General features: G+C 55.1%; 42 protein-coding genes and 2 pseudogenes (2 of these 44 cut by a window edge). 11 read left to right on the forward strand and 33 right to left on the reverse strand.

Annotated features, from left to right (window positions below; all coding sequences use genetic code 11):
- The 4 genes from AC1AY0_RS01570 to AC1AY0_RS01585 all read left to right on the forward strand — a co-directional run.
- A protein-coding gene (locus tag AC1AY0_RS01570) for an energy-coupling factor transporter ATPase (RefSeq protein ID WP_476523388.1) crosses the window boundary here: on the forward strand, positions 1 to 1,350 show its 3' portion. 1,035 nt of this gene lie to the left of the window's left edge; the window shows 1,350 of its 2,385 coding nt (coding positions 1,036–2,385); its start codon lies off the left edge, out of view; its stop codon occupies positions 1,348 to 1,350.
- A gap of 125 nt (positions 1,351 to 1,475) precedes the next feature.
- The gene (locus AC1AY0_RS01575; protein WP_476523387.1) at positions 1,476 to 1,781 is read left to right on the forward strand and encodes a YhbY family RNA-binding protein; all 306 of its coding nucleotides are present in this window, start codon (positions 1,476 to 1,478) and stop codon (positions 1,779 to 1,781) included.
- A gap of 166 nt (positions 1,782 to 1,947) precedes the next feature.
- Positions 1,948 to 2,634, forward strand: a complete 687-nt coding sequence (locus AC1AY0_RS01580) for a TM2 domain-containing protein (RefSeq protein WP_476523386.1) — start codon at positions 1,948 to 1,950, stop codon at positions 2,632 to 2,634.
- Between the two features lie 351 nt (positions 2,635 to 2,985).
- Entirely contained in the window at positions 2,986 to 3,405 is a 420-nt protein-coding gene (locus tag AC1AY0_RS01585) for a glycerophosphodiester phosphodiesterase (RefSeq protein WP_476523385.1), read from the forward strand.
- A 109-nt stretch (positions 3,406 to 3,514) separates the two neighbouring features.
- On the opposite strand, the pseudogene AC1AY0_RS01590 reads toward AC1AY0_RS01585, so the two are convergent.
- From AC1AY0_RS01590 to fruE, 8 genes and pseudogenes are all read right to left on the reverse strand, one after another.
- Positions 3,515 to 4,501: pseudogene (locus tag AC1AY0_RS01590) on the reverse strand (D-2-hydroxyacid dehydrogenase).
- A gap of 32 nt (positions 4,502 to 4,533) precedes the next feature.
- Complete coding sequence (locus tag AC1AY0_RS01595; RefSeq protein ID WP_476523381.1) at positions 4,534 to 5,994, reverse strand: MFS transporter; 1,461 nt, start codon at positions 5,992 to 5,994, stop codon at positions 4,534 to 4,536.
- Between the two features lie 219 nt (positions 5,995 to 6,213).
- Positions 6,214 to 7,278, reverse strand: a complete 1,065-nt coding sequence (locus AC1AY0_RS01600; RefSeq protein WP_476525606.1) for a LacI family DNA-binding transcriptional regulator — start codon at positions 7,276 to 7,278, stop codon at positions 6,214 to 6,216.
- 113 nt (positions 7,279 to 7,391) lie between these two features.
- Positions 7,392 to 7,691 carry an MFS transporter gene (locus tag AC1AY0_RS01605; protein WP_476525607.1) on the reverse strand — a complete coding sequence of 100 codons (300 nt, stop codon included), beginning with the start codon at positions 7,689 to 7,691 and terminating at the stop codon, positions 7,392 to 7,394.
- A 1,048-nt stretch (positions 7,692 to 8,739) separates the two neighbouring features.
- On the reverse strand, positions 8,740 to 9,759 hold the full coding sequence (gene fruG / locus AC1AY0_RS01610; protein WP_476523378.1) for a fructose ABC transporter permease FruG: 1,020 nt from the start codon (positions 9,757 to 9,759) through the stop codon (positions 8,740 to 8,742).
- Positions 9,756 to 10,826: a fructose ABC transporter permease FruF gene (fruF, locus tag AC1AY0_RS01615; protein WP_476523376.1), complete on the reverse strand. Its 1,071-nt coding sequence runs from the start codon at positions 10,824 to 10,826 to the stop codon at positions 9,756 to 9,758. Before fruF ends, fruG begins: the two co-directional genes overlap by 4 nt.
- A gap of 1 nt (position 10,827) precedes the next feature.
- Complete coding sequence (gene fruK / locus AC1AY0_RS01620; RefSeq protein ID WP_476523375.1) at positions 10,828 to 12,369, reverse strand: fructose ABC transporter ATP-binding protein FruK; 1,542 nt, start codon at positions 12,367 to 12,369, stop codon at positions 10,828 to 10,830.
- Positions 12,370 to 12,517: 148 nt separating this feature from the next.
- Positions 12,518 to 13,501, reverse strand: a complete 984-nt coding sequence (gene fruE, locus AC1AY0_RS01625) for a fructose ABC transporter ATP-binding protein FruE (protein WP_476523373.1) — start codon at positions 13,499 to 13,501, stop codon at positions 12,518 to 12,520.
- Positions 13,502 to 13,786: 285 nt separating this feature from the next.
- Here fruE and AC1AY0_RS01630 point away from each other — a divergent pair, with 285 nt between their 5' ends.
- Positions 13,787 to 14,056, forward strand: a complete 270-nt coding sequence (locus tag AC1AY0_RS01630) for a hypothetical protein (protein WP_476523371.1) — start codon at positions 13,787 to 13,789, stop codon at positions 14,054 to 14,056.
- A gap of 237 nt (positions 14,057 to 14,293) precedes the next feature.
- Here AC1AY0_RS01630 and AC1AY0_RS01635 read toward each other — a convergent pair whose 3' ends face one another.
- From AC1AY0_RS01635 to AC1AY0_RS01695, 13 genes are all read right to left on the reverse strand, one after another.
- The gene (locus AC1AY0_RS01635) at positions 14,294 to 16,021 is read right to left on the reverse strand and encodes an LpqB family beta-propeller domain-containing protein (protein ID WP_476525609.1); all 1,728 of its coding nucleotides are present in this window, start codon (positions 16,019 to 16,021) and stop codon (positions 14,294 to 14,296) included.
- Complete coding sequence (gene mtrB / locus AC1AY0_RS01640; RefSeq protein ID WP_476525933.1) at positions 16,018 to 17,742, reverse strand: MtrAB system histidine kinase MtrB; 1,725 nt, start codon at positions 17,740 to 17,742, stop codon at positions 16,018 to 16,020. Before mtrB ends, AC1AY0_RS01635 begins: the two co-directional genes overlap by 4 nt.
- Before the next feature lie 80 nt (positions 17,743 to 17,822).
- On the reverse strand, positions 17,823 to 18,539 hold the full coding sequence (gene mtrA, locus AC1AY0_RS01645) for an MtrAB system response regulator MtrA (protein WP_476525610.1): 717 nt from the start codon (positions 18,537 to 18,539) through the stop codon (positions 17,823 to 17,825).
- Between the two features lie 72 nt (positions 18,540 to 18,611).
- Entirely contained in the window at positions 18,612 to 19,991 is a 1,380-nt protein-coding gene (locus AC1AY0_RS01650) for a replication-associated recombination protein A (RefSeq protein ID WP_476523369.1), read from the reverse strand.
- A 273-nt stretch (positions 19,992 to 20,264) separates the two neighbouring features.
- The gene (locus AC1AY0_RS01655; protein ID WP_476525612.1) at positions 20,265 to 22,838 is read right to left on the reverse strand and encodes a DEAD/DEAH box helicase; all 2,574 of its coding nucleotides are present in this window, start codon (positions 22,836 to 22,838) and stop codon (positions 20,265 to 20,267) included.
- 6 nt (positions 22,839 to 22,844) lie between these two features.
- Positions 22,845 to 23,828: a PPK2 family polyphosphate kinase gene (locus AC1AY0_RS01660; protein ID WP_476523365.1), complete on the reverse strand. Its 984-nt coding sequence runs from the start codon at positions 23,826 to 23,828 to the stop codon at positions 22,845 to 22,847.
- Between the two features lie 122 nt (positions 23,829 to 23,950).
- Positions 23,951 to 27,790 (reverse strand): 5'-nucleotidase C-terminal domain-containing protein, encoded by a 3,840-nt coding sequence (locus AC1AY0_RS01665; protein WP_476523364.1) that lies wholly within the window; start codon positions 27,788 to 27,790, stop codon positions 23,951 to 23,953.
- A 175-nt stretch (positions 27,791 to 27,965) separates the two neighbouring features.
- Positions 27,966 to 29,471 (reverse strand): acid phosphatase, encoded by a 1,506-nt coding sequence (locus AC1AY0_RS01670; RefSeq protein WP_476523363.1) that lies wholly within the window; start codon positions 29,469 to 29,471, stop codon positions 27,966 to 27,968.
- 124 nt (positions 29,472 to 29,595) lie between these two features.
- Positions 29,596 to 30,795, reverse strand: a complete 1,200-nt coding sequence (locus AC1AY0_RS01675) for an amino acid ABC transporter permease (protein ID WP_476525614.1) — start codon at positions 30,793 to 30,795, stop codon at positions 29,596 to 29,598.
- Between the two features lie 3 nt (positions 30,796 to 30,798).
- A complete protein-coding gene (locus AC1AY0_RS01680; RefSeq protein ID WP_214376180.1) occupies positions 30,799 to 31,476 on the reverse strand; it encodes an amino acid ABC transporter permease in 678 nt (225 codons plus the stop codon).
- Complete coding sequence (locus AC1AY0_RS01685; protein ID WP_476523359.1) at positions 31,476 to 32,315, reverse strand: glutamate ABC transporter substrate-binding protein; 840 nt, start codon at positions 32,313 to 32,315, stop codon at positions 31,476 to 31,478. The genes AC1AY0_RS01680 and AC1AY0_RS01685 overlap by 1 nt, the downstream gene beginning before the upstream one ends.
- 14 nt (positions 32,316 to 32,329) lie before the next feature.
- On the reverse strand, positions 32,330 to 33,130 hold the full coding sequence (locus AC1AY0_RS01690) for an amino acid ABC transporter ATP-binding protein (RefSeq protein ID WP_476523358.1): 801 nt from the start codon (positions 33,128 to 33,130) through the stop codon (positions 32,330 to 32,332).
- Positions 33,131 to 33,325: 195 nt separating this feature from the next.
- Positions 33,326 to 33,877 carry a YbaK/EbsC family protein gene (locus AC1AY0_RS01695; protein ID WP_476523357.1) on the reverse strand — a complete coding sequence of 184 codons (552 nt, stop codon included), beginning with the start codon at positions 33,875 to 33,877 and terminating at the stop codon, positions 33,326 to 33,328.
- A 261-nt stretch (positions 33,878 to 34,138) separates the two neighbouring features.
- Between AC1AY0_RS01695 and AC1AY0_RS01700 the strand changes: the two genes are divergently transcribed.
- On the forward strand, positions 34,139 to 35,203 hold the full coding sequence (locus tag AC1AY0_RS01700; RefSeq protein WP_476525616.1) for a sensor histidine kinase: 1,065 nt from the start codon (positions 34,139 to 34,141) through the stop codon (positions 35,201 to 35,203).
- On the opposite strand, the gene AC1AY0_RS01705 is transcribed toward AC1AY0_RS01700, so the two are convergent.
- On the reverse strand, positions 35,157 to 35,795 hold the full coding sequence (locus AC1AY0_RS01705) for a response regulator transcription factor (RefSeq protein WP_476523354.1): 639 nt from the start codon (positions 35,793 to 35,795) through the stop codon (positions 35,157 to 35,159). The genes AC1AY0_RS01700 and AC1AY0_RS01705 overlap by 47 nt on opposite strands.
- 127 nt (positions 35,796 to 35,922) lie before the next feature.
- On the opposite strand from AC1AY0_RS01705, the gene AC1AY0_RS01710 reads away from it, so the two are divergent.
- The gene (locus AC1AY0_RS01710; RefSeq protein WP_476525618.1) at positions 35,923 to 36,795 is read left to right on the forward strand and encodes a hypothetical protein; all 873 of its coding nucleotides are present in this window, start codon (positions 35,923 to 35,925) and stop codon (positions 36,793 to 36,795) included.
- A gap of 194 nt (positions 36,796 to 36,989) precedes the next feature.
- Here AC1AY0_RS01710 and aspS read toward each other — a convergent pair whose 3' ends face one another.
- Together aspS and hisS are read right to left on the reverse strand one after the other, a co-directional pair.
- The gene (gene aspS, locus AC1AY0_RS01715) at positions 36,990 to 38,789 is read right to left on the reverse strand and encodes an aspartate--tRNA ligase (protein ID WP_476525620.1); all 1,800 of its coding nucleotides are present in this window, start codon (positions 38,787 to 38,789) and stop codon (positions 36,990 to 36,992) included.
- A gap of 35 nt (positions 38,790 to 38,824) precedes the next feature.
- Positions 38,825 to 40,222, reverse strand: coding sequence for a histidine--tRNA ligase (gene hisS, locus AC1AY0_RS01720; RefSeq protein WP_476525935.1), 1,398 nt, complete (start codon positions 40,220 to 40,222; stop codon positions 38,825 to 38,827).
- A 98-nt stretch (positions 40,223 to 40,320) separates the two neighbouring features.
- On the opposite strand from hisS, the gene AC1AY0_RS01725 reads away from it, so the two are divergent.
- Positions 40,321 to 41,763, forward strand: a complete 1,443-nt coding sequence (locus tag AC1AY0_RS01725; RefSeq protein ID WP_476525622.1) for a DUF349 domain-containing protein — start codon at positions 40,321 to 40,323, stop codon at positions 41,761 to 41,763.
- Positions 41,764 to 41,859: 96 nt separating this feature from the next.
- Here AC1AY0_RS01725 and AC1AY0_RS01730 read toward each other — a convergent pair whose 3' ends face one another.
- Positions 41,860 to 43,647 (reverse strand): bifunctional metallophosphatase/5'-nucleotidase, encoded by a 1,788-nt coding sequence (locus AC1AY0_RS01730; RefSeq protein ID WP_476525937.1) that lies wholly within the window; start codon positions 43,645 to 43,647, stop codon positions 41,860 to 41,862.
- A 293-nt stretch (positions 43,648 to 43,940) separates the two neighbouring features.
- Between AC1AY0_RS01730 and AC1AY0_RS01735 the strand changes: the two genes are divergently transcribed.
- Positions 43,941 to 45,647, forward strand: coding sequence for an acetolactate synthase large subunit (locus tag AC1AY0_RS01735; RefSeq protein WP_476525624.1), 1,707 nt, complete (start codon positions 43,941 to 43,943; stop codon positions 45,645 to 45,647).
- 83 nt (positions 45,648 to 45,730) lie between these two features.
- On the opposite strand, the gene AC1AY0_RS01740 is transcribed toward AC1AY0_RS01735, so the two are convergent.
- Both AC1AY0_RS01740 and AC1AY0_RS01745 read right to left on the reverse strand, forming a co-directional pair.
- Positions 45,731 to 46,822, reverse strand: a complete 1,092-nt coding sequence (locus AC1AY0_RS01740; protein ID WP_476525626.1) for a hypothetical protein — start codon at positions 46,820 to 46,822, stop codon at positions 45,731 to 45,733.
- 195 nt (positions 46,823 to 47,017) lie between these two features.
- A complete protein-coding gene (locus tag AC1AY0_RS01745; RefSeq protein WP_476525628.1) occupies positions 47,018 to 49,627 on the reverse strand; it encodes an ATP-dependent Clp protease ATP-binding subunit in 2,610 nt (869 codons plus the stop codon).
- Between the two features lie 150 nt (positions 49,628 to 49,777).
- On the opposite strand from AC1AY0_RS01745, the gene AC1AY0_RS01750 reads away from it, so the two are divergent.
- Positions 49,778 to 50,743, forward strand: a complete 966-nt coding sequence (locus AC1AY0_RS01750; RefSeq protein WP_476525630.1) for a universal stress protein — start codon at positions 49,778 to 49,780, stop codon at positions 50,741 to 50,743.
- A 1,198-nt stretch (positions 50,744 to 51,941) separates the two neighbouring features.
- Here the strand turns inward: AC1AY0_RS01750 and AC1AY0_RS01755 are convergent.
- From AC1AY0_RS01755 to AC1AY0_RS01775, 5 genes and pseudogenes are all read right to left on the reverse strand, one after another.
- Positions 51,942 to 52,695: pseudogene (locus tag AC1AY0_RS01755) on the reverse strand (DUF3027 domain-containing protein); the annotation flags it as partial.
- A gap of 17 nt (positions 52,696 to 52,712) precedes the next feature.
- A complete protein-coding gene (locus tag AC1AY0_RS01760) occupies positions 52,713 to 53,102 on the reverse strand; it encodes a cold shock domain-containing protein (RefSeq protein WP_033890237.1) in 390 nt (129 codons plus the stop codon).
- Positions 53,103 to 53,192: 90 nt separating this feature from the next.
- Positions 53,193 to 55,271, reverse strand: coding sequence for a HAMP domain-containing sensor histidine kinase (locus AC1AY0_RS01765; RefSeq protein WP_476525632.1), 2,079 nt, complete (start codon positions 55,269 to 55,271; stop codon positions 53,193 to 53,195).
- Positions 55,272 to 55,293: 22 nt separating this feature from the next.
- A complete protein-coding gene (locus AC1AY0_RS01770) occupies positions 55,294 to 56,025 on the reverse strand; it encodes a response regulator transcription factor (protein WP_033890236.1) in 732 nt (243 codons plus the stop codon).
- 52 nt (positions 56,026 to 56,077) lie between these two features.
- Positions 56,078 to 56,833: a TPM domain-containing protein gene (locus tag AC1AY0_RS01775; RefSeq protein WP_476523574.1), complete on the reverse strand. Its 756-nt coding sequence runs from the start codon at positions 56,831 to 56,833 to the stop codon at positions 56,078 to 56,080.
- Between the two features lie 215 nt (positions 56,834 to 57,048).
- Between AC1AY0_RS01775 and AC1AY0_RS01780 the strand changes: the two genes are divergently transcribed.
- Complete coding sequence (locus AC1AY0_RS01780) at positions 57,049 to 57,339, forward strand: WXG100 family type VII secretion target (RefSeq protein WP_476523337.1); 291 nt, start codon at positions 57,049 to 57,051, stop codon at positions 57,337 to 57,339.
- Positions 57,340 to 57,478: 139 nt separating this feature from the next.
- On the opposite strand, the gene groL is transcribed toward AC1AY0_RS01780, so the two are convergent.
- Positions 57,479 to 57,671, reverse strand: the final stretch of a protein-coding gene (groL, locus tag AC1AY0_RS01785) for a chaperonin GroEL (protein WP_476523336.1). It continues 1,433 nt past the right edge of the window; 193 of the gene's 1,626 nt are visible here — the last part of the coding sequence; its start codon lies off the right edge, out of view; the stop codon is at positions 57,479 to 57,481.

A 57,671-nucleotide genomic window follows, 5' to 3' on the forward strand; every position in this document is an offset into this window, starting at 1 on the left:
GAGGTTCCGGTTGCCAGCACCAGAACGCGTACCGGCAAGGCGGGCAAGCCGGGGAAGCCGCAGTTCGCCAACCGCAAGCAACTGACCCAATTGCGCAGCCGCGTGGGATACGTCATGCAGCATCCTGAACATCAGCTGTTTGCAGATACCGTTGCCGAAGATGTGGCATATGGCCCCCGCAATCAAGGATTATCGGAAGACGCTGTGCAAGCTCGCGTCACCAACGCGCTGGATGCCTTGCATATTGCACATCTCGCCAACCGTTCGCCTTTTGATCTGTCCGGAGGTCAACAGCGCCTGGTTGCCATCGCCGGTGTAATCGCCTGCAATCCGCAGGTTTTGATTATGGATGAGCCTACAGCCAGTTTGGATAGCCATGCTAAAGCCCGCATTCACGAACTGATTCGCACGCTGCATGCCCAAGGTGTGACCATACTAATGATCACGCATGATCGAGCTGAAGCGTTCGCGCTTGCCGATCGTGTGGCGCTTATGCCGGATGAGCATTCGGCGTTGCAGGAGGCTAGCGAATCTTCTGCAACGCCTGCTGAACAGGAATCTCAGGCATCCCAGGCAATACCAACCTCACCCCGCAACCAGTCGGCAATCCATCGACTAGACCCACGCGCCAAAATGGTGGGCTTTTTAGCGGCAATGTTCACCATGTTCGCCGTGAACACTCCGATGCAGCTCGCACTTGGAGTGGTATTCACATTCGGCATTATCGCGGCGGCACGTATTAATCCATTGCGATTGTTCGCCGTTATTCACCCAATCCTGGCTCTGCTGGTGCTGATGAGTCTTGCCAATATTGTTGTGGTACGCACTGGCAGCACGCTGGCTCAGCTCGGCCCGCTGTCCATCACCTCAGATGGTGTGATGATTGCTGTACTGTATGCCTGCCGATTTGCATTGGTTATTATTTTGGGCGCAGTATTCCTGCAAACCACTACGCCTACCGCCATGACTGATGCGTTTGAATCATTACTGCATCCACTTTCGCATGTTGGTTTGCACACGCAAGAGATCGCGCTTGTGATGAGCTTGGCACTGCGCTTTATTCCAACGCTGACCGGTGAAACCAAGTCGATTATTGATGCGCAGGCAGCCCGCGGCGGCTCGGTGGAAACTGGTTCGCTAAGACAACGAATCAAGGCAATGAGTGCGATTATTGTGCCGGTATTCGCTGGAACGTTGCGCCATGCCGACAATCTGAGTCTGGCATTGGATGCTCGTTGCTATGAAGAAGGCATTCACCGCACACATTGGAGGGTCTTCTCCCCCGGCTGGCGCGATGCAGTATTTATAGCAGTGATTATTGCCTATATTGCAACGATTATTGTGCTGTAAATCATCACTGCCACCGCTGCAATCGATGGTATAGAAGACGTTTCACAATAAGTTCCACACTGCGATGATCACATGACCGGTCTGACCGCTATGCTGTTGTGGTTACTCGAATGTAAGGAATTCTCATGGCATTGACCAAAAAGCAAATCAAGCAGCTGCGCGCGATGGCCAACTCGTTGAAGCCCCTGTTCTATGTCGGCAAGAACGATTTGACCGAAGCAGCTATTAAGCAGGCTGATGAAACCATCGAAAAGCACGAGCTCATCAAATGCGCCGTTCAGGATGGTTCCGGCTTGACCGCCAAGGAAGCTGCCGCTGAACTGGCCGAGCAGCTTGACGCCGAAGTGGTGCAGTCCATCGGCAATCGTTTCGTGATCTATCGCGCTTCTCATCGCGACGATGTGGAGCACATTAAGCTCGTGCGCGAATAATTGTTCACTATCGCAGCGATTACGCGGCTGACACACGCCTCCTCAATAGGGAGTGCAAGTGCCAGCCGCTTTCTTTTTTCCGGGTCGTTGTTTCAGTTTTAGGCAAAACGTGAGAAGATGTATGTCAATGACGTGATACACGCCATCCAACATGAGAAGGGATTCAATGATGAGCGACACTCAGCAGCCTTATACTCCGATCAATCCTGAGCCTTCCACTCCAGCGGCTCCAACCTATTCCGCAACGCCCGACACCCCTGTGGTACCACCGGCCCCAGCTGCCCCTACTGAGCCTGCCGCTGCTGCAACGCCGAGCGAGCCAGCAGCACCTGCTGCCAACCCGTATGAGCAGAACACCAACCCGTACGCGCAGCCGAATGCGTATGCTCAGCCGCAGCAACAGTACACGCAGCCGCAATATGCTCAACCGCAGTATGCACAGCCACAGCCCGCTGCCGGACAGCCCAACGCATATGGCCAGCAGCCATACACCGGTCAGCAAACCTACGGTCAACAGCCTTACGGCCAGCAGCAGTACGCTCAACCCGGCAACCCGTACACGCAACCTCAGTATGGTGCACCGCAGTATGGTGCCGGCTACTCCAATAAGTCCAAGATGGCTGCCGGCTTGCTCGGCATTTTCTTGGGTGCTTTTGGTGTACACAACTTCTACCTGGGCAATACGGGCAAGGCCGTAGCACAGCTGCTGCTCACCTTGGTCGGTTGGATTCTCCTCGGCTTGGGCCCGCTGGCAGCAGCCATCTGGGGCCTGGTGGAAGGCATCCTCATTCTGACCAGCCGTTACGGCTCCCCGTGGCACAAGGACGCTGACGGTCTGGAACTCACTGATTGATGAACTGACCGCCGCTTTTCGCGACACGCCGGCCATGCATTCGATACCGAGTGCATGGCCGTTTTTGTTGTGCACTTTCCTCATAAATCTAACATTAGAAATGTTCGCTTTTGCATAAAGTAAACACGGAATTGCACAGAGGTACATTACCTACCAAAACAGTTACCAGCACGTGAATTACTTATTAAACGGCTCAATTACGCCATTTTTGATGCTAGGCTAAGGAAGCAGCACAAACCAATGTGCACTTCCTTTCTCACAAGAGCAAGGATAATTGATGTGCGTTTTACTACGTAATCAAACATTATGCGCTACCTTGTAACAGCAGCGTCATCAAGCGAAAGGACCATCATGGCAGAGGAAAAAGTCATTGTTGTAGACCCAGATATGTTCGGCAAGGATGCTGCCTCCAAGACGGCTAAGGCCAACGAAGTGGCCAAAAGCTTCGGCATTAGCGATCAGGCGCTCAGCGAAGTCGAGTACTTCAAGCAGCAGCTGACCAATCACAATGCCTGGGATCTGCCATTCATGGGTTACGTGAATGAAGATGGCTACGGCTACGCCTACGTTCCTGATGCCGCTATCACCATGAACCCCTACTGGGATGCACACAAGGCTTTCCTCGCACTGCCCGAAGATGTGCAGATTGCATTCGCGATTCGTATGCTGTTCACCCACCGCCCTGTGGATCGCTATGGTGCTGCCATGTTCCTGCACTACCAGCATGGATTCAAGGTTGATTTTGAAGGCACCGGTGCCAACAAGTACTGACCGTCAGCTGACAGTCAGCTGATTCCTTCTCCGTTCAAGGAGAAAAATGCGATGAGGGCGTGGACAACGAAGTCCACGCCCTCATCGCATTATCGCCATTCAGAAGCATCTATCTCCGCACCAGATTAATCAGCTCTTGCTGGCGTGCGTATCGCGACACATTGGTTTGCGCGATACGGATAATCTAATCACCGGTTTTCTCCAGGTGAATACCGCCCGCAACATGTGGAGTAATCAAGCAGCGCGGCTCATTCCATAGCGAGCTTGACTCTGGCAATGGTTCCGGCTCGGTAACATCCAATCCCGCACCATGGATTCGGCCTTCATGCAAGGCTTCAGCCAGCGCCTGCGAATCGATAGCATCGCCTCGACCGGCATTGATGACGATGGCGGTTTCCTTGAGTCGGGCCAGTCGATTGGCGTCGAGCAGATGATGTGTTTGCGGTGAGCGCGGCACAGCAAGCGCCACCACATCCGCCAGTGGCAGCAATGCGTCCAGACGCTCGAATCCGTACATTTTCTCGATGCCTTCAGCCGGCACTTCAGCATGCCTACGCACGCCAAACGTGCGCATACCTACACTGTGTGCCAATCGCGCGAAGTGCGAGCCAATATCCCCAGCGCCAATGACCAGTGCAATACCGCCTTCTGGGCTCAATACCGGGCCACGATCCTGCCAACGATGCTCGGTTTGACTGACCGCGTACTGGTTGATGTTCTTCATCAGCGCCCACATCATGGCGAACATATGCTCGGAGACGCTCTGTCCGTAAGCACCGCTGGCGTTGGTAATCATCGTGCCACGCGGCAATACACCTTCACGCAGGTACGAATCAACACCGGCACTGAAGGTTTGCAACCATTCGAGTTTGGGGAATCGCGCGGATTCACTCGGAAGGAAGTTGCCGATGACTGCTGTGGCTTGAGCGGCAAGTTCATCAGGAATGGATACCGGCCACACCATATCCGTTCGGTGTGCATAATCGCCTACAAACTCCTGCGGTACGCCTCGCGCGGCTTTGATGAAACCTTGACGCTCTGATTCGGTGAGCGGCAGGCAGTTGACAATCAGCTTATGCGTATTCTCGATTCCCATGGCTCACCAACCTAGGCCGCGGTGCGGATAATTTAACGCTTACTGCGAATGCGGAATGCGGTGGCCAGGCAGCACCATCCGAAGATGCAAATCACTGTCATCGTGGCGAATGTCCAGGCGCCGCCGACAGCCGTGGCGTGAGCAAATTCAGGAGTGCCTTCCTGGCCAGAGCCAGCCTGGGCTACGGCAAGAATCGTGGAGAACAACGCCGTACCAGCGGCACCACCGAACTGGAGGCAGGTGTTGAAAATGGCATTACCATCCGGGCGGAACTCATGCGGCACACCAGACAAACCGCTGGTCATAATGTTTGCGGCACCCACGGCGTAGAAGAAGCCGAAGATGAAGTAGAAGCCGCACAGGAGACCTGCAGTCAAATGCATCGAGAAAATCAGCATCAGCACTGGGCCAAGAATCGCAATGCCAATCGGAATCAGAATCGGCTTGACTGCACCGAAGCGGTCGTACAGCCAACCGCCAATCGGAGCACACACCGCACCAATCAACGCACCCGGCAGCACCAGCGAACCAGCCACGAACGCGCTCACGCCAAGGGAAAGCTGGGAAACGTTCGTAATCACATAGCCATAGCCAATAGCCACCAGCGGCAGTACCAAGTAGGCAATCACATGCAGCAGCACTACGGGGTCACGCAGAATACCCAGACGCAGCAGCGGTGAGAATGCTTTCTTGGAGCTCATCGCAAACAGCAGCAGGGAAGCCAAGCCAACAATCAGACTGATTACGGCAATCACACCGGACTTGGTAGCCGGCTGGCCGGAAACCGCAGCACTGATAGCCACGCCGCCCTGGTTCAAAGCGAGTACCAGACCGACCAACGCAAGAATGATGGATCCGAGCTGAATCGGGTCGAGGAATGCAGCCTCAGTGGGGCTTTTCTGCTCAATGCACTTGCATCCGATGAACGCGGAAATCAGCACGAGCGGAACCACGATAACGAAAATCGCACGCCACGGCAGCACTGTGGTCACTGCACCGCCAACGGTCGGGCCAATGGCCGGTGCCACGGTAATAACCAACGAGCCGACGCCCATCAGACGGCCGATTTTCGAACGAGGAGATTGTTCAAGAATGATGTTGATCATCAACGGTGTGGCAACGCCCGAGCCAATGCCCTGAATAATACGAGCCACAATCAGCAGCGGGAAGGCAGTGGCGAAAATCATAATGAGTGAACCCACGATGGCCAATACCACAGCCGCAAGGAAAATGGCCTTGAGCGGGAATCGACGCTTCAGGAAGGAACTGATTGGCATGGTTGCCGCCACGGAGAGCAGATAGATTGTGGTAATCCACTGCACGGTAGCGGTATCCACGTGGAATTCACGCATCAGCGAGGGGAATAGCACAGTCATCACGGTTTCCGTTAGGATTCCGATGAATGCCAATGAGCCCACGGCAACAATTGCGCCAATGAGTTTCAGCGGAATCTTTTCCGCATCAGCTGCATGCTGCTGCTCAATTTCGGGCATAGGAAAACTCCTCTACGTCTTCGGTTGCACAAAAATGGAAGTCAGGTTTACCAACCGGCGTATGTGTCTCTGCGCGTCATCTGATAGGACCGAGAACAGGTTCCGATGGGCGCGCCCCGTTTATAGCCATTTTGCATTGTAAAGCCGCAGGCGGACTCACACTGTAGTCGGCGTGGTCTGGCTATACAGTGCGAGTATAGGGTCTACGGAACAGTCTGATTATTGGAGAGCCGTGGATTCGCGCGTGATCAAATCGCCTTCAAACCGTTGATATGCCTGCCACGCGGCACTGTGTTCACGGCCCAACGACACGTCTTCCAGCATGGGAGCAAGCATGGCGAAAGCTGCAGCACCCACTCCTTGGAAATCCTGGTGAAGGGTGGTAATTGAAGGATTCCAAATACGAGCCACTGGGTGATCATCGAATCCTGCAACAATCACATCATCCGGCACACGCAATCCTTCATCGCCAAGACCACGAATCACTCCCATTGCCGTTTCATCATTGCCGGCAAAAATAGCCTTGACTTCACCATGGTTGCGCCCGAGCATGCGGCCAGTTTCGCGAGCGGAATCCACATCCCACCCGGCTTCCACCGCTGGAGGAATCGGTACACCCGCCTCCTGGCAGGCTTGCAGCCATCCCTCATAGCGTCCTTCGGCACCGCCGCCACCCGGAATGCCGACATAATGTACCGGGCACGAAGTCAATCCCCGCTCGGCGAGACGTTGCAATAGATGCTGCGTGACACGGTAACCGCCTTCGCGCTCCCCCATGGATATTTGCGCGACTTCAGTATTGCGATCTCCGGCCACACTCACCACTGGCAGGGTGTGCGGAATCATTGATAACGCTTGGGTAGCTGCCTCATCGAAATTCAGTAGCACTACACCGGCAGGATTATGGTCAAGCGCTGACTGCACACTGTCGCGGATTTGCGCGCTCGTACTTCCCGGTTCGGCAATAAGAGCAATGGATAGTGCAAATCCTGCTGCGCGGGCTGCGGTTTCCACGCCTTGGATAACTTGCGTCTGGCCGTATCGCGTGGTGTTCGAGGAGAGTACGAGACATTGACTGGATTGTTCGCGTACCAGTGCGCGCGCAATCGCGTTGGGGCGATATCCGAGTTTGCTGATTGCCTGTGCGATGGACTGCCGCTTCGCTTCGCTCACGCGTTCCGGCATGTTGAGATAGCGGGAAACGGTAGGCACGGAAACACCTGCAAGCGCAGCCACGTCTTTGATGGATGGCGCTTTTGGCTTACCGCTTGGTGTTTTTGCCATTATTCCTCTTCCCTACTGCGATAACGTTTTCTGTAAACAGTGGTGCCATTGTACGGCATGGAGTGCTGCCTCATATTGCGCGCGTTGGGAAAAGGAAAGTTGCCGAAAAACGACTATGGCACTGCCATCCACAGGAACCATGGACGGGACTGGCCCCAACGTGTATGCGTATGGTCGATAATCACACCCCACACTGGAGCGTCGAATGCGTCGAAGAATCGTGCGACCAGCAGAATCGTACCGGCCACGGCCATGGAGAGACCGTACACTTCGGTGAAGTAATACAGTGCGTAGGTGCTGATGATGCAGTACAGCAGGTTGCTGGAAAGATCGGTGAACGAGTAAGTTACTTTGCGATGTAATGGCATCTGATGTGGGTTGCGCGGGTCGGCTGCGAGCGATGATTGGCTCATGATTATTCCTTGATGATGTGGTGATGATGTTGAAGGCGGTTTCCTCAGCAGTCATGCCGGACTGCGGATATGCCCAGCTGGCAGCCTGTTCAGGCAGCATCAGCATAGGAGCTGCAGCGGCAATAGCCGGATACAGTTTCCAATCCTGCTGATCGGAGGTGGACTGCACTTGGAAGCGACTGAGCAAAGATTTAAATCGTTTTCATAATGGCAGATATGCAATCAAATGCATTGCAAGCATTCGCATTCCGTTCTTAGACCTTCATGACGGCTCAGTGCAGTCGCATTATCAATAAATGGCCGACTGACTTCGCTGAAGACCTTAGACGAAGTCAGGCTGCCACTTCATGTTCCAATGGCATCACTGCGCAACAATCAGCGAAGGCTTAATGCTATCTGCTGGCCTTCTGGCTTCACTGGGCGTTCCAAGCGAAGCCAGAAGGCCAGCAGATAGCACTGCGACCACTCGCATCGGTCGTTAGCGAAGGCATACACACATCAACTGGGATTCCGCCATCACCAGTATCCGGAAAATATGCCTCGCTGCCCCACCGACGGCCAATCCACGCTTCACTACCCGCCGATGAATCATCTCAGTGAAGGCATCATGCCAGCCCATACCTCGGAGACTTCTCCACAGTGAAGCGACCAGGCCACTCCATGGCGGCAAACCACTGCGCTGCGGTCAGACACTGTTTTTACCGCAGTCGCACGGCCACGACATGGTGTCCGCGGATGTGTGGCTGCGGTGATTCCACGCGTCAGTTCATCGGTGGCCGATATCTGTGGCGGACCGTGGCAAGGCCACAAAAAACGTGTGGGGCGTGGTCCGGAAAGTATCCGAGCCACGCCCCACACGTCGATGAAAGGAAGAAAGGAAAAGAAGAAAGAGATTTAGTCAGCTTTGCTGCTAGCTCGTCCAGCAACTAAAGACGGACTCCGTCCGCTGTCTGCTGGCCTGACTCTCGTCAGGCACCTCGCCTACGGACAGCCCACAGGGCTGTCCGTTTCACGGCTCGGCCTCAACGATGAGAGCTAGCAGACAGAACTATTTTTTATCCCCGACTGCCATCACGGCGCGCTGTAGCACCACGAAGACGAGGATCATGAGGCCGATCACGATGGTGGTCCATTCGGCCGGCACGCCAAGATCGGTGGTGAGCGGGTCGAGGATGGAGCGAACCAGTGCGCCGAGCACGGAGCCGAGCACGTAGCCGAAGCCACCGGTGATGATCGTACCGCCGATAACCACGGAGGCCACAGCGTCGAGCTCCCAGCCCACACCAACGGTGTTCTTTGCGGAACCGATGTTGGCGGTGTAGACAATGGAGGCCAGAGCAGCCAGAGTAGCGGAGGTCAGGTAGATGATGTACTGAGTGCGCTTGACCGGCAGACCCATGAGCTCAGCGGAGGAGCGGGAGCCACCGATGGCGTAGATGGTACGACCAGTGCGGGTGTGGTGCAGCAGGATGTAGCCGAACACCACTACCAGCAGAGCGATGATCACACCAACATTGATGGTCAAATCGTGGGAGATCTTCGGCTGGTCGATGATCTTGATCTCGTTGGAGATGACATTGAAGTTGTTGCCATCAGGGAAGGTCAGCGAATCGGTGGAGATGATGGAAGCCAGACCACGGGCCAGGAACATCGTAGACAGGGTTGCGATGAACGGCTGCATGTTGAATTCCTCAATCAGCGTGCCGGCGAGGAGGCCGAACACTGCACCGATGAGCAGCATGATGATCATGACCAGGATGGAGGGGACTCCGGCGTTGGCGAGCTTCAGACCAATCACAGCGGTGATGGCCACGATAGCGCCGACGGACAGATCGATACCACCGGTCAAGATCGGCAGTGTCATGGCCACTGCCAGGATGATCAGGTAGGCGTGATCGATGAACAGGGAGGAGACGAAGCCGAGTCGGATGTACGTGCCGAACATCGCCTGTCCCAGGATGATCATGAGGATGAAGATCACCACGGCCGCGAGGGTCGGAATCATCTGGCGATCGATCTTGAAGCCCTTCTTAGGAGCCTTCACCTTGTTTGCCGTAGCTGTTGTCATGCTGCCACCGCCTTAGCTTGAGCCTTGAGCGCACGCTTACGCTTCATTTCAGCGCCCAAGTTATGAATCTTCGGAGCCTGCATCACGCAGATCACGATCACCACGATGGCGAAGAAGGCCGGGGTTGCTTCGGCGTTGATGCCCAAGGTGATGATGGTCTTGCGGATCATGGCGATAATCACAGCGCCGACAGCGGAGCCGGCGAGAGAGAACTTGCCGCCGAGCAGCGAAGTTCCACCGATAACGACTGCCAGGATGGCGTACATTTCAAGATCCTGACCGGTCTTGACCACGTCGACACGCATCACGGATGCGGTGGCGAACAGACCAGCGATAGCCGCGAGGAAACCGGAGATGGCGTACACGAGGAAGAGGATCTTCTTCGGCTTGATACCGGTCATGCGGGAGGCTTCCTGGTTGATACCAACAGCCTCAATCATCATGCCCATGGCGGTCTTGCGGCAGAGCAAGCCGACGAGAATCACGATGACCAGAGCGATGACGAAGTTGGCTGGGATGCCCAGAATGAAGCCGTTGGCGAGCCACTTAAGCGGTTCGTTGCCAGCCACTGCGGAGGCGTCCGTGTTCTGACCGGAGGTGATCACCTTAGCCATACCACGGCCGGCGAGCATCATGATCAGGGTGGTGATGAACGGCTGGAGGCCGAGCAGGGAGACCAAAGCACCGTTGATGCAGCCGATAGCGAGGCCGACTGCCAGAGCGATGAGGATGGAAACCCACACGTTGGTGCCGTTGGACAGGGTCTGCATGGCGGCTGCGCCAGCCACTGCCATCACGGAACCGACCGAAAGGTCGATGCCTGCGGTGGAGATGACCAAGGTCATACCGGTGGCGATCATCAGGTAGCGGGCGGATTCCTGCAGCATGGTGATCAGCGGGCCGGCCAGACCGCCGGTGTTGTCGTTCCAGCTCAAAGCGAGGAAGTCATGCTGGAAGATGGTGCAGACGATGACCAGGAGGATGAATGCAAGAACCGACCAGGTCAGGTTGTTGCTCAGGAGCTTCTTAACGAGAGCATTGCCCTCTTCTTTTGCCTTTTCAGCCATCTCATGCCTCCTTTCCGGTGTTCACGTTGGTGTTAGCGATGGTTTCGACGATGGTCGCCTGGGAGACGGTGTCGTCGTTTTCGATTTCTGCGATCTTATGGCGATCCTTGAGGACCTCGATGTCGTCGGACAGGCGGACCACCTCTTCCAGCTCGGAGGAGATGAAGACCACGCCCATGCCCTTGGCTGCCAGGTCGAGCACGACCTGCTGGATTTCAGCCTTAGCGCCGATATCGATGCCTCGGGTCGGTTCGTCGAGGATCAGGAGCTCCGGGTGCGTTGCCAGCCAGCGGCCGATCAGCACCTTCTGCTGGTTACCACCGGAGAGGTTCTTGATTGGACGGTCCGGATCGTTCGGACGAACGTTGAGTTCCTTCATGTACTTCTCAACGATGGCGTCCGCTTCCTTCTTCGGAATCGGCTTGAACATGCCTCGAGTTGCCTGCAGGGCGATGAGGATGTTCTGGCGAACGGTCAGGTCACCGATGATGCCTTCATCACGACGGTTTTCAGTGGAGTAGGCGATCTTGTTCTTCAGAGCGGTGTACGGGTCGGAGATGTTGACCTGCTTGCCGTTGAGTTCGTAGGTACCCGAATCCGGCTTGTCAGCACCGTAGAGCAGTCGACCGAGTTCGGTACGACCGGAGCCCAGCAGGCCTGCGAAGCCAACGACTTCGCCAGCGTAGATGTCGAGATCAACCGGGTTGATGGTACCCTTCTTGCCCAGGCCCTTGACGTCCACGATCGGCTTTTCACCGGACTTGATTTCACGGCGAGCCTTCTTGGCACCGATCTGGGAAAGTTCGGCGGCGGACTTACCAATCATCATGCCGATGAGCTCGTCACGCGGGGTGTCCTTGGTCATGACCTCCTTGATGAACTTACCGTTGCGCAGAATGGTCAGACGGTCAGTGATCTCGTAGATCTGATCAAGGAAGTGGGAGACGAAGAGGATGGCCACACCGGAGTCACGAACCTTGCGCATGATCTTGAACAGATCCTGCACCTCGTTGGCATCCAGGGAGGAGGTAGGCTCATCGAGGATGAGCACCTTGGCGTTGATCACCATGGCGCGGGCAATAGCCACAAGCTGCTGCATGGCGATGGAGATGGAGCTCAGCGGGGTGTGCGGGTCGATGGCTTCCAGGCCCATCTGAGCCAGGTAAGTCTTGGCGGCCTCATGGGTCTTCTTCCAGTCGATGCCGAACGGGCCGCGCTTTTCGTGACCCAGCATCACGTTCTCACCAACGGAGAGGTTGGTGCACAGGTTCACTTCCTGGTACACGGTGGCAATGCCTGCGTTCTGTGCATCCAGAGTGCCATTGAACTGCTGCGGCTTGCCATCCACCAGAATGGTGCCGGCGTTAATCTTGTACACACCGGTCAGAGCCTTAATCATGGTGGACTTACCAGCGCCGTTCTCACCCATGAGGGCGTGGACTTCGCCCGGGTAGAGAGTCAGATCGACACCGTCCAAAGCCTTGACGCCCGGGAATTCAATCGTGATGCCCTTCATCACGACGATAGGGGTTTTATCTGTCATGTCTTTGCCTTATCGAGAAGGGGATTGTTATCGTTTTGTGATATTTGAGCCAAACATGAGTGATGGTGTGGAGGAACGATTCCTCTCACACCATCACTGCTTGTTTGTTCAGTTATCAGTTGTGCTGTTGATTGCCTTCAGTGGCGAATCAGTAAGCGCGGGTGTTGTTGTCCAGAGCTTCCTTGGCGCTGGCGGCATCGAAGGTCTTGGACTCGATCTGGATGTCCTTCTCAACGGTCTTGCCGTCCAGGTAATCCTTGACAGCCTGAGCGGTTTCCTTACCGAAGATCGGGTTGTACTCGATCACAAAGGAGAGGTCGCCGTCAACCAGAGCCTGCAGAGCGTTCTTCGTACCATCGATGGTGATGATCTTAACCTTGCCCTTGAGGCCGGCAGCATCCACAGCCTGAGCGGCACCGAGGCCCATCTCATCGTTCTGAGCGAAGATGAACTGCGGGTTCTCGGACTTGTACTTGTCCAGCAGGCCTGCGGTCACGGTCTTGGCCTCATCAGTGGACCAGTTAGCGGACTGGGACTCGAGAACCTTGATGTTGGAAGCAACCTTGTCGGACCAGCCAGTACCACGATCCTTCACCACGGACAGGCCTGCAGGGCCTTCCAGGATGAAGCCGTTAGCGCCATCCGGGAAGCTCTTGTTCACGAACTCAGCAGCCTGCTGGCCAGCCCATTCGTTGGACGGTCCGATGTGGGAAACGATAGCCTTCTTGGCCTCAGCATCCTTGACCTCAACGTTACGATCCACGGTGAAGACCGGAATCTCAGCCTCAGCAGCCTTCTTCAGGGAGTCATCCCAACCGGAATCCTCAGTGGAAGACAGGATGATGGCGTCAACTTCATCGTTCACGAACTTGTTGAAAGCCTGAATCTGCTTCTGCTGATCGTTGTTCTGGGTCGGAGAGTACTGCAGTTCGAAACCAGCATCCTTGAAGGCGGCCTTGATGTCATCCTCGTTAGCAGTACGGAAGCCACCCTCAGGGCCGACGGCCACGAAGCCAACAACCTTCTTGCCGGAATCGCTGCTACCACCAGCATTGCTAGAACCGCAAGCTGCAACGCTTACCAGAGCGGCGGCGGAAGCAACCAGTGCAATAGCCTTCTTCCAATTCTTCATGAAAAACTCCTCCTCGAGCAGTATCTCTGGATGTTCATTCATCCACATTGATGACTTCATGTCATCGACAGTCTTAAGTATGGAACGAACAGTGCTGATGTTCAATCGTGAGCGGTAACAGTTTGATAACAGGTCTATAACGTTTTGATAACAGTGGATCAGAAATGGCGAAACATGGCGGAATCCCGCCTGTTATAGACCATAATGGTATTGGTTGCACAGCGGCAATGTCGCTTTCAACCAAGCGACAGAGCTGCCGCCACAAAGTACATAGAAAGGTGAACTATGGATACCGTTTTCCTTATCATCAAGCAGGTTGAGGGTGTGAAGCACCTCGCTGGCGTGGCCGCCAATATCGGCGAAGCCGCCAAGCTCTTGGCTAAGTGGGAGCCGGAATGCCCGGATAACTTCAACTTCCTGGGCACCAAGGAAGAGTATGGCGTCACCCGCCATCTGTTCAACATTCCGTTCAACATGGAATACCTCATTTATGAGGTGCCGATGAACTCCGAAGTTCCAGCCGATCTGTTCAAGAAGGAATACGGCGGCATCTGATCTTCGAGTGTTTTATCACCGTAGGTGATAAAACACTACCCCTCAGTCGGCTCACGCCGACAGCTCAGCAGCAATTAAGGACAGACTACGTCTGCCTCTTATCGGCTCCTGTTTGTCGCCTTCGCCTACAAACAGCACACCGTGCTGTTTGCTATACGGCTCAGCCTGACAAGGGGAGCCAAGAGGAACGTAATGCTCCTGCGCGTAATGTGCAGGAGCATTGTCATATTGTTGCGATCATTGCGAGCCGAGAGCCGTGACCTGGCTGTCTGCAATGGACCAAGAGCCATCGAGAGAGCCGGAAACCGAGCGCACTGCACCGGTATCATCCAATACGGCCAGACGCCGATACAAACTGATCTGCCCAGATGCCATGGAAACAATCGTGCCTTCCGGCAGTCGCTGTACAGTATCCGGCCCAGGCACTATCTGTCGATAGGCACTCTGCTGAGTGCCATCTGATGAAGCAGCAGTGGCATATACCAGATTGAGATCGTTATAGAACGTCAGCATGGCTACGTTCTGCACCACACTCACCTGAGTGCAGCTTTTGCCTAACGCTGTCACCTCGTTATTCTCATCTCGGGCAATACCAGTAAGTACCACACCGCTTGCGGCACCACCATGAATAGCCAAGGCCAGTCGCGCCCCTTCCGGCGAAACATTCACGGAAGTCACTTGCCCCGCTTCATCCAGCCAAGGCACGGTGAGTTTTACGGTTTTCCCACCACGGAGCACATATAAGGTCTTGCCATCTTGGGCAACGCCCCAGACTTCTCCGTTCAAGCCTGCTGTCAGCGACCGCATTCTCTTGCCTTCAAACAGCACGCCGCAGGAACCGCCGCTGGCATCCAAGCATTCCGCCACGCCATCCGCGCGCAGTATCGCTCCCCCATTTGAGGAGAAAGCCAGACCTTGCGCGCCGTCATAGCCTTCCACCTCGCCCACGCGCAACGGGCTGGAGCTGGACAGCGACACAATATGCCCACCAGTCAAGGTATATACGCCTACTGCCGGCTGATCGGCGCTGAGCTTCAGCATGGAGTCGGCATCTGAATAGTCCACGCCATCGCCGGTAACTTTCAACGTATATCCGGTATTGCCATCTCCAAGCGTCAATCGGATGCGATGCACCAATATGCCGCGGTCCTCATCGCTTAATGCATTAATGCCATTGGTCAGGTCAACCTCAATGGTGTTGTCTTTTACCGGCACAGTATCCACTGCCAAAGCAACAGATTCCAAATTCTGGCTGTATACCGCTCCTACCAACCAATCAGGAACCGAGGAAAGCACCTCGCGCACAGCTTGAGTTCGCCAATTTCGCCAGCTCAACCATCGCACGTCAGGAACCAGCTGTTTGCCTGAAGAAGATACTTGATACACGGATACTTGGCGGAATACCTGATCAAAATCAGCAGTGGAGATTACTACACCATCGTTCAATGTGGAAATACGCCACTGCCCTTTTTGCTTCACCACGGTGTAGGCGATTTTGGTCGATTGCGTTTCCTGCGCCGGCGTATAAATACCGTGAGCATCCAAAGTACCTACTACCTGCAGCACCACTTCCACGATTAGCGAGCTTTCCACACCCTGCGGCGCAGTCATGGTATTGGCTCGGCGGCGGAATTCCGGCGTACCACTGTAAATCACCGCTGCGTTATCGCCATTCCATGTTGCCGCTGCCGTAGAAGTCAAGAATTCGCGGGCAACTCGGTAGCCATCAGATTGCACGCCGGCTGGCATGGCGTCGTAGAAGCCTTTGACTATGCTTTCCGGCTGCGCATCATCGCTCGGCCCTTGAGGATTGGTGTATGCGCGGCTGGTTTGTTGTTCAACAGGGTCCAGTACCTGAACGTTTCCGCGGGTAGGCAACGCCAGCGGGCTCGAGCATGCCGCTAATGCCACGGAGCAGAACAATGCCACCAACGCGGAGGCTAATGAGGCGTGTCTTCTGATCATTGCTCACCGCCCGTCGTCTCATGACTCTCATGGTGTTGCGTCATATCTTCCGCAATCGCCATCATGCCTTGTGCTTTGCCGCGCTCGGCCACCGGGCTGGACGCCACACCGAAACCTCCTGCAATAGAGAAATCATCCGGTGCCGCACCAGCAAAATCAAGCGGCAAATCGGCATCGGCAATCTCACCCTGGGCGGGATCTCGAGGCAATACCACCAAGAACCACGTGCCCTCCCCCAGCGCCGAACGTACACGAATAGTTCCATGGTGCAGCAGCGCATCGGTCATTGCGATAGACAAGCCTAATCCGGTACCTCCCGTGATGCGCGAACGGGATGGATCGCCTCTCCAGAATCGGTCAAAGATATGGGAGACGGTTTTCGCATCCATGCCCACACCATAATCACGCACGCTCACCACGAGCGCTTTGCGATTGGCGGCAATGCGCACCTCAATTGGCTTGTCTTCGGCAAAGTCCACTGCATTGGCGAGCAGATTCCTGATGATGCGCGTCACTCGCCGGGTATCAACCTTGGCCAACACCTGCACGTTCGGCAGATCTGCATGAATCGCCACCTGTTTGGCGGAGGCGATGCCTTCGACCTGTTCCACCGCATCCATCACTGGATCGCGCACGTCAGCATCCACAACATCCAAAGCTGCATAACCTGCGTCATATCGGGAGATTTCCAACAAATCAGCAAGCATGTCTTGGAATCGATTAATCTGCCCGGATAGCAATTCCACCGTGCGTTTGGTAGCCGGATCGAAATCGTCCTTTTTCATCTCCAGCAAATCCGAAGCCATGCGCATGGTGGTTACCGGAGTGCGCAATTCATGGCTCACATCAGAAACGAATCGTTTCTGCGATACGCTGGCTTCCTCCAACTCGTCGATTTTCTGATTCAATGAATCAGCCATCGCATTGAACGAACGCTGCAGCACACCAAGTTCATCTTTGCGGTTGACTTCCACGCGTGCGTTCAGGTTGCCGGAAGCCAATGTTTCAGCAGCATACGCCACATGCTCCACAGGTCGCACAATGCCACGAATCAGCAGCCACATCACCACGCCTACGGTGACGCTGAGCAATGCGCAAATAATCAATAGGCTGAGCTGAATCTGCGTCAACGATTGCTGCTGCAACGTGTAGGAATAAATGGCGAAGAATTCCAAATTGCCGGCCACACCGTAATCCAAAACCGTACCTAGCACTGCTCCAGGCGTGCTGGAAAACATTGGATTCGAGGAAATATTGAGTTCAACCGGCTGGTAGAACACGTTGCCCTCCACGTCGGATGCCACAGCGGAATGCATGTCTTCGCTAATAACGTCCTCATACGTGGGTTCTGTGGACACCGGAATGATCGAACGCGCGGTGGATTCGCGGCTCCATAAATAGACGCCTACCAGATTGGATGCGCCATCGGACTGCAGGTTCGAGGCCAGATCATTGACCAACTGCTGTATTTGCACGGTGGTGGTGGCATCGGAAGCGTCAAGACCGGTTTGAGCCTGTTCCACCATATTGGAAAAGTCAGCTTGGGCTTGGGATGTGGTTTGCGATAGCAGCGAAGAGCGAACGGAGCTCATCGAAACCATGGAGAATACAACCGCCACGAACAGCGTCAGCAGCACAGTCAGTGCCACGGTTCGAGCCTGCAGAGACCTGCGAACCTCAGAACGCCCGTGCCGCAATAACCATTTAAAACTAAATCGCAGACTGTGCCGAGGAGCCAGAATCGTGGCATGCTCAGAAGGCGTGGAATCTGAAGAATGTGATGATGCTGAGTCAGCCACGATTAGTTCTCAGGAGTCACGAATTTGTATCCAATACCACGCACGGTTTGGATAATCTGCGGATTTTCAGGATCATCCTCCACTTTGGCGCGCAAACGTTGCACGTGTACGTTAACCAAGCGGGTGTCCCCAGAATTCTCATACCCCCACACATCGTGCAGCAACGTAGAGCGGCTGATCGCCTCCCCTGCGGCTTTGGCGAGCACAAATAGCAACTCGAATTCCATAGGAGTAAGGCTTAAATCCTTGCCATCCTTGGTGGCGGTGTGCTCCAAGCGGTCGATAACAATGCCGCCGCGTTCAATATGATTCGTGTTCGCGGCTTCCGCCGAGGAACCGGAATCTCCAGCCGCTACAGGGCGGGCGATGCGGAATCGGGCACGGATGCGAGCCAATAATTCGGCCACTTTGAACGGCTTGGGCACGTAATCATCGGCTCCGGCTTCGAGGCCTGCCACGACATCGGTGGTGTCTGACTTTGCGGTAAGCATGATGATGGGCACATTGGAAGTCTGACGAATACGACGAGCCACTTCAGTGCCGTCCAAACCGGGAAGCATCACATCCAGCAGAATCAAATCAGGCTTGACTGTAGGGAACATTTCCACGGCGCGCAGACCATCCATGCAGGTGACGGTCTGGAATCCTTCGTTCTCCAACACAAGGCTGAGCATTTCTCCGATGGCCTGATCGTCGTCCACAATGAAAATGACTGCCATACTGTGTTCACACTCCTTACCTTGTGCCGCCGGCTTCGTCGAAGGCGTATACCATTCCGTTATACTCTACTCCTACTCTTTGGCTCCATCGCCACCATGCAGAATAGGGCGTATTTTAGCCAGACGCTGACTTACTTCATGCTCATAGCCGCGATCGTTGGGATGATAGTATTCAGTGCCTCGCAAAATCTCCGGCATATATTCCTGAGGCGCAACAGCACCTGGCCAATCATGAGCATATTTATATCCTTCATGATTGCCCCATTCTTTCATCAACTTGGTGGGAGCATTCCTGAGATACAGCGGTACAGCGCCGATTTTGCCCGCGTCCACATCGGCGAGCGCCTGATTGATGGCATTGTAGCTGGCGTTTGATTTGGGCGCTGTGGCTACTGCGATGGTGGCTTCAGCCAGAATGATGCGCGCTTCCGGCATGCCTACCAACGCTACGGCTTGCGCCGCCGCCACGGTGACTTGCAGAATCTGCGGGGCTGCCATGCCGACTTCCTCACTGGCAGCAATCATGATGCGGCGCGCGATGAAGCGGGGATCCTCGCCTGCCCTGAGCATACGAGCCAGGTAGTGGATGGCAGCGTCCGGGTCACTGCCGCGCATGGATTTGATGAATGCGGAAATCACATCGTAATGGTCATCGCCATCTTTGTCGTAGCGCACGGTGGCGGCATCCATTACGGTAGCTACGATTTCAGGAGTGATGATTGGCCGGCGAGCGCCTTTTTTGCGGGCTTCGTCTCCGGTGACCGCTCCTGCAGCTGCTTCCAGAATGGTCAAGGATTTGCGGGCGTCTCCCCCGGCCATGCGCACAATATCCGCAATGGCTTCGTCCGTGGCCTTGACTTCTCCTTTGAGTCCACGGTCGCTGGTTAAAGCGCGATGGACCAGTTCGGTGAGCTGTTCAGGTTCCAAGGATTCCAGTTTGACCACCACCGAACGGGAAAGCAGTGGTTTGATGACCGAGAAGCTCGGATTTTCGGTGGTGGCACCGATAAAGGTCACGTCGCGGTTTTCGACGGCTGGCAGCAGTGCGTCCTGCTGGGACTTGGAGAATCGATGTACCTCGTCGATAAACAGTACGGTTTCCTGACCGCGTGAGACTAGACGTTCGTGGGCGCGATTGAGCACGTCGCGCACGTCTTTGACTCCGGACGTCACGGCGGACAGTTCCTCGAATACTCGACCGGATTGGCCGGCCACGATGGTGGCGAGCGTGGTTTTGCCCACCCCGGGAGGGCCGAAGAGGATTACTGAGCTTGGAGCAGTGAGGCTGCCACGGCTGGCTGGATTGGCGAGGCGGCGCAATGGGGAGCCCTCCCCCAGCACATGCGTCTGCCCGATTACCTCGTCCAATGTGCGAGGACGCATACGCACGGCAAGCGGCCGGGTCATGGTTTCCGGCGCATCCGTTGCCCCAAACAAATCGTTCTCAGTCATACTTGTACTGTATCGCATCGCTCGAACATGCGTTCGATATCAGGAATCGGCGTTGCCGATGCTGTGCTATCTGCAGCCTACGGCCGCTTTCTTCTCTCCCTCAGTCAGCTACGCTGACAGCTCCCTCATCAGAGGGAGCCATAGGAAGGTGGCCACCCCTCGGCAATATTCACGAAAGCTCCCTCGTCAGAGAGAGCCGGATTAGCCTCCCTCTGACGAGGGAGGTGGCATCAGCGAAGCTGATGACGGAGGGAGAGAAGCCACAAATCAAGGTCAGTTACCAACCTTGTAGTCGTAGAAGACTACTTCGCCGGTGTCTTGGGTGGCGTCGAGGTCCACGATGCCTTCGATGGCCCAATCGTGGTCGCCATCGGAGTCATCGATAATCTGGCGCACTTTCCACGTGTGCTCATCCTGCTCGTGGCTGTCATCCAGCATGAACAGCTTAGGCGAACGGGCTTCGGCGTTAATGCCCACGTACTCGTGTTCATCGTAGTAATCGTCGAGCACGTTCTCCCATTCATGCACGCCATAGCCCCAGTCCTTGTCGAGCGCGCCGAGCTTGTCCGGATCGTCCAAATCCATAAGCTGTACGCGGCGGAACAAAGCATTCCTGACCAGCACAATAAGGCCACGGCGGTCTTCCACCACTTGATTCTTCTTACCCGGCGCTGCCAGTGAAGCCGCAGCTTCGGACTGGTCGGAGGAATCGCCCGCGTTCTCCCATTCGTCCACCAACGAGGAGTCGATGGAGCGCACGAGCACACGCAACCAGGAGATAATATCCTCCAACTGTTCGTCGCGCTTTTCCGGCGGAACCGTACGCGCCAATGTGCGGTACGCGTCAGAAAGGTAACGCAGCAGTGTGCCCTCAGATCGGGCAATGTTGTAGCGGGCGATATACCCGGTGAAGTCGGATGCGGTTTCCACCATGTCGCGCACCACGGATTTCGGGCTCAGATAGTAATCATTCGCCCATGGCACATCGTGACGATACTGGTCGAATGCCGCTTCGAGCATATCTTCCAGAGGCTTCGGATACGTGATGTCCTGCAGCTTATCCATACGCTCGTCATAGTCCAAACCATCCGCCTTCATATCGGCGAGCGCCTTGTCCCTGGCCTGACGTTCCTGAGCCCTGAGCACCTGCTTGGGGTCTTCCAGCGTGGCTTCAGCCATGGAAATCACATCCAAAGCATAGGTTTCCGATTCAGGATCCAGCAGTTCGAGCGCGGCCAAAAGGAATGGCGAAAGCGGCTGGTCAAGCGCGAAGTCATCCGGCATATCCAAGGTCATGTAATAGTCCTTGCCACCATCCGGACGATTTTCGGTTTCAATCACCTCGGTATCGAACAACGTCTGGAAAATCTCATCGGCACGCTGATGCAAATGTTCCTTCTGCTCCGGAGTCTGCGCACTGTCATCAATCAAATCTTCCACACGAGCGCGCGCATCGCCGCCTTGTGCCACTTCATTCAGCACCATTGAATGCGTAATCTTCAGATGCGGCACCAAAGTTTCCGGCTCAGCGTCAATGAGCTTATTGAACGTGTTCTCATTCCACGTCACGAAGCCTTCCGGAGCTTTCTTGCGCTTCACCTTCTTCAGCTTCTTCGGGTCTCCCCCGGCTTTGGCAATCGCCTTCTGATTCTCGATTTCATATTCGGGAGCCTCGGCAATCACCAAGCCTTCAGTATCGAAGCCCATACGGCCGGCACGTCCGGCAATCTGATGGAATTCACGAGCCCTGAGCCTGCGCATCTTGGAACCATCGAACTTGGTGAGCGCGGTCAATACCACTGAGTGAATCGGCACATTAATGCCCACGCCTAGCGTATCGGTACCGCAAATCACTGGCAGCAGACTCTGTTGGGCAAGCTGTTCCACAAGTCTGCGGTAGCGCGGCAGCATGCCGGCGTGGTGAATGCCCACGCCTGTGCGCAGCAGGCGTTGCAGAATCTTGCCGAATGCTGTGGTGAATTTCACGCCTTTGATGGCTTCAGCAATGGCTTGGCGCTGTTCCTTGCTGGAAACACCGGTGGAAGCGAGCGCTTGCGCGGTTTCCAGGGCGGCATCTTGGGAGAAATGCACCACATAAATCGGGGTTTCACCGTTGCGGAAGGCCAGCTCCACGGTTTTCTCCAGTGGATCAAGCGTGTACTCGTAGCTCAGCGGCACCGGGCGCGGCGCATCAGCGATAACATCCACATCCGGAGTGTCGTTCAGATCGGAAAGCTTATCCGCCACGGCATCAACGTTGCCGAGCGTGGCGCTCATCAGCAGGAATTGGGTCTGCGGCAGTGTGAGCAGCGGCACCTGCCATGCCCAGCCGCGTTCCGGGTCACCGTAGTAGTGGAATTCATCCATGGCCACAAGCCCCACATCGGCATGGGTACCTTCGCGCAATGCCTGATTGGCGAGGATTTCTGCCGTGCAGCAGATGATTGGTGCATCAGCGTTGATATGACTATCTCCGGTGATCATGCCGACATTGTCGCGACCGAATACTTCCACCAGGTCGAAGAACTTCTCGGATACCAGAGCCTTAATGGGGGCCGTGTAATACGAGCGGCGGCCAGTGCAGAGCGCCGCGAAATGCATGCCGAGTGCCACCAATGATTTGCCGGAGCCGGTGGGCGTATTCAAAATCACATGGTCGCCGGCGAGGATATCCATAATGGCCTCTTCCTGGTGAGGCCATGGTTCAACGCCTTTAACGTCGGTTACCCAGCCGAAGAATCGTTCGTAGATATCATCGGCAGTGAGGTTACGTTCACGTTCATTGCCATCCCATTCGGGCGCCAATCGCCCCAGAGAACCGTATGCTTGTTCCTTCTCGTCAGTCATAATCCTCTAGTCTAGCTGCCTGCGTACTTCCTCTGGGTTCACTCCGGGCTCAAGTGGAGGCCATGTCATATTCATATTTTTGAGCGTGGTGCGCAGCAGCTCGGATACCACGGCTCGTGAATACCATCGATTATCGGCCGGCACCAAATACCAAGGTGCCGCTGCAGTGCTTGTTTTCTCGAATACTTCTTGCCATGCTGCCATGTAATCATCCCAGCGTTCGCGCGCGTCAAGATCGGAAATATCGAATTTCCAGTATTTCGTCGGGTCATCCAAACGCCCCAAGAAATGCTGTTTCTGTTCTTCTCGGCTCACTACCAAGAATATTTTGATGATGGCACAGCCGGAAACAGCCAAGTCACGCTCGAATTCGTTGATCACGTCATAGCGACCACGCCACACATCTTCAGGATACGTACCGTAGATGTGCGGCATCACGATGTCTTCATAATGGGAGCGATCGAATACGCCTATCCAACCGGGGTCCGGCAGCTCGCGTTCCACTCGCCATAGGAATCCATGTTGCAGCTCCTCATCAGTGGGTTTGCCGAAACCGTGATAGTGAATACCCATCGGGTCGCCTTGACGGAATACATGGCGCACAATGCCGCCTTTGCCGGAGGCATCCATACCCTGCAAGATAATCAGCAACCGGCGCGGCGAACCCTTAACACCATTGGCATACATCAACCGCTGGTAGCGTGCGATCTCCGAGGAGCTTAAATCGATGAATCGCTCGCCATCGTATTTGTCACCGTCGAATCCCGGAGTGGAATCGCCGTCCACATCGGTCACGTTCACCCCGTGGTGGAACATCAATCGTTGCGCGGGCGGCAGAGACCACACCGCGCTTAATAAGTCACTGGCCTTGGCGGCATTCGCAAGCCGCTCCGCCACAGTGGGGCTCTCCTCAATCATGCCGATGCGCTCTTCCACTAGCTTCAGCGCCTTGTCAATCCTTTTGCCGGACTTCTTGTCTTCCTTGACCATGCCCTTGATTGTACGTCCGACTCACCATGAAGCGTCGCACCACATAAACAAAAATCCGGGCATTCATGAGATAGTCACTATCCCACAAATGCCCGGATTGATTATTGCGCTTCGGCCGTCAACTACTTGCGGATGGTGCTACGGCGCTTGATAATCAGCACCGTACCGCCTGCAGCAAGCATCAAAGCCAGAGCAGCAATCGGAGCGATTGCCGCACCGGTATCCGCTGTGCGCTTGGCTTGGTTAGCCTTCTGGTTGGTCTTGTTGGCATTGTCAGCCTTGTTGCCAGAGCCGGCTGCAACAGTCAGCGGCACTGTCACCGTGGTCTTGTCGGTGGTACCAACCACGGTCAGCGTGACGCTACCAGCGGCCGTATCAGCAGGAACTGTCACCTTGAGCGCAGCAGTATCGCCATTCTCAACCGCAGCCTCACCCACAGTCTTGCCATTAATGGTGGCCGTGAGCTTAGTTTCGGCAGGCACACCCAGCGAAGTAAGTGTGAGCTTCGAGAAGTTCAGAGTGAACGACTCCCCTGCCTTCACGCTGCCAGTCGGAAGACCGGTAACGGCCACCGCACGGCGATCATAGCGAGGTGCAACCGGATTGTTCTTGCCGAGGTATTCAATCCATGCGTCACGGTCGACCAGACCGGAGTCACGGGTATCAGCTCCTTGAGCGAAGACGCGGAAGTTATCGCCGCCCTCCAGCAGGAAGCTGAAGGAACCGATGCGGTACTTGGCGTTCAGATCCAGCGGCTTGCCGTTCACGGTCACCGAAGTGATGTGATGGCCCTGAGCTGCGTTCGGATCATAGGTGTAGGACACATTGTGCGAAAGGCCCAGCTGCAGGTACGGGCGAGATGGCGTAGTGCCATCCGTAGTGGTCTGCCACTGCTGTTCCAGAGCTTCCTTGAACTGTGCGCCGGTAAGCGTGGTGGTCCACAGGTTGTTCAGGAATGGCAGTACGGCGTTTGCCTGCGCGTAGGTGATGGAGCCATCGGCTGCGAGCGGGCAGGAAGTATTGCTGCCGGTCTTGCACAGCTCGGCACGCAAACCGCCTGGGTTCACCACACCGATTTCAGCACCGCCGCGATCCGCACTGGAGAGCGAGGAGAGCAGCGAGTCAGCCACGAGATTGCCGAGCGTGGATTCGGAACCACGATCATCGCGCTTGCCATCCTTGAATGCAGTGGTGATGTCCGCGGATACGGAGCCGACAACCTTATTGCCTTCTTCAGTACCCTTGGCCACAGCAGCATCCACGATGGACTTGACCTGCTTGACCACCTCATCGCCATTGGCGGCGAGCTCGTCATCAGACTTGCTGGTATCAACCGCCACGTTGCCGGACTTCTCATACGTCACGGCTCCAGTGGCCTTATCGTAATCAAGCACCACCTGGCCAACGTTGGCGGCATAGCTGCCGGTTTGAATAATCGGACGATTATTCTTTGCCGGATCAGTGTACGAATACTTCATGTGCGTATGGCCGGTGAAGATTGCATTGACCGCAGGATCAGTATCGTCCACAATGTGCTTGAACACTGGGCTTGCGGCCTTCTGCTCGTCCAATGTCGGCTTGCCGGTCGTGTCATCCTCATTGCTCGGGGCACCTTCATGGTATTCAGCCACGATCACATCGGCCTCACCGTTGGATTCATCACCATCGGTCAGCTGCTTGGCTACACGGTTCACGGCTTCCACCGGATCGCCAAAGTCAAGGTCCTTGACGCCATTAGGAGAAACCAGAGTCGGGGTTTCCTGCGTGACGGCACCAATAATGCCAACCTTCACACCGTTCACTTCCTGGATGCTGTACTCCTGAAGTGCTGGAGTCTTGGTGCCCTTCTTGTACACGTTGGCACCTAAGTAATCCCACTTGGCATTGCGGTTGTTCTCCGAGCCAATCACACGGTTGACCAGATCGTCATACCCCTGATCGAACTCATGGTTGCCTACGGAGGATGCCTTCAAGCCCAATGCATTCATCACATCGATGGTTGGCTGATCCTTTTGCACCGAGGAGTTGAACAGCGATGCGCCGATCAGATCTCCAGCGCCGAGCAGCAGCGAGGAATTCTGATACTTGCCGCTCCTGAGCTGTTCCACGGTTGCAGCGAACGGTACCGTGAGGTTCTTGTCGATGCGGCCATGGAAATCGTTGACGTTCAACAGGTTAATGGTGGTCGTAGTGGATGCCGGCACGGCGGTTTCGATCCAGCCTTGACGCAGCGAGTGGCCGTTGGTTACACCATCATCGGCCCAGAAGACTGGCTTATACGTCTTGCCTTCAGCGCCGCCTTCCACGGTTTGCGCGTCAGAGTCAGGCGTAATGGCGAAACCTTCCGAGTTCTGTTCGGCGATTTCTGCCGGAGTGGCAGTCAGCTTGGTCAGTTCCAGTGAGCCGTTGACGAACTCGTACGTGCCGATTTTCGCACCGGTTCCGTTGTCGTTGTCGCTTTCGGCAAGAAGTTGGTTGTGCTCGGCATCCCAAGTCAAATCACGCGGACCGTCAAATCCGGCGTTAGATGCAGCATCTGGAAGATCGATCTTGGCAACCGGGTATGCGGTGTCCTCTCCACCTACTGTGGCGAGTGCGAACGCGTAGATGGCGTTGGTCTTCTCCAAGGCGGCGAAGAACAGGCCGCCGAAATCGTTGGCAGTGCCATTCGGGTCGTATGCGTGCACATTGTTCGGGTCAAGATTGGACTGGAAGTTATTGGCAAGCAATGCAGCATCAGGAATGAATGCCACACCTTCAACGCCCAAGTTGGCATCATCTTTGCCGAGCTGAACACCGAATTGCGAAAGCGGAGCAACCAGGTTCCACTCATGGGTTGCCGTCAGATCCTGCGCACCATCCCCATTGGTATCCGTAGCCTTGGCGGTCACGTCATATTGCAGGATGGATGGGCGTGGAGCATTCTTGTTCTCGTTGTCGCGTTCGGCACCGATGAACACGCCCTTCGAGGAATCAAGCTTGCCGTCTGCACCAGGAATCAGCGTTATTGCTTCAGCATCAACGCCACCAGTACCGTCCTTGAAGTGCAGTTGCTTGCCGCCCTTGGTCTGCCCATTCTTGGTGAAGGTCCAACCATCTTGAGGATCCTGCTGCCAAGTGCCGTTCACTTTAACGAACTTGTTGATGGAGCCAGGACCTTTATCAGTGGTGTTGCCAAGCGTTGGGTTGAGATCATTGTCCGCGGCCCACAGCACGTCGGATGCGCTGGTGCTGCCGCTCTCGTAGACGAGGCCAGAAAGATTGCCGTCCGTATGATCGCCGGACTGCCCTTTAGCACCGAATTCGCCGGAAGCATCAATCGGCGTCACGTTTGGCAGACCTGGCCATGCGCCCACGGTCAGGCTCTCTCCAGGATCCGGAGTGGGCGTAGTGCTCGGGAATTCATTGGCGGCACCAGGCGTAGGCTTATCGCTTACCTTAAAAGTGCCATCATCTGCACGAGACCAGGATTGCGCACTGGTCATCTTGGTGGAAAGCTTCCAAGTGGTGGCATCTACTTGGGCGGAAGCATCATACGTATTGCCGACCTTTGAAGTCAGGTATACGGAGTCGGCGTCAGAGCCAAGCCCAGGGTCTCCGTTGTAATCGATGTAGGCAACAAGATAGCCGTTCGGCTGAATCAAGGTATCAGTGACGACTTCCTTGTCAGTGCCGATGGTGTAATGCTTATTCTGTTTCTCGTCGTAGATGCCCCACCCCTTGACATCCACAGGCGCAGAACCAGTGTTCTTCAGCTCAACCCAATCGTCTCGCTGCGCTTCAGGATCGCCAAGTTCCTTGGTATTGCCGGCAAATACTTCATTGATGATTACGGATGGCTTGGCAGGCTCTTCAGCGATTGCCGCAGGCGCTACGCCGGCGATTCCTGCCAAAGTGGCGATAGAAGCAGCAAGCGCAATAATGCGCTTCGCCCCTCGCCTTAATTCGACATGTTGATTCACTGCTCTTCCCCTTCCTCAATATCCATGTGCAATAAGCCACCGTGGCTTTTCGCTGAGCAGTCATGGACTTACAACCGAGCGTAAGGAGGGAAGATGAACCGGCTGCCCTGTCTGGAAGAATACAGGGAGTCGGCAAGTTGAACTCTGGCCGAATTTCTTCAGCTGATGTACAGGTTTATCGAGGATTACGCCGACGCAGCAGCACGCCAATAAGCAATGCTGCTACTGTGCCCACCAGTACGGCAGTCAGAGCCGGCTGCTGGGCGGCATGCAATATGGCAAGATCAGGGCCTGCCGGAGCAGCGCTGTTCTCCCCCGCCGCCGCATCCGAGGCTGGATGATTGCCTTTATCCGCATATTGCGCGTTTACCACAGTCGGCCCGTTCAGCGTCACCTGGTCTGCCGTTTCCACTTTGGTTACATCACCATTGGAATTGAGCGTCACTCGAGCGCACAGTGCTTTGGCCCAGTCGATGCGCTGCCAACCGTCAGAGGATTCCCACAACGGGTATCCGGAGTCCAATGCCGTAGCTTTCAAAATCGCGTTTCGTTGATCCGCATGAAGCTGTGGGTATGCCAGACGCAGCACATCGGCCGCCCCTCGCGGAGCTACAAATTCAGCGCCGGCTTGAGACTTGTCCTGAGGGAATGTGTACGTCATGCGAGCCGTGTAGACGCGTACGGCTGAGGCTTGATCTTTCACTGGCTCAGTGGCCACCGGGTCAAGGAAATCATTCGTGTAGCCGCCCGTGGAATTCGCTTTGAGATTGGCGATGCATTCGGCCAATGTGTCTCCATGACGATCGGCTTTGCATCGTTCGGTCAGATAATCACGAAGTTGCCTTGCCGCGGGAACAATCGACGAAGCGAATTCGTTATGCCAATACTGGCCGTTTTGTGCAGAAGCACCAATGCGACCGCCCATAATATCGAGCGGATAATGCACACCCAGCACAATACGGTTATTGCCAGCCTCTGATGTGCGAGCCATGATCTGCGGCGCAAGCTCAGGCAAAATGCCAGCGAGCGCAATACCCCAGGAATATGCGCCGGTTGTATGACCGGATGGATAGGAACTGTTCTTCTGCAGTGTGGAATATCCAGGAATATGGTCCAACCAGGAGGGTGACTGCTCAATATCAAGCGTGGCTGGCAAACCGGCCAAATCATTTGTGCCGCCCAGTGTGCTTTGCGAACGATCCAGATATGGCCTCGGGTGCATTGCCGCACGCTTGGATTGGAAGGTGGACGCCACATTGAATTTGAACAAATCAGAGATCTTGTTCAGCTTGCCGTCTTTGAATCCTTCACTCATGTATTTGCCGAGTACTGGCCCTAGCGCATCCGGAAGGGTTTCTTCGCCGTACAGATCGGAATCGATCAGCGCACGTTTGCGCTGCGCAGTCAGACCGTTCTTGTCTGCGTTTTCGGCACCGAGGTGATTGATGGCTACGGTCAAATCCTCATCCAGTTTCATGGTCTTCGCGTCGAGCACTTTGCCGCCATGCGTGGCATCCACGGGCGCCTGCCAATAGTTCTTCTCATAATCGGAAAGCAAGGCCACCCAGTCAGGGTTGGGAAGCTGGTCAGCTTGCGCAGTTGTTGGTATGGCTGCGCTTAACGCCAACGGTAGGCATAGTGCAATAGCAAAAACGGAGGATAGGTTCCGGAACGTCTTCATACGTTCCAACCTATCCTCCGTTTGGCTACGTAGCCTTGAACTCGATAGAACACTTGGTGAACTCTTCGTACCGCCTTAGCCACAACTTAGATGGTGTGAAGAGTCGCGCTACAACCACAGTGCATCAGATCTTCGGCTTGCCTCCGAACTTGGTATGACTCGTATTGATGTCATTGCCATGCTTGAACACGGTACCGTGATCGGAATGCTCGTGTTCTGAGGAGGAAAGCTTCGGATTCTTGGCCTTGGGGCTATCCGGCTTACCGGTGTCGCGCTCGTGCTTGGCTTCCGATTCCGGCTGAGTGACGTCATAGCCCTGCTCGTACTTGGTTCTACGCCAGTTACGAATGGAAGCGTTCGTACCACGATGGTGGACATGGTACTTACGCGGCGTACCGCCAAGCGGCAGTTCTTCGACTTCCTTGGCCACGGCGATCTGGTTCACGTTGGAAGCGTCGCCGGCTGCAATCGGAGCGACTGGCTCCGGTTCGGCCGGCGCGGCGGTACGCTGCTGCATACGCTCAGGCAGCCATTCAGCGAGTCTGGAGAGCAGCCAGCATGCGATGAAGTAAATAACCGCAGCCATAACCAATGTTTGCAGAATGTTGAAGTACATCGAACCCAGTCGGCGGGATTCCTGCAGCAAATCGGTGTACATGATGATGGAACCGAGAGCGGTATCCTTCAGCACCACGACCAGCTGGGTGACTGCTGCCGGCAGCATGGCGTATACAGCCTGCGGCACTTCGATTTCCATCAGCGACTGGGTTTCGGTCAAGCCCAGCGCCAAGGAAGCTTCACGCTGACCGCCAGGCAGGTTGCCGACGCCAGAGCGCACCAGCTCGGCTACCACGGAACCGTTGTACAGCACCAGAGCCAAGACCACTGCCCAGTAGGAGGGGCTGGGAAGGCCAGCAAAAGCGAACCAGCGCCAGAAGAAAATCATGAGCAGCAGCACCGGAACAGCGCGGCAGAACTCAACGATAACGGCAGAGACCGTGCGGATCAGCGGGTTCGGCAGCAGTCGGCCAACGCCGAATACCAAGCCGAATACCACAGCGCCAACCACAGCAAGCACAGTGGCCTTAATGGTCATCCATAGACCTGGCAGGTAGAAGTCAGTCCAAGCTTCACGCTCGACGACCGGCTTCCATAGCTCCCAGCTCAGCTGGTTTTCACCATCCGGCGGGTTATGCAGGCGCATGAGGATCAGTACCACAATGATGGCGAAGATAATGCCCGCCACCCAATTGAGGATACGAATGGTCCGGCGTCCCTTGGGGCCGGGCGCGTCGAACAGTACGGAATTTGCAGTATCAGCCATTGGTCACCTCCTCACGGCGAGCTTGTTGGACAGGTACGTGGTGAGCATGCCGATAGGAATGATGAGAATCACGTATCCGAATGCGAAGATCAGGAAGATCTGAATGATGACATCCGGGCGGAATTCGATCATCTGACTCATCAGGGATGAGGTTTCCGTAGACACCGAAGCGGCGGCGGCCACCGTGGAGTTCTTCAGCAGTGCGATCAGCGTGTTGCCGAGCGGAGCTACGGAACCGCGGAATGCCTGCGGCAGAATGATTTCCGTAGCGGACTGCATGAAGCCCAAGCCCAGTGCACGTGCGGCTTCGGCCTGGCCGAGCGGCACGGTGTTGATGCCTGAACGCAGGGATTCGCAGACGAATGCCGCGGTGTAGAGGCTCAGGCCGGTGACGGCAAGCCAGAAGAAGTTCGTAGCAAACGTGTCGGAGAAGCTGAGCTTGAGCTGCGCGTATGCGCCCAACACCATGAACACCATGATGATGGTCAACGGCAGGTTCTTGAACAGCTCCACGTAGGCGCCGGCCACAGCCCTCAGCGAGGAGATCGGCGAGATACGCATAACGACGAGAATCACGCCGAGGATCATGGAGAATAATGCGCTCCACAGCGTCAGTTCAATGTTGACGAGGAATGCGCCCAGCACATCATACTGGCTGAAGAGTTCGAGGAATCCGTTCATCAGTCGCTCTCCCCCTCGTCCGGAGTGGGCGGGTTGTATCGCACATCAGGCGTGTAGTTGGTGCCCTTAGTGTTGTCGCTGATAGCGTTCTCCCAGGAACCATCCTGAATCATGTCCACGATGGCGTTGTTAATCTTCGTGGCGAACTGCGTATCGCCCTTCTTGATGCCTACGCCATAGTATTCCTGGGTGAACGGCTTGCCGACCACTCTCAGCTTGCCACGGGAGGCGGAAGCCAGGCCGGCGAGAATAATATCGTCGGTGGTCACTGCATCCACGATGCCGGAGAACAGTGCGGTAGCGCATTCGGCATAACCCGGCTGTTCCATAAGCTGCACTTCGGAAGCGAACTTCTCCTTAACGGTTGCAGCGGAGGTCGAACCGGTCACCGAGCACAGGCGCTTGCCGTTCAAATCTTCAGGGCCGTTGATGGACTGATCATCCTTACGCACCAGAAGATCCTGACCGGCCACAAAGTACGGGCCGGCGAAGGACACAGCCTTCTTGCGCTCATCCGTAATGGAATAGGTGGCGAGAATCATGTCTACGTCACCGTTCTGCAGCATGGCTTCACGCTGTTTGGAGGGGGCTTCCTTCCAAATGATCTCGTCTTCGGAATAGCCGAGCTTCTTGGCGATGTACTTGGCTACATCCACATCGAAGCCCACGTACGTGCCGGACTTCTTGAAGCCCAGACCCGGCTGATCGAACTTGATACCGATACGAATCTTGCCTGCCTCATCCTGGCCGCATGCCGCAAGCGACATGGTGCAGGCCAGTGCGCAGGCGGCTGCGATAACGCGACCCGCCGTGCGTTTGAATCGTTTACTGAACGTCATACGTGCACCCTCTTTCAGTGGGTGAGGATCTTCGAGAGGAAGTCCTTGGCACGGTCGGTCTGCGGATGCTCGAAGAATTCGTCTGGAGTGTTCTCTTCGAGGATCTGGCCGTTGGCCATGAATACGATACGGTCGGCAGCCTTGCGAGCGAAGCCCATCTCGTGGGTCACGCAGATCATCGTCATGCCTTCATGGGCGAGCTCGACCATAACGTCGAGGACTTCGTTCACCATTTCCGGATCGAGTGCGGAGGTCGGCTCATCGAACAGCATGACCTTCGGGCGCATAGCCAGTGCGCGGGCGATGGCTACACGCTGCTGCTGGCCACCGGAAAGCTGAGATGGCATCTTGTTGGCCTGAGAATCCACACCCACGCGGGCGAGCAGGTCCATGGCCAGCTGTTCGGCTTCCTTCTTCGGCATATGACGCACTTTGATTGGTGCGAGCGTCACGTTTTCGAGAATGGTCTTGTTGGCGAACAGGTTAAAGGACTGGAATACCATGCCCACTTCAGCGCGCAAGCTGGCCAGCTCCTTACCTTCCTGAGGCAGCGGCTTGCCGTCGATGCGAATGTCGCCGGAATCGATGGTTTCCAAACGGTTGATCGTGCGGCACATGGTGGACTTACCAGAGCCGGAAGGTCCGACGACCACGAGAACCTCGCCCTTGGTCACGGTAAGATTGATGTCTTTCAGGACATGGAGATCGCCGAAGTGCTTTTCGACGTGAGTCAGCTCGACCAGCGGCCGATCTGCAGGTTCATTGCCCGGCACCAGAGGCGTCACAGGGCGTACTTCTTCTTGTTTCTCTGACATAGAGGGTCAGTATAACGGCACTGTGTTACCGGAATCACACCAGACGGACATCATCTGTTCATAATATGAGACAACCATGTTCGCTCAGCGGCATGTATGCTCACATGAAAGATCACGAAAGCATTGGAAAATCAGCAAACAGAGCCAATTCACCACCTACAAGGACTGATACTTTCTTGCATAGTCTTCTTACTTTCAGGCGCGAGGCTTACCTAAGGCAGAGACGAACTGCACGCCTGGAATATCGGCGAAAATGGAACCGTCCACCACAAGTTTGGACGGGCGAACGCCGGAGCCCAAATACAGTTTCGGAATCGACAAAATATGCTGGTCGACCAGCAACGGCCACTCATCGGGCAAACCAATCGGCGACATGCCGCCGGATTCCATACCAGTGGCCTCCACGGCCGCATCAATGGGCGCGAAGCTCACCTTGGACACCTCCAACGTATGCTTGACCACACCATTCAGGTCGGCACGCGTGTCCGCCGTGACAAATGCTGCGGCGAATTCAGGCGGCGCCTTGCGGGTCTTGTGCGTGTGAACCACCACCACGTTGCCGGTAATCTCGAACGGAATACCGTACTTCGGGCACCATAAATCAGTATCCGACTCCTCGTCGGTGTTGATGGTCACGCCAAGAATTTTCTCTTCCGGCACACCGGCCGCCACTAACGCGTTGAGCTTGTCGAACACCGGCTTGGCCAGCAAATCCCCATCATGCCAGTCCAGAATCTCTAGCGTCATAGTTATCAATCCCCCTGTTGCAACACCCATGCAGTCTTGTGCTAGCCCAATATAACCGTGATGCCACCGAGCAACACCGCGGTTCTTATACATGTTGCTTATGGCGGTTTATAGTGCTCTTACTCTCACCTACAGTGCAACAATAGAAGCATGAATCTGCGCGGAAACGACGCACCCAGCGCTCACCAACGTATGCACATACTTACAGCCCCAGTCAACAGAACACTGGTTGTATGCTGCGCGCTCATCGCATGCTGTGTAGTGGCTGAGACGCTTCTGCGCTGGCAAAGCGGGCACGTACTGTCGTATCTGCTAATCCCCTGCTCAGCCTTGATTTCGTTGGTATTGTTGCCGATTATGCCGCAGTCCGGCGCTTGGCTAGCGGTCATGCTGTATTGTGTAGGGCTGGTTTCACCATTTCCGATGTCGTATTCGTATTCCTTGGCCATGGTGCTCGCAGTGGTTCTCATCTGGCGAGAAGGACATGCGATGGCAATACTTGCCGCGCTGCTCGGCATATCTGCCTTACTTATTGACCGTAAATTATTGTTTGGCTTAGGTCTATCCGATTCGGTAGTCATCTCATTCGCATATTGCATGTTTGCTGTAGTAATCGGCGTGGTTTCTCGCTGGCAAGCCGATCGCGCCCGTGAGGCTGAGCAAGCTCGGCGTCAATCTGAGCGCGATGCCATCGCCCGTACTCTGCATGATCGTATTTCCAATGATTTGGCGTATGCAATTATGCGCATCGATCATGATGGCATGACGAAACCTCACGAGTTGCGCAGTATCCTCACGCAAGCACTTGCCGACACTCATCGCGTCATTGATGCGCTTGATAACGCATCCGATGATTCCGATGCAACTCCCGCTCCTGCTTCGCATGTGCAATTCGCTGATGCCATTATCGACTGCATCGACGAGCAGGAAGCACGACTGCACGCACTCGGATTTAATGGGCAGACCATGATTGCTGCATTACCGCAGTCGCTCTCTTCCGAACAGGTTGAACTGATAGTCGGCCTTCTCAACGAATTGTATACGAATATCGCTAAGCACGGTGACGCAACGCACGGGTATGTGATGTCTATTGGACACGACAATTCCAATGTCATTATTACCGCTGCTGACACGCCATTGCAGGCAGTACAGCATCGTACGGCAACGGATCAGCTAGGAATTGGCAGCGGACTTAACCGGTACCGCAACATGGGCATTGATATCCAGATCTGCAACGACCATGCCGACCAGTGGTCGATGACCGCACGAATTCCGACTGCTACCGCTGTTGCGAAAGAAAAATCCGAATCGCCTCTGATCGCGTAGTCACGCCAAGCTTTGCCTTCACATGCTTCACAACGACGAACACGGTGGAAGATTTGATACCGAGTTTGTTTGCGATTTCCTCGGTACTGTAATTCGCCGCATACAGCTGCATTACTTCCTGCTCACGTTTCGATAGGCTGATATTCGATTGCATATCTTGAAGCAACGCCGCATGTGCATCTGCCGCAGTCAGGAATCCTTCGCCGAGAACATTACCTTGTGCGATTTCAGCAATGGCTTCAGCCAGTTCGCGCGGCGTCACACTTTTGTCGATAAGTCCCTGTGCGCCCGCGTCAATGGCGGGTCGACGATAATGATGCAGCGAATATGAGGTGATGCATAATACGGCAGGCTTTTGCTGAGCTTCACGAATACGGCGGCACACCTCTGCACCAGGAATATCGGTAAGTGACATATCCAGCAGCAGTACATCAGGTACCGCTGCTGCTCCCTCATATAAGCAGTGATGCAATGCTTGAGCACCGGATTCCACAGCCCAGAGCACGTTTGCCCCGGCCATTGCGCGACCGACCGTTTGCGCAAGCATTACCAGCGCAAACCGATCATTATCCACAACCCCAATCGTCGTCACATATCCATCATGCTTCGCTGTTGCTCCATCTGCAAATCCGTATTCGGCCAAGAAGTGCGAAAATCACGCATACAGATAATCTGTAAGCGGCGTGCCTGCTGCTCAGCTTGCCAGGCACACTAGGTGTATGGCCGCTTCTATTTCCCATACTTTGCTTCGTCGACGCAGCATAGTTATAGCAATAATCATTGTTATCGCACTTGCTATAGCATTACCTCTTGCCGCATATACCGATGCGCAGCGTTACATCACTACGCAAGATCCGGTGTTTGCTCTTCGTTCCACATCCACTATTGCCAAGGGCACTCGTACTGAATATCACGGCGCTTGGTACCGGGCCATGGTTATTCGTTACAATGACGCCAATCAGTATGCGCATTGGCAACAGGGATTCGGCGACTTACAGAATCCGCCGGTCACTCCGCGCACAATGATTGATGCCATTAACCGCAAGATACGGCAGCAGGATATGAAGGACGCCCAGAAACGAACTGATGATGAAGGGCGTGTGCTCGACTGCGTGTATTCGAACGACGATTATGCCGGCGCATGCACTACGACACCAGCTGGTACTGGTCTCGTCACTTTTTCTCGTGTCCGCATTCTTGACTGGTCAGTGGATGGCGATGTGCTCAAAGCTTATGTGTATTCGCTTTCTAACACCTTTTTCCTATCCGCTGACGGCAACCATATTGTGCTCGATAGTGGCGGAGAAGCCACATGGACAGCCTCGTTTCGTTATACCGATAGCCAATGGACATTACAGAATCTGAAGTTGGCAGGTGATGGCGTGAGCTCGGAGAGTATTGTGCAGTCCGACTGGCCGCGAAACGTGCAACGCATGTTTCTTCAATTGCCTCATCAGAGTGGACGAGCAAACAGTAATCAGACCATGTATCACGCGATTGTCAACGACGCGCGAGCCCATTTCGCCGCACAGACCAAGGACACCCATATATACGCCCTCAATAACGGCGGGTTCGTTGATCTGGAAGATTGATGAGACTCGCGGCTGTACTGCCAACTTTGCTGCCCGAAAAACAAAAAGGTTCCGCACAGCACAAAGCCATGCGGAACCTCCTCTATTACTAGTCTCCATAGAAAATTAATCTGCGTGTGTGGAGACCGCTGTCTGAACCCGAAGGCGTACAAAGGTACGTCGAGGGTGAAGAAAAGCGGTATACGCTCCGCAGATTAATTTTCTTCATCCTCAGGGTCATAATCGACGCCGGTCTCGGCGCGCTGCTCATCCGTGATCGGGGCCGGAGCGCCGGTCAGCGGATCGCGGCCGCCGCCAGCCTTCGGGAAGGCGATGACGTCGCGGATGGTATCGGCGCCGGCGAGAATCGACACAGTGCGGTCCCAGCCGAGAGCGATGCCGGCGTGAGGCGGAGCACCGTACTTGAAGGCTTCGAGCAGGAAGCCGAACTTCTCCTGAGCTTCCTCCGGGGAGATGCCGAGCACGTTGAGTACGCGATCCTGGATGTCGTCGCGGTGGATACGGACGGAACCGCCGCCCATTTCTTCACCGTTGCAGACGATGTCGTAGGAATCGGACATGGCGTGCTCAGGATCCTGATCGAACTTGTCGATCCAATCCTTGGACGGCATGGTGAACGGGTGATGCATAGAGGTCCACTTGGAGTGGCCGACTGCCACGTCATCATCATCCGGATCGTCGGTGGGCTTAAACAGCGGGAAGTCCACAACCCAAGTGAAAGCGAACTTCTTCGGGTCCAGCAGGCCTTCGCGGCGGGCGAGCTCCACACGAGCGGCACCCAGCAGCAGCTGGGAAGATTCACGAGAACCAGCGGCGAAGAACACAGCATCGCCCGGCTCAGCGCCAACGGCTTCGCGCAGACCAGCGCGCTCTTCCTCGGAGAGGTTCTTGGCCACAGGGCCCTTCAGCTCGCCGTCTTCAGCGAAGACCACGTAGGCGAGGCCCTTGGCGCCGCGCTGCTTGGCCCATTCCTGCCATGCGTCGAACTGACGGCGAGGAGTGGAAGCGCCGCCCTTGAAGAGCACGGCACCCACATACGGAGCCTGGAACACGCGGAACGGGGTGTTCTTGAAGTAATCGGTGAGTTCGACCAGCGGGTTGCCGAAACGCAGATCCGGCTTGTCGGAACCGTACTTATCCATAGCTTCCTGCCAAGTGATACGCGGCAGCGGCAGCTGGACTTCGTAGCCAGCGGTCTTCCAGATGGCGGCAATAACCTTCTCGGCCATAGCCATCACGTCTTCCTGATCCACGAAGCTCATCTCCATATCGAGCTGGGTGAACTCAGGCTGACGATCAGCACGGAAGTCCTCATCACGGTAGCAGCGAGCCAACTGGTAATAACGCTCAACGCCGGAAACCATGAGCAGCTGCTTCAGGAGCTGCGGGGACTGCGGCAGGGCGTACCAAGAGCCCGGCACCAGACGAGCCGGCACCAGGAAGTCGCGAGCGCCTTCCGGAGTGGACTTGATGAAGGTCGGGGTTTCCACCTCGGTGAAGTCCATGTCCTCGAGGGCGTGGCGAGCGGCCTTGGCCATGTCGGAACGCAGCTTCAGGTTGTGCTGCATGGACGGGCGGCGAAGGTCGAGGTAACGGTACTTCAGACGAACGTCCTCGCCCGGCAGCTTGTTCTCGGACTCGTTCTCGAGCGCGGTGGACACCTGGAACGGCAAGGCGTCGGCCTTGGCCAAAATCTCGATGTTCTCGGCAACGACCTCAATCTTGCCGGTGGCAAGGTGGGTGTTCTCGTTGCCATCCGGGCGCAGGCGCACCTCACCGGTGACCTGAATCACGAACTCGGAACGGAGCGGACGGGCCACTTCCTCGTCATAGATAACGACCTGCACCAAACCGGTGTTGTCGCGAAGGTCGATGAAGGCCACGCCGCCGTGGTCGCGACGACGATCGACCCAACCGGCGAGGGTGACCTTCTGGCCAACCAGTGCCTCGGTCACGTCAGTGGCATGATGTGTTCTGTAAGCCGTCTGGCTCATTGTCTTATTTCTCCTCGATTTTTCGCGCGAATTCGTCAGATTTCGACGGTTTGCTGGGCAACCACAGTATCCGGCTCCCACGACGTGCAATCAGCGGCAACCTGCTCACCGGTGACGATGTTCTTGACCTCGTCTCCAGTGGCTTCACCGTTCTCGCTGTCTGCGGCACTGGCCGGGAACCATACGTACGGAATGCCGAGCTTATCGGCGTACTTGATCTGCTTACCAAGCTTGGCCGCGGTGGGTGCCACATCGGTGGCGACGCCACGAGCGCGCAGCTGAGCAGCAATACGATTGGCAGCTGGACGATCCTCTTCATTCCACACAGCCACGAGTACGGCGGCCGGAGATACACGGTTGGCGTGAGCGCCCGCGGTGTGCAGCATGTAACTCACCAGTCGGCTCAAGCCGATGGACAGGCCAACGCCCGGGTACTTGCGATTGCCCTGGGAAGCCAGATTGTCGTAACGACCACCGGAGCAGATGGAGCCGAGGGACGCGGCACCATCAAGGAAGGTCTCGTAGACGGAACCGGTGTAATAATCCAAACCACGGGCGATCTTGAGGTCGGCAATCACGGAACCGGGGCGAATCACAGCGGCTTCGTCCACGATCATGGCCAGCGTATCGAGACCCTGACGAGCCAACGCATAGGCTTCCGAATCCTGGGCAATACCGTGAGCAGCACACAGTGCGTCGAACTTTTCAGCCAGTTCCTTACCGTCTGCTGCAGTCAATTCGGCGAGCTCGAGGCAGGCGCGTGCCTGGGCCTCGTTAGCACCGCAGGACTCAGTGAGCAGTCGGGCCACTTCATCGGCACCGATCTTGTCAAGCTTATCGATTTCGCGCAGCACGCCCTCGATGTCAGTCAAGCCAAGGCCACGGTAGAAGCCTTCAGACAGCTTACGGTTGTTGGCGTGCACGGTTGCCTTCGGCAGACCGAACGCACGCAGCTCTTCCAATGCGGAAACCATGACCAGCGGCAGCTCGACCTCATAGTGGTCCGGCAGGTCGCCGGCACCAATCACGTCGATATCCGCCTGAACGAACTCACGGAAACGACCTTCCTGCGGACGCTCGCCACGCCATACCTTCTGAATCTGCCAACGCTTGAACGGGAAGGTCAGTGCACCCGAGTGCTCGACCACATACCGGCTCAGCGGCACGGTCAAATCGAAGTGCAGCCCCAAACGCTCCTCAATGGGAGTGTCGGATTCGTGACCGACTTCCTGCAGACGGCTCAGCAGATAAATCTCCTTGCTGGTCTCGCCTTTTTTCAGCAGAGAAGCGCCAGTTTCCACCGCTCTCGTCTCAATGCCGATGAAGCCATTGAGCTCAAAAACCTTACGAAGCGTGTCGATAACACGCTGCTCCACAACACGTTCGGAGGGGAGCCACTCCGGGAATCCTGATATTGATGCACCTTTAGCCACGAAATCAATATAATAGGTGAGGGTTGCGTCAAGCCATGCGATTTTCCAGCATGCGAGGCGCTTCCACTCACTCACACTACGCTTGTAAGGAGCTGGCCATGTCCGACGAGACTGTCACCGAAACCGAAAACACCGCTGCAACCGAAGAGCAGGCAACGACACCCGCACCCGCGGTCAGCGAGGCCAAGCCGACTCCCGCTTCAATGCCGAAGCCGCATGCTCCCTCCCCTGCTGCATTCGCTAAGAAGACCCCGGCCAAGCAGCACACTGCAACCCCGGCCAACACCTCCGCCTACTCCGAGGAGGACGTCAAGGCAGCCGAGGCATTCGGCCGCGTGGACGATAACGGTACCGTGTTCGTAAAGGACGGCGACGCCGAGCGCGAAGTCGGCCAGTTCCCGGATGTTTCCAAGGAAGAAGCCTTGGCACTGTACGCCCGTCGCTTCCTTGATCTGAAGGCCAAGCTTGACTTGCTCGCCAACCGTCTGACCTCTCCGAACGTCAAGGCTCGCGAGATTGACGAATCTCTCAAGCTCTTGGGCGAAGAGACCAACGAGCCGGCTGTGGTGGGCGATATTGCCGCCCTGAAGGCTCAGTTCGAGGAGCTTAAGGCAGCTGGCGAAGCCAAGAAGACCGCACTGGCCGAGGCCCGCAAAGCCGCCGTTGCCAAGGCTGTTGCCGAGCGCACCGCCATTGTCGAGAAGGCCGAGGCCCTGGCCGCATCCCTGGGCGACAACACCAACTGGCGTTCCACCGCAGACAAGTTCCGCAACCTGTTTGACGAGTGGCAGAACCACCAGCGCACCACTATTCGCATTGACAAGCCGGAAGCCGAAGCCTTGTGGAAGCGCTTCTCCGCAGCTCGTACCACATTCAACCAGGCTCGCCGCAAGTGGGCTCAGGCTCGCGACAACGAGCGCAACCACGCCAAGGAAGTCAAGGAAGCCATCATTGCCGAAGCCAATGAGCTTAAGGATTCCACCGCTTGGGGCGAGACTTCTCGCAAGTTCAACGATCTGATGGATCGTTGGAAGAAGGCTGGCCGCGCAGGCCGCAACGAGGACGATGAGCTGTGGGCCAAGTTCCGTGAGGCCGCGGACGCGTTCTTCAACGCTCGCCAGGCCGACCGCGACCAGATGAACACCGCAGAGAAGGAGAATCTGGCCAAGAAGGAAGAGCTGCTGGTCCAGGCTGAGGCCCTGGTGCCGGTCAAGACCGATGCCGAGGCCAAGAAGGCTCGTCAGGAGCTGGCCAAGATTCAGGAAGAATGGGATCAGATCGGCTACGTGCCGCGCGAGGATATGCGCCGCATCGAGAACCGTCTGGACGCCGTGGACAAGCAGATCAAGTCCGTTGAGGATGCCGCTTGGAAGCAGTCCGACCCTGAGGCCGATGCCCGTAAGTCCAGCTTCGAAGAGCAGCTGAACGCTCAGCTTGCCGAGCTCGACGCCAAGATCGCCGCTGAGTCCGATCCGAAGAAGAAGGCTAAGCTTGAGGCCGAGAAGGCCACCAAGGAGCAGTGGCTGAACGCCATTAAGTAATAGGCAGTAGCCACTACTACTTGCTAAAGTAATGGGCTTCCCTCCAAAATGAGGGAAGCCCATTCTCGTTTTACAGGGTCCGTTTTCCCCTTTCTTCTAGGCCCTCATACCGGTTTGCGGCAGTTTTACTGGCGCGAGCGCAGGATGTGCGGCGAGGTACTGCTTCAGTGGCTCACTGTATGGCATATTGAGCTCGCCATAGTTCGTTCCTGCGCGGAAAGCATGGTAATCATCACCACCCTGCAGCAGATATGAGTTCGATGCCACAATCACCAAATCATCATCAGCAATCGGTTTGCCATCGATGAACAAATCAGTAATATCAACCGCACGATGACCATCATCACCATCAAAACTGGTATTTGCGTGGTGGCTGCCGGCCTTATCCTGGGTCTCCTCCCCTGCTTCAGTTGATTGATATTCCACAAATCGATAGCTCACATTTGAGGAAATTCCAATCCACCGACGTTTCAACTGCCCATCCTTGAATCGGAACTGCTCAGCCAAGATATTTTTCAGATCTTTGCCAGTCAAAGTTTCATGTGCGGCTTTGAACTGCAATGCCATCAGCGAATCCACCTCGCGCACGCTGACCTTACCATTGCCGTCCATGTCAAGTTTCGCAGTGCGCAGGCTGCCATCGTTGGAAAAACCGACTACAGGCAAACGCTCGCCAGCATAAAGGGTTCGTTGAATCATGGTGCGATTCGCATCCGCCACCAGTCTGCCCACGGAATCTTCCTGACCGTTTTCGATACGCTTATCAAAATTCGCACCAGCAGCCAGCGTGCCGACAATCGTGCTGCCCACCTGTGCCGCATGCGCTTGAGCCACCGCATAAACACGCTGGGCATGGTCGACCATGCCCTCACCCGTGGAGCCTGCGGACATCCAAGCCGATTGCGTGGTATGCGCATCAAGCCCTTCCACCCGAATCACGCCGGGAACTGTAGGCGACGCCTGTTCAGTGCCATTGCCGAGATCCACGTTCTGCACTGCAACTCTGGATCTGCGTCCGTATCCGGTAATAACCAGATCCTGCACCGCTATTGCACGGCCGAAGCTACCGGATTCATAAATCGGGGCTCCACCATCCGTGCGCGCGTATTTCACCGCATGCGTATGGCCTGTGTACACCACATCCACATCCTTGCCCAAGCCTTGCGCAGCGGAGGCATCAGCATGAATCAATGCGACTACCGCATCCACCTTGCCGGACTGCTTGAGCTCATGCGCCACTCGATTGACTGCATCAACCGCACGCTCATCCAAATCAGCATCTTTCGTGATTTGCGGGGTGGCGACCGAGCCCAGCGCATCAGTCAACGCGCCAACGAATCCAATACGCTTGCCATTGACTTCTCGAATCGTATAATTCTTGACCCGACTCAGTTTGCCACCTGGTGCCTTGTTGCGTGCCGATACGTTAGCGCATAGCCAATCAATGCCATTAGCAGGTGAGGCAATCCGGTTATTGAAATCCGCCACCGAGCGATCGAATTCATGATTACCGACTGCGGAAATCGTCAATCCCCAGGACTTCGCCATATCCAATGTCGGCTGATCTTTAGCCACGGCGGACTCGTATGGAGAACCGCCTACTAAGTCGCCAGAGGAAACAGGCACCATATTGCCTGGATTATGGCTGTCCGCCAGCGTAAATGCGGCCGCATTATCCGCTCCGCGTTCAATATGCCCATGAAAATCGGTGATGTCCGCAATGGTCACCGTTCTGGTACCAGTAGCAGCGTCATTGCCGGAGAATGGAACAGTTCCTGCCGCTCCGGCAGCAGCATTAGGAACAAAAAGAATCGTAAGTACAGTCGCGATGATTACCGCTATGGCGACCTTAGGCCGCCTGCCGGCCCACTGCCGGCGATTCATGCCCTTGCTCACACTGTTACGCTAAGACGGCTAGTTGAATGAATTTCCACGCCCATTCAACGCCTAAGTTAACTCTTAGCGGCTTCTTTGTCTCAGCAATCCGCAACCGTGATCGCGCGAACCGGCGCTATGTATGCGGCCGAACGAAGAATCCGCATACATAGCGCCGGTTTAGACCTCCGAATCCTCACTATGTATGCGGCACCTTGGTTCCCATGCATACATAGTGAGGGAAAAGGCACATTCAGGCTCTTTGCCACCCAACATGCCTTACCGTTAATCGCACGTCCCAAATGTTAGACTTCCCTAGCGTGAATACACCGACTCAGAACACCGATCACATCCGTACCGTAGCCGACCTGTTCGTGGAATGCCTTGTTAATGAAGGCGTGGAAACCATGTACGGCATCCCCGGCGAAGAGAACATTCCGCTGATGGAGGCCATCGAACGGGACGGTCGCATTCGCTTCATCCTGACCCGTCATGAGCAAGGTGCAGGCTTCATGGCCGCCACGCAAGGCCATCTGACCGGCAAGCCTGGTGTCTGCCTGGCCACGCTTGGCCCAGGCGCGCTGAACCTGACGCTTCCCGTGGCACAGGCCAACGCCAGCACCACCCCGCTCGTGGCCATCTGTGCACAAGGCAACGTGAGCCGTCTGTATAAGGAATCGCACCAGATTGTTGATTTGGTGTCTGTATTCCGCCCGCTGACCCAGTGGACTTCGATGATTGTTGAACCGGCTTCAGTGCCGGAGATGGTTCGCAAGGCGTTCTCCATCTCCCAGCGCAATCGTCCAGGTGCCACTTGCTTGATTCTGCCGGAGGATGTGGCCGAAATGCCCGCTCCCGAGGATGCTCACCCACTGCCGCTACCGAATCCGATGAGCTTCGCTCCTACCGCCGACACCATTTCTCGCGCTGTGAGCATTATCCGTGGTGCCAAGCATCCGATCATCCTGGCTGGCAACGGCGTGGCCCGCGGCCATGCGGAGAACCGTCTACTGGCCTTGGCCGAGCAGCTTAATGTGCCGGTCGCCACCACGTTCGAAGGCAAGGGCGTGATTTCAGATCGCATTCCGCTGGCGCTTGGCGTGGTGGGCTTCATGCGCCATGACTACGAGAACTTCGCCTTTGATGAGGCTGATCTGATTATTGCCGTGGGCTTCTCCATCCAGCAGTTCGATCCGAAGAAGATTAACCCGAATGATGATAAGACCATCATTCACATCAATACCTTCATTGAAGATACGGATGCGCATTACTCCACCGCGTTGAACATTATGGGCAATATCGATGCCACATTGCAGGCGTTGATTGCCCAACTGCATGCGGAGCATGTGACATTCGGCGTCTCGCATCCGAAGATTCACGAGCTGCTGGAAACCGAATACACTTCGTATGCGGATGATGATTCGTTCCCGATGAAGCCGCAGCGTATTGTGGCCGATACACGCCGCGCAATGGAGACCGACACGGATATCGCCTTGGTGGATACGGGTGCCTTGAAGATGTGGATGGCCCGTCTCTACCCCACGTATTATTCAAACACCTGCGTGATTGATAACTCCCTGTCTACGATGGCCTGGACGCTGCCGGGTGCGGTGGCTGCCTCGCTGGAAAATCCGGGACGCCCGGTGCTCGCGGTCATGGGTGACGGTTCGTTCATGATGAATGTGCAGGAAATCGAAACCGCCGTGCGTGTGGGCGCCCGCATCGTGATTCTGGTATGGGTTGATGAAGCCTATGGCCTAATCAAGTGGAAGATGGATATTCACGACGGCACCCATGAATATGTGGACTTCAATAATCCGGACGTGGTGGAACTTGGCATGAGCTTTGGTGCCAAGGGCCATCTCATCGAATCCGCCGACCAGCTCTATCCCACGCTGCGTTCGGCATTGCGTTCCGGTTCCGGCATCGACATCATTGCCTGCCCGGTTGACTACTCCGAGAATATGAAGCTCATCGAAAAGCTCGGTGAAGTCGACTTCAGCGGCTGAGCCTAAACAATACGCACACGACGAATCCTTGTGAACATTAATACCAACGTATTAGTGTTCACAAGGATTTTATTAAAAAAACATTAATTTTCCCAATAAGGACGTATCGCTATTTTTACATTTCTTAACTTTAAACAAGGCATACCAGTAGGATCAGTGAAATCGTAGCCTGAGCCATATGCCGCCCTAAGAAAAGCTTTTCCTCCAACCATAATATTGGGATCTGCTTCAGTAAAAATTTTATATGTGGATCTGTCATTATCATTTGTATTACGGCAGATCATTACCACTTTCTGTTCTTTTGTCTTTTTGTCAACATAATTATGAAATGACATTATTTCCAGTGGTTCTTTTTCTTTTTTATAATGTGGAATAATATCCATTACCATGATATCATTATATTTTAATTCTTTCGGCTCATACTTCATTATTTCATCATATTTAGTTTTTAAATCTCTCATATGAGTAAGAGTTTCATCAGGATTATTAGCCATGTCCTGTTTAAAATTTCTTTTAATATCTATTAAATATAAAGCCTTCTCTCCTTTATTAGCCAGGTAACATGATGACATCATCACATGACGCATATATTCATTGAATTCATTAGGATATTTTTTAACAAAATCATGAAAACGAGCATCCTCATCGTCTTTTATATCCTGTATTAAAACCATATCTGCTGGTGAAGCACTGCATTTTCCTGAATATTTACTGCCCCTGCATTCTGGACATTCAATATCCTTGTTTTTCTTATCATCATGGATTGTTCCTTTACCATGACATTTCTCACATCTTTTAGCAAAATTAACTGTCAAATCATAATTATAAGGTGTGAATTTTTTAACAGTTGGCATATATCTCGCATTACCAATATACAAACTATTAAAACTGATTATTTTAGAATGTAAATTACCTTTAAATAACGAGCAATTGTCATATTCACTCGGCAAAACGGTATTTGGATTCCTGTTTTTACGCTTTTCATGTTCGTTATACAACGATATTCTTCTGTTGACCTCTACCGTTGCCTCATACTCGTTCGCAGCAATTATATCGCAGGCGCCATGCTTATTGCATGGAATATTCTCACATGGAACCATCCTGTTTTGCTCAGCAGAGTAATGCCATGACATCTTACGAACTGCGTCGTTCTCTTCATTGAATAAACCGAACATTGAAATAACTCCCCTCGGCATTGATAATGCATCTAGTATAGCTTTTCATCAATGTATGAACAGTATCCCACTACAGCATAAAATATCGAGCTGCGTTATCATGCCACAGGGTAGTTGTGACATAGCAAAAGGGTCTTGATTCCTTATGGAACCAAGACCCTTACTTATATGTACTTATATGCACTGTCAGATGGCTTATTCAGCGGATTGCTCACCGGCATCGCCGGTATCAGCAGCCGGTGCGGAGTCATCCGCAGCCTGGGCACTGACCAACTCAGGCTTGTCGCCTTCACCAGTTTCGGCGTCTGTGCCTTCTGCCTTGGCAGGCTCCTCGAACTTTTCACCCTTGAAGGTGAACTCGCCCAAGATGCCTTCGCCTTCGGCATCCACCACCACGCGCTGACCATCTTCGAGATCGCCCATCAGGATCTTCTCGGAGATGGCGTCCTCGATGTCGCGCTGAATCACACGACGCAGCGGACGAGCACCGAGCAGCGGGTCGAAGCCCTTCTGCGCAAGCAGGTCCTTGGCAGCGTCGGTGAGCTCGAGCGACATGTGACGGTCGAACAGACGGTCATTGAGCTGCTTGACGTCCAAATCCACGATCTGACGCACCTGCGGCTCGGTGAGCTGCTTGAAGACGATGATGTCATCCAAACGGTTCAGGAACTCCGGACGGAACTGCTGCTTGAGTTCGGAGCTGACCTGGTCCTTCATGCGCTGGTAGCTGGACTCGTTGTTGGCGCCCAGGTTGAAGCCCGTGTTGGCGGCCTTCGCGATGTCACGAGTACCAAGGTTGGTGGTCAGAATGATGATGGTGTTCTTGAAGTCCACCTTGCGGCCCTGACCATCGGTCAAGTGGCCGTCATCCAGCACCTGCAACAGCGTGTTGAAGATATCCGGGTGAGCCTTCTCAATCTCATCGAACAGCACCACGGAGAACGGCTTGCGACGCACCTTCTCGGTGAGCTCGCCGCCCTCTTCGTAACCCACGTATCCCGGAGGTGCACCGAAGAGGCGGGATGCCGCGTACTTCTCGGAGAACTCGGACATATCCACACGAATCAATGCGTCTTCATCGTCGAACAGGAATTCGGCGAGAGTCTTGGCCAACTCGGTCTTGCCCACGCCCGTCGGGCCGGCGAAGATGAACGAGCCGGACGGACGCTTCGGATCCTTCAGACCCACGCGGGTACGACGAATCGAGCGGGACAGTGCGGACACCGCTTCATCCTGACCGATGATGCGCTTATGCAGCTCGGCCTCCATGTTGAGCAGCTTCTTGGATTCGGCCTGGGTCAGCTTGAACACCGGGATACCGGTGGTGGAGCTGATGACCTCAGCAATCACATCCTCATCCACAACCATCTTGACGTCGGACTCGCCTTCACGCCAAGAATCTTCCTTGGCCTTGCGGTCGGCCTCGAGCTTCTCCTGGCTGTCGCGCAGCTTGGCAGCGTTCTCGAAGTCCTGAGCCTTGATGGCTTCATCCTTCTTAGCAGCCACCTTGGCGATCTTCTCGTCCAGCTCCTTAAGCTCAGGCGGTGCGGTCAGACGCTTGATACGCAGACGCGCACCGGCCTCATCAATCAGGTCGATGGCCTTATCCGGCAGGTTACGATCCTGGATGTAACGGCTGGAGAGCTCGGCTGCGGACTGCAGAGCACCATCGGTGATGGTCACGTGATGATGGTTCTCGTAACGGGAACGCAGACCCTTCAGAATCTCGATAGTTTCAGCAATGGTAGGCTCGTGCACCTGAATCGGCTGGAAACGACGTTCCAGAGCCGCGTCCTTCTCGATGTACTTGCGGTACTCATCGGTGGTGGTGGCACCAATGGTCTGAAGCTCACCACGAGCCAGCATTGGCTTCAGCATATCGGACGCACCCAAAGCGCCATCCGCGGAGCCTGCGCCCACGATGGTATGAATCTCGTCGATGAACAGCACGATGTCGCCGCGGGTCTTGATTTCCTTCAAGACCTTCTTCAGACGCTCCTCGAAATCACCACGGTAACGAGAACCGGCCACCATAGAGCCAAGATCTAGCGAATAGACCTGCTTGCCCTTCAGGGTTTCCGGCACATCGCCAGCGTTGATCTTCTGGGCCAGGCCTTCGACCACAGCGGTCTTGCCCACGCCAGGCTCACCAATCAGCACCGGATTGTTCTTGGTACGGCGAGAGAGCACCACCATAACGCGCTCGATCTCGTTGGTACGACCAATCACCGGATCCAGCTTGCCCTCAGCTGCCTCCTGCGTGAGGTTGCGGCCGAACTGGTCAAGAATGGCGGAGCCGGACTTATTTTGCTTGTCGGCAACGCCACCTGCGTTGGCCAGGTCGCCCTTGCCATCGCCGGAAGTACCGGAGTTGCCACGAATCATATCGATAGTGGCGCTACGAAGCTCGCCCAGATCAACACCCATCTTGATGAGCACCTGAGTGCCGACACCTTCACCTTCGCGAATCAGGCCGAGCAGAATATGCTCAGTGCCAATGTAGCTGTGCCCCAGCTGAAGGGCCTCACGAAGCGAAAACTCCAGTACCTGCTTGGCGTGCGGAGTAAAGGGGATGTGCCCGTTCGGAGCAGCGTTGCCCTTGCCGATCATCTCTTCAACCTGCTTGCGGGTGGGGTCAAGCTCCACGCCCTTCGAGGCCAGCGCCTTGGCGGCCACACCCTCGCCCTCACGAATCAGGCCGAGCAGCAGGTGTTCGGTGCCGATATAGTTGTGCTGAAGGGACCTTGCCTCTTCCTGCGCCAACACAATCACGCGCCGTGCACGGTCGGTAAACCGTTCGAACATGCTTGTCCTTCCTCAATAGACATTCCGTTTTACTCTACCGATTCACGGTGACGTTTATTCACCTGATTCCATGAATTGCGCCGTAAGCAGGAAAGAAAACGATATGCTGGACGTATATTCATCATTCACACTATGCCAAAGGAGGTTGTGATGACTGAATTGAACACCAAGGCCGACATCGTGGTTGGCGTTGACGGCTCGGACGAGTCATTTGCCGCATTGAAGTGGGCGCTTGAAGAGGCTTCTCTTACCGGCCAGAGCGTCAATGCCGTATTCGGTTGGACGCATTCCTGGGATATGGGTGGCGAACCGGATAGCGATGAGGCTTGGGCCAAGGTCCGTCATGATATCGCCAACGAGTTGCGTGAATGGGTGGAGCGCGCTACCAAAGGTATCGACTTTGATCCGGCGAACTTGAAGCTCACTTCCGTTAAGGCTTCTGGCACTACTGCCCTGCTGCAAATCGGTCATGATGCACAGCAGATTGTGGTTGGTCGCCGTTCGCTGGGACGTGTGGCGCGCTGGTTCCTAGGCTCGTTGTCGGCGTCTCTTGCCGAGGAAGCCGAAGTGCCGGTTACCGTAGTGCGCTTGAGCGGCAGCGAGGAGGAAAGCGTCACCGATGCCATCGCCAATGCGTTGACTCCCGGTGATGAACCAGTGCATTATGAGCAGCCGGAACCCCAGGCTGAGCTGAATGTTCGCCCGGTTGTGGTCGGCGTTGATGGTTCCGAAACGTCTCGCCGCGCTTTTGATTTCGCGTTGGAGGAGGCTCGCATTCATCATCGCCCGCTCCATGTGATGTTCTGCTGGCAGTTGCGCGATCTCGGTGTGGTTCCCGGATATGAAAATGCCGTGCCCTCAGTTGAGGTTGGACAGCAGCGTGCCGAGGAAATACTGAACGATTTGATGGCCAAGGCTTCCATTCCCGAAGACGTGCCGGTAACCGCGAACGCCTTCCATATTCGCGCTTCCAAGGGCCTGATTGCGGCTTCTCGTTATGCCTCACATCTGGTGGTTGGCTCGCGTGGACTATCTGGTTTGGACGCACACTTCCTCGGATCGGTGTCTCGCCAAATCGTCAACTTTGCCGAATGCACGGTGACCGTGGTGCACTGAAGTCACTAGAAGGCGCGAGCCACTGAGCTACTTTAGCGGCTCCAACACCAAATGAAATTAATTGGGCGGTGAGATTACCCCCTTCATGGTCTCACCGCCCTTTTTTATTGTAATTCCACAGAACTTCAAAGGTAAGTTTTGTATGGAACATCACAGTTTCCAATCACGCCTATCACCCATAACTTAACTCCTCTCTAATACCCCCCCTATCCCCTCTCGGCGTCCAAAATTCAGGGAAAGAACCCACACAGCCCGAATTATGGACTTTAAGCACTCGCCGGTGTCCAAAATTCGGGGAAAAGCCGGATAGGGAGGAGTTGCGTCAGAGGTTACTTAGGGACACGGATACCTATGGTCAGACAGCAACCTTTGGTTCAGGCATTATTGTCGTCAATGTCTTCTGCACCTTCAGCATCGCCAACACCGGGTTCCAAGGTAGGTTCACCGTTGTCACCGGATTCATTTTCGACACTTTCGGTATCAATATCGATACCGGTATCGGCATCAGTATCAGAATCCTCATCGGCGCGATTTTGGCGCAGTTGTTCGATCAGATCGATAACGGTTTCCAGCTCCGGAGCCACATTGTCGCTCACTTCGGAATCGTCATCGTCAAAATCGTCATCATCAGTGTCAACAGACGTGTTATTAATGATGTCTTCTTCAGTGGCCTCATCATCATCGAGGTCATCATCTTCACCGAAATTGGTGTCAATAACGTCGGCGTCGGCATCATCAGACGAATTGACGAGGCTATCCTCAAGGGTTTCGCCCTCCTCCGAAGAGACAGCAGCAACGTCGCCGCTCATATCATTGCCGCTGAAGGAATCAGCCTCATTCGCCACAGTTGCAGCAGGGACCTCTGTACTGTCTGCGCTCTCGATTCCGAGACCATCGGATGCGGATTCCGAACTCTGAGCATCGGCAACACCAGAAACTACCGTACTTTGAGAAGCCTCACCGTCAGCTTTCTCAGCACCATCAGTAGCCTTTGCGCCAGACTGAGCGGTCGCACTTCCGGTACCATCAACTGCATCCGTTGACGGTACAGAAGATTCAGTTGCCGGCGCATCAGCAACGGCAGCGGTATCGCCCGACTCTGTTTCGGCAACGGCATCGACGTTCTCTGCAGCATCAACCACAGTTTCGCCGTCAACGTCGGCAGACTCGGACTCGCTCTCCTCAACCTTGTGAACTTTAGGCCGGGCGATAACATCAATATGCAAATCATCCAGCGCCGGCTTGGACTGCACCCACAGATGGCTTGGCTCAGGAGGCTCGATTTCGGAGTGTTCGCCGCAACCATGATCCAGCGAAACCACGCGCCCATCATCAGGGCTCCACTTGTTGGCGCACACGCCGAACATGCGATCCAGTTCGCCGGTCAGTGGCACGAAGAAACCACAATCGGAGCACAGGTTGCCTTCTGCGGTTTTGGTGCTCAAAGCCTTAGGACCGCGCGGCCCCTCATACCAACGCTTGGCTGCCTGCGCACGGCCCAAGGGGCTCAGCACATGGCGTCGCGTCAAACGAAAAGTCTCAGCTGCGTCATTAACATCCTGCAGCGAGGACTCTTCCACTTCCCCGGGTTCAAGACGCTCGTCATCAGGATCCGTACCGATTGAATCGGTAGGCGAAAGATCCGTGGGCTCGAGACGATCCTTCCAAGGAATCCACTGCGGCGGCATCAACGCATCTTCAGTGGGGATCAGCGAAGATTCATTCACGGTCCAGGAGTCCAACTCCACGTCGTGATATAGCGTCACCGACCACTGCCAACCTTCATAACCACGAATATTGGCGGCAAAGCGAAAATCGGTAACATGATCTTCAAGCTCGTTGGCAACAACGAACTCGCCCACTTGCTCGGGCTCGTCGGCCACTTCGAGTAGCACGGCATGTGCTATGGCGCGAGGATCCGGCGTCACAGTGGTTTCGATGGTGTCAGTCATGGATGGAATCAGCCCCGTCAGTCCTGTACATCAAATTGATCAGCCACGGCGCGCAGCAGCGTGGCCAGCTTCTTGCTCTCAGCGGAAGAAGGATAACGGTGACGACGCAACGTATTGCCTGCGGAGTCCAACATCTTAATAAGGTCCTCGCAGATAGCAGCCATATCATCCGGCTTCGGGCGAGTTGCCTTAACCAGGCTCGGCGCGGAGGCAATCAGCTGCACGCCCATAGCCTGCGGGCCGCGGCGGCCATCCACCACGGAATACTCCACCTTGGCACCCTTGCGCAACGTAGTGGCGCCAGCGGGCAGGGCCTGAGCCGGCAGGAACACATCCTTGCCTTCCTCATTGGTGATGAAACCATAACCCTTGGCTGCGTCAAACCAACGAACTCGACCGGTGGGCATTGCAAAACCTTCCTTAGTGCATAGGGAGTAATGAACTGAAGGAACAGTGTACCTCACAGGCCTTGACCGACGCCACTTGAAACGAGCGTCTTACGCTTTGCGCTCACCGGAGAACCAAGAATTCTTCTGCCGGCCTTCCTTTGATTTGTTCGTTGCCTGCTGCACCGGCAGCTGAGCTGCGGCAATCCGCTCAACCGGCAGAATTACCGTGAACGTCAAACCACCGCCCTCAGTACCAGTCGCGCAAATAAAGCCATGATGCGCTTTGACCACAGATTGTGCGATAGCCATGCCGAGACCGGTACCGCCCTTTTGCCTTGCGCGAGATGGATCCGCGGTGTAGAAGCGCTCGAAAATCTTCGAACGGGATTCCGGCGGCACTCCCGGACCGTGATCCACGAAGCGCAATACGGCATATCGATAGCCGGTTTGCATGGATTGGCCCACTTCTGCAGCGTCAACAAAACGACGCATCGATGCCTCAGTAGTCGGCATTTGCGAAAGCTGACGAGGATCAATAGCAGCCGGCACAATACCCAATGCCACTTCAGCCGGAGAATCGACCGGCGTATACCGGTGAATATTGCCAACAATGTTGGTTACCACTTGGCGCAGTCGTGATGCATCGCCTTGCAAGGTAACAGCATCCCATTCGCCGGTTTGCAATTGCAGCGATGCAGGATGTGACAAATCCTGGCTTGGAGTCAGGATCAAACGGTCACGAGTAATCGCACGATCCGGGTCAAGCGCATGCAAATCATCCACAGCATCAGTCACCAAAGAAGACAGGTTGACAGTGCCGTTGATATCAATACCGCGGCCTTCATCCAAACGAGCCAATGACAATAGGTCTTCTACGAGCACAGTCATGCGCTGGCTGGAGCGTTCGATATGTTCGATTGATTCATCAGCACGTTCCAACGCACCTGGCATGTCGCGCTGCATCTTGTACAGCTCTGCATATCCATGGATGGCGGCGAGCGGCGTGCGCAGCTCGTGGCTGGCGTCAGAGACAAACCGCTTCATCTTTTCGGTAGTCTCTTCCTGTTCATGGAAACTGACTTCTATTCGTGTCAGCATGGTGTTGAGCGAAGCTGCCAAAGAGCCCACTTCTGTATTTTCAGGAGCGGAAGGAATACGCTGGCTCAAATCACCGGCAGCAATCTTGGCCGCGGTTTTCTCCATACGCTTCAACGGTTGCAAAGTGTGCTGAATAATCAAAGTGGACAGTGATCCGCCCAACAACACCACGGCAATACCCACCACAATGCAGTAGTAAGTCAATGTTTTCAACGTGTCGATCTGATCCGACATAGACAGTCCGATGTATACCACGCCGCGCACTTTTTCGACGCCGTTGACTTTTCCGGTCCATTCTTTGGCAATAATGCGCCACGGAGCGCTTGCTGCGGTCACTGCAGCATGATTGGCGCCCGCCTTCGGCGTAGACAATATCTTGGTCACCGAATCGGAAGAGCCGGAGCTGCCCGGAGCAGGGCTGCCTGATGTATCGGGTGCAGTTGGTGCACCATTCGTATTATCGGCGTTATTGTCTGTATTGCTCTGATTATTGGTGCCGCTAGAAGAGGAACCGCTGTCAGATTCACTGGATTGTACTTCCACGATCTGGCGAGCCACGGCAGGAGCAGTGAACACTTTGCCTAGCGTAATGCCATCGGTATTGCCGTATGTGGGAAGCACCGGCACTGAGACAATGCCATCCTGCAATTGCGGCAGGAGCGGAGTAACCACCAACGGTTTACCGTCCGCATCGGTGGTGCCATCCGTGTATTGAATCTGCAGGAAATAGGAATTCGGACCAGACAATCCGCTGGAATTATCCGTTTTGGACAGCACATCGATATTGTTGAACACCAGATTGGCCTGCTGGGAAAGCTGGCTATCTGTTTTCGACAGCATATAGTTGCCGACTAGCGCGCGCAGTGAGAATGAGATGACGGTAATGCCCACCAGCAGCACGGCGATAGTGGCAGCCATGAGCTTGCCACCTAGTGAGATGCGATCGAAATGCTGGAAGAAGATGTTCTTCTTGCGTTCGTGATGTTCTTTGAGGTGCTCGGTAACCTGAACCTGGATTCCAGGATTGCTGGGAGAGGCTTGTGGCTGCTCTGGTGCCGAAACTGCCGGCTGCTGCTGCGGATCACTCATAACTACAACGTATTCAGACTGATTAGTGCTTGGGCTCGCGAATCATGTAACCGATACCGCGCTTGGTTTCGATAAGCGGGGTCACCTTATGCTTTTCGCCGTTTTCATCGGTGACTTCCACACCGTCGACCTTCTTGCGCAGGTAGGAAATGTACGATTCCACAATCGCTGCGTCTCCGCCCCAGTCGTACTGCCACACATGATCAAGAATCTGTGCCTTGGACAGCACACGGCCCTCGTTATCCATCAGATAACGCAGCAGTTTGTATTCGGTGGGGCTCAAGTCAATAGGCTGACCGGCGCGGGTTACGTCGTGGGAGTCCTCGTTGATTTCAAGGTCGGCCACGCGGATAATCGGATCGTCTTCCACCTGCTCGCGAGTACGGCGCAGAATGGCGCGAATACGGGCCACGACCTCTTCCAAGCTGAATGGCTTGGTAACGTAGTCATCGCCGCCAACGGTCAGGCCCATAATCTTATCTTGAGTATCGTCACGCGCGGTCAGGAACAGTACCGGGGCGTCGATGCCCTCCTGCCTGATACGGCGGGTTACGGTGAAACCGTCGATATCAGGCAGCATGACGTCAAGCACAATGAGATCGGGCTGGACCTTTTCAATCACCTCGATGGCCTCGGAACCGGAGGCTGCGGTGTTCACCTCGAATCCGGCGAAATGCAGCGAGGCAACTAGCAGTTCACGGATGGACGGCTCGTCGTCAACAACAACAATCGATGCTTCAATAGGCTTACTCATGCTTCCTAGAGTGGCGCGCTCATCTGAGCGTTTCCTGAATGCCAGCTTGAAGTTATTCTTTGTTGTTGTCTTCGTCGCTGTTTTCGGTGGATTCCTCCGAATTTTCTTCGGCCTTTCGTTCGGCTTCTCGTGCCTTCCTTTGAGCCTTGCGCTTAGCGATCTGTGCCTTGCGAGCCTTCTTTTCGGCGCTGGACAGTGCCTGTCGGTTTGCACGGCGAGGCTTCTTGCCCTTGCTGCGGATTCGTATAATCACCATCAAAGCCACCACAATCAGCAGCACTACAAGCACCACGATCATGGCGACGATGCCAATGGTGATAGAAGAACTGGATGTGGATGTCTTTTTGGATTGCACAATCTGATCCATCATGGCAGTTGCCGAACCAGGCCAGTCCGGAGTGCTTTTCATCAAAGGTGCCTGTGCCGCTGCGGACAACTTGTCTACCGTATCCTGGCTTTTCAGCCATTCATCAGAATTCGATGAAACCGCCACTACCAGGTTGCCATCATTCGAGGCAACAGCGAGCAAAACGGTATTGGCCTTGGGATTGGTGGATTCCAGCACTGTGCTCGCCCATTTTTGAGGCGTCTGATTGCTGTTGAAGCTCGACAAATACAGCAGATGGACGTGGACGCCGGTTTCCTGCTCGGTTTTGGCGATAGCATCGGTGACTTCAGCCGCATGAGAGCCGAGTAGATTCTCAGTATCGGTGATGTTTTCGGTAATGGTGACGCCACTGTTCGAACTGTTCGAATCGCTTGAAGAACTGTCCGAGTTATCCCCATAGGCATTTGCAGTTATCCACACAAAACTCAGCATCAGTGCAACAAGCATTGAAACCGCGCAAACAAGCCACTTTTTCGCCTTGCTGCCGCTGCGTGGAGGTAAAGAAGCTGAAGCTAGAACCACATTGCTTGTACGAACATCTGTCCAAGTCGAATTTGCCATAGGCTCCACATTAGCGTTCGGTATTCGCAATGCTGAACGTGTTTCAAAAATAGTTTTTACAGAAAGGAGCAACGATGCCCCAATATCAGGTGGATTCGGAACAAATCCAATCGTCTTCGGCTGCTGTGGCCTCTTCGGTTGCGCAAATCAGGCAGGCAGTGGGAGGAATGTATACGAATCTCAATGCTTTGCAGGAAGCTTGGCGCGGATCGGCTGCCACGCAGTTTACTTCGGTGATGGCGCAATGGCGTGCTGCACAACAGCAGATGGAAGCGTCATTGGAGTCCATTCAGCGTTCGCTTGCCTCGGCATCTACGGTATACGCGGATGCTGAAGCGGCGGCTTCACGGCTGTTTGCGCAGTAGAGGGGCTCCTCAGTCTCACTACGTTCGACAGCTCCCCTCTTCAGAGGGGAGCCAGAAAACCTAAAAAGGGGAGCTTCCCGTAGGAAACTCCCCTTATGAGCTATTCAGCTAGCTTGGCTATGCGCTAATCCGTGTTGGATCAGTAGCCCATGTCGGCACCGGCGGCCGGAGCAGCGGTCTTCGGCTCCGGCTTGTTGGCGACGACGGCCTCGGTGGTCAGGAACAGACCAGCGATGGAGGCAGCGTTCTGCAGAGCGGAACGAGTCACCTTGACCGGGTCAGTAACGCCAGCGGCCAGCAGGTCCTCGTAGGTGTCGGTGGCAGCGTTGAAG

This window comes from Bifidobacterium sp. LH_416 (genome assembly GCF_056357055.1).

What these genes read in the sequence shown, in the direction of transcription:
- AC1AY0_RS01770 (WP_033890236.1), bottom strand. Translation starts at nt 56,025, where the DNA reads ATGAGTAAGCCTATTGAAGCATCGATTGTTGTTGTTGACGACGAGCCG.
- AC1AY0_RS01575 (WP_476523387.1), top strand. Translation starts at nt 1,476, where the DNA reads ATGGCATTGACCAAAAAGCAAATCAAGCAGCTGCGCGCGATGGCCAAC.
- fruK (WP_476523375.1), bottom strand. Translation starts at nt 12,369, where the DNA reads ATGACAGATAAAACCCCTATCGTCGTGATGAAGGGCATCACGATTGAA.
- AC1AY0_RS01650 (WP_476523369.1), bottom strand. Translation starts at nt 19,991, where the DNA reads ATGACTGAGAACGATTTGTTTGGGGCAACGGATGCGCCGGAAACCATG.
- mtrA (WP_476525610.1), bottom strand. Translation starts at nt 18,539, where the DNA reads ATGGCAGTCATTTTCATTGTGGACGACGATCAGGCCATCGGAGAAATG.
- AC1AY0_RS01760 (WP_033890237.1), bottom strand. Translation starts at nt 53,102, where the DNA reads ATGCCCACCGGTCGAGTTCGTTGGTTTGACGCAGCCAAGGGTTATGGT.
- AC1AY0_RS01780 (WP_476523337.1), top strand. Translation starts at nt 57,049, where the DNA reads ATGCCCCAATATCAGGTGGATTCGGAACAAATCCAATCGTCTTCGGCT.
- AC1AY0_RS01745 (WP_476525628.1), bottom strand. Translation starts at nt 49,627, where the DNA reads ATGTTCGAACGGTTTACCGACCGTGCACGGCGCGTGATTGTGTTGGCG.
- AC1AY0_RS01740 (WP_476525626.1), bottom strand. Translation starts at nt 46,822, where the DNA reads ATGTTCGGTTTATTCAATGAAGAGAACGACGCAGTTCGTAAGATGTCA.
- AC1AY0_RS01690 (WP_476523358.1), bottom strand. Translation starts at nt 33,130, where the DNA reads ATGTCAGAGAAACAAGAAGAAGTACGCCCTGTGACGCCTCTGGTGCCG.
- AC1AY0_RS01680 (WP_214376180.1), bottom strand. Translation starts at nt 31,476, where the DNA reads ATGAACGGATTCCTCGAACTCTTCAGCCAGTATGATGTGCTGGGCGCA.
- AC1AY0_RS01580 (WP_476523386.1), top strand. Translation starts at nt 1,948, where the DNA reads ATGATGAGCGACACTCAGCAGCCTTATACTCCGATCAATCCTGAGCCT.
- AC1AY0_RS01695 (WP_476523357.1), bottom strand. Translation starts at nt 33,877, where the DNA reads ATGACGCTAGAGATTCTGGACTGGCATGATGGGGATTTGCTGGCCAAG.
- AC1AY0_RS01670 (WP_476523363.1), bottom strand. Translation starts at nt 29,471, where the DNA reads ATGAAGACGTTCCGGAACCTATCCTCCGTTTTTGCTATTGCACTATGC.
- fruF (WP_476523376.1), bottom strand. Translation starts at nt 10,826, where the DNA reads ATGGCTGAAAAGGCAAAAGAAGAGGGCAATGCTCTCGTTAAGAAGCTC.
- AC1AY0_RS01585 (WP_476523385.1), top strand. Translation starts at nt 2,986, where the DNA reads ATGGCAGAGGAAAAAGTCATTGTTGTAGACCCAGATATGTTCGGCAAG.
- AC1AY0_RS01600 (WP_476525606.1), bottom strand. Translation starts at nt 7,278, where the DNA reads ATGGCAAAAACACCAAGCGGTAAGCCAAAAGCGCCATCCATCAAAGAC.
- AC1AY0_RS01725 (WP_476525622.1), top strand. Translation starts at nt 40,321, where the DNA reads ATGTCCGACGAGACTGTCACCGAAACCGAAAACACCGCTGCAACCGAA.
- AC1AY0_RS01660 (WP_476523365.1), bottom strand. Translation starts at nt 23,828, where the DNA reads ATGGTCAAGGAAGACAAGAAGTCCGGCAAAAGGATTGACAAGGCGCTG.
- AC1AY0_RS01635 (WP_476525609.1), bottom strand. Translation starts at nt 16,021, where the DNA reads ATGATCAGAAGACACGCCTCATTAGCCTCCGCGTTGGTGGCATTGTTC.
- AC1AY0_RS01750 (WP_476525630.1), top strand. Translation starts at nt 49,778, where the DNA reads ATGACTGAATTGAACACCAAGGCCGACATCGTGGTTGGCGTTGACGGC.
- AC1AY0_RS01685 (WP_476523359.1), bottom strand. Translation starts at nt 32,315, where the DNA reads ATGACGTTCAGTAAACGATTCAAACGCACGGCGGGTCGCGTTATCGCA.
- fruG (WP_476523378.1), bottom strand. Translation starts at nt 9,759, where the DNA reads ATGACAACAGCTACGGCAAACAAGGTGAAGGCTCCTAAGAAGGGCTTC.
- AC1AY0_RS01595 (WP_476523381.1), bottom strand. Translation starts at nt 5,994, where the DNA reads ATGCCCGAAATTGAGCAGCAGCATGCAGCTGATGCGGAAAAGATTCCG.
- AC1AY0_RS01730 (WP_476525937.1), bottom strand. Translation starts at nt 43,647, where the DNA reads ATGAATCGCCGGCAGTGGGCCGGCAGGCGGCCTAAGGTCGCCATAGCG.
- AC1AY0_RS01710 (WP_476525618.1), top strand. Translation starts at nt 35,923, where the DNA reads ATGGCCGCTTCTATTTCCCATACTTTGCTTCGTCGACGCAGCATAGTT.
- AC1AY0_RS01735 (WP_476525624.1), top strand. Translation starts at nt 43,941, where the DNA reads ATGTTAGACTTCCCTAGCGTGAATACACCGACTCAGAACACCGATCAC.
- AC1AY0_RS01765 (WP_476525632.1), bottom strand. Translation starts at nt 55,271, where the DNA reads ATGAGTGATCCGCAGCAGCAGCCGGCAGTTTCGGCACCAGAGCAGCCA.
- AC1AY0_RS01655 (WP_476525612.1), bottom strand. Translation starts at nt 22,838, where the DNA reads ATGACTGACGAGAAGGAACAAGCATACGGTTCTCTGGGGCGATTGGCG.
- AC1AY0_RS01630 (WP_476523371.1), top strand. Translation starts at nt 13,787, where the DNA reads ATGGATACCGTTTTCCTTATCATCAAGCAGGTTGAGGGTGTGAAGCAC.
- fruE (WP_476523373.1), bottom strand. Translation starts at nt 13,501, where the DNA reads ATGAAGAATTGGAAGAAGGCTATTGCACTGGTTGCTTCCGCCGCCGCT.
- aspS (WP_476525620.1), bottom strand. Translation starts at nt 38,789, where the DNA reads ATGAGCCAGACGGCTTACAGAACACATCATGCCACTGACGTGACCGAG.
- AC1AY0_RS01675 (WP_476525614.1), bottom strand. Translation starts at nt 30,795, where the DNA reads ATGGCTGATACTGCAAATTCCGTACTGTTCGACGCGCCCGGCCCCAAG.
- AC1AY0_RS01605 (WP_476525607.1), bottom strand. Translation starts at nt 7,691, where the DNA reads ATGAGCCAATCATCGCTCGCAGCCGACCCGCGCAACCCACATCAGATG.